Raw genomic sequence first — 57,671 nt, 5'->3', positions numbered from 1 at the left:
GCCAAGCGAAGGTTTTTCCCTCGATCGTCAACTTAGTGCAAACTCTGATATCTTTCGTATTACCCTTAACCCAGGTGCGGTTGTTACATTTGTGGCCGAACTTAACTCTGCCAATCTACCGCAAATCTATTTATGGCAACCTGAAGCTTATAAAGATGCAATTAATTCTTATACGCTTTATCATGGTATTCTTCTTGGGATATCGGGTCTCTTAGCGCTTTTGTTAACTGTTCTCTTCGTCGTCCGTGGAACAGGGCTGTTTCCTGCAACAGCTGCTGTTGCTTGGGCCGTGCTTTTTTATATTGGTATTGACTTCAACTTTTTAAATAAATTCTTTGCAGTTACACTCACAACACAACCAATCTGGCGTGCTGGTACAGAAGTAGCACTTACTGCTACACTCTTCATTTTTCTTTTTACCTATCTCAGCCTTAACCGCTGGCATTATCATTTTAGTTACGGTGCTATCGCTTGGACCATTGCCTTTTGCAGTCTGGGAGCCTTTGCTATTTATGATCCAATTAGAGCAGCTGGAATTGCGCGTTTGTCTTTTGGCCTTACCGCTGTGCTTGGTATACTATTAATCATCTATTTCTCAATCAGAAGCTATGACCGCGCTATTATGCTTATTCCAACATGGTTGCTTATTAGCTTTTGGTGTGTTGGAGCCTATGCCTGTATAGCTGGATATTTAAACAATGATATTATCCAGCCAGCATTAGCGGGGGGATTAGTGCTCATTGTTCTTCTCATCAGCTTTACTGTCCTGCAACAAACTTTTTCTAATGACGCTTTCCATGAAGGAATATTTTCCGACCTTGAACAACAAGTACTCGCAGCAAAGGGAGCTGGAAATATTATTTGGGATTGGAATATTGAGCGTGACCGTATTGTTGTGCATCCAAACATGGCAACCCTTTTTGGTACTGAAATTCATAACCTCAATGGACCTATGCGCAACTGGATTTCAGCCTTGCACCATGATGATCGTGAACGCTTTCAAGCCGTATTAGATATCATTCTTAAAAATAAAAAAGGGCGCATTGATCAAATTTTTCGGCTTTCTTCCGGTGGTGGTTATTATCATTGGTTTTCTCTTCGTGCACGTCCGGCTATGCAAAAAGATGGGAAAATCACACGTGTCATTGGAACCATTGTCAATATTACTAACCATAAAAAATCCGAAGAACGCTTATTGCATGATGCAATCCACGACAGCTTAACCGGCCTTCCTAACCAACAAGTTTTCTTTGATAGACTACAAAATTATACCTCTTTGGCGAAAGCAAATATCAAAATTAGACCGACTGTCTTTATGATTGATTTTGACAATTTTCGCCAAATTAATCGCAAATTAGGCATAGCAGTTGGGGATACTGTATTGCTTATAATCGCACGTCGTTTAAACCGTCTTATTAACTTTCAAGACACCTTATCGCGACTTTCAGCAGACCGCTTTGCAATTATTTTACTCAGTGAAACTGAACCACAAAAAATTGCAGCATTTGCAGATCATTTGCACAAAACAATTTCAGCACCTATTTCACTTTCAGAAAACAAAATAATCCTTTCAACGTCTATCGGATTGGTTACATGGAGTGAAAGCCGATCGACGGCTAAAGATATTTTTAATGATAGTGAATTAGCGATGATTCGTGCAAAACAAATGGGTGGAAACCATATAGAACCTTTTCGTCCTAATTTTCGCACTTTGGGTCTCGAACATAATACTCTGGAGAAAGATGTTCATTATGCCATAAAACGTAATGAGATAAAAATCCTCTACCATCCTATTCTTAATTTATCAGATGGACATATTATTGGTTTTGAAACAATTGTAGAATGGCATCATCCCACTTATGGAAATTTAAATGTCTCTGATTTCATAAAAATCGTAGAAAACGAACAAATTGTTATGGATTTGTCACAATTTATCATCGATAATGCTATTATCGATCTTATAAATGTACAAGAAAAGTTTTCCCAACAATCTTTCTTTATTTCAATTAATTTACCAAGCGCAGAAATGATTCATCCTCGTTTTATCCGTCAATTGCGCGCCGCGTTGCTTCGCCATCCGCTCCACAAAGGGCGTTTGATGATTGAAATATCTGAATTTGTCTTAAGAAATAATCCTGAACAATCAGCGCACTTTCTCGAACAAATTAAAACACTTGAAATGAATCTCGCACTCGATAATTTTGGAACAGGTTATTCCTCTCTGACCTATCTCGTACGTTATCCATTTGATATGGTTAAACTTGATCGTTCCCTTATCTCAATCGACTCTCTTAAGAAGAAAATTGTTCTCAAGTCTATCATTAATATGGCAACAGAGCTTAATTTGCAAATTATCGCAGAAGGTGTTGAAAATGAAAAAGAAGCAATCTTCCTTCGTCAAGAAGGCTGTAAATATGTTCAAAGTACACTTGTGACGAAACCGATTGCCATAGAAGAATTAATTACGCTCGTTCAGAGCCATTTCCCTTATAGAATAAAAACATAAGGGATAAAATAGTGTATAAAGTTAAAAAGCTTAGAAAAAACTCTACGCGTGTCCCATTTCAGAAGCAAGATAAGTTGGATCGATACCCATACGTGTTAAACTCTTATCATACTTGCAGCTTAAATCGCTTTCAAAAAGAAAACTAGGTGATGTAGAACTGATGAGCCAACCATTTGTAGAAATTTCTGCCTCAAGTTGCCCCGCTTTCCATCCAGCATAGCCTAATGCTACCAGTGCATGTTGCGGACCTTGTTCGCAACTGATTGCTTTTAATATATCAATTGTCGCAGTAAAACAGACCTTATCTGCAATAAAAACAGTTTCTTCACAAGCATAATCATCTGAATGAAGGACAAAACCACGCGAAGGATCAACAGGACCACCATAGCGAACTGGAAACTGTTTTATTGGTTCAGAAAGGCTTTTTTTTTGGCCACTGTCTATGATTCCCAAATGAAGCAAAAGCTCTGGAAAATCAATATGATGCAATTGATTGAGAATAATGCCCATCGCACCGGCATCAGAATGCGCACAAATATAAATAACAGAACGAATAAAGCGTTTGTCATTCATTCCAGGCATTGCTATGAGTAATTGTCCACCTAAAAAGCCATTACACCGCTTCATTAATCTGTTATTCTCCATAATTTACATGATAAAAGTTTGTTCATTTAGCACACTAGGAAAATAAAACTCCAATGAAAAAAAGTTATATATTTAAAAATTTACAAAATATCGCAACTTTCTTTTATAAAAAGCTTTTCATTACTTTAAGCTTAACATTCATAGTTTTAGAATTACTTAACATTCCTGTAAATGCTCAAACAGAACAAAAACTCCAGCTTTTCGCAACATCTTGGTATGAATCAGATGGTGGTCGTATCCGATTAGCGATCACTGAACCTTCTCTTTCTGGAATAAGAGAAGGCATTATTGAGATTGTTCTTAAACCAGGATGGAAAACTTACTGGCGTAATCCAGGTAATTCTGGCATGGCACCGTTTTTTAATTTCAATCAACAGGTTTCTTATGAAATCTTTTATCCTACTCCACAGCTTTTTGAAACAGAAAATGATTGGTCATTAGGCTACAAAGATAAAGTAATATTGCCCTTCAATCTTTCTGGTTCAAGCAAAAATTTAAGTGGTGCTTTCACTCTTGGATTATGTAATAAAATCTGTCTTCCATTTACTGTTAACTTTGATTTTTCGCCATCTGCTCTTAAAAATAAACATCTTCCTGCTTCCTTCTTAAAAAATGCCCAAGATTCTTTGCCCCGCATGATGCAGAATGCACTAAAAATAAGTGCCGAAAAAAATAACAGTACGCTTCTTATAAAAATACAAAATAACAACAAAACCACTCCTTCCGCTCTCTTTTTAGATGGAGGAGAAATGCAAATTGGAGCAGCAAAAAAAGTCAGTGATAACGCAGAATATACACTCTTCAGTGCTCCACTCTATTTTGCACCAGAAGAAATAAACCAAAAAATTTTTTATACAGTTTCTTTTAAAGACCACGCCTTAAGTGGAACATTCATATTCCATACACAGCCAAACCCTCTTGCAACTCCGTGATAAAAGAAAAAAGCTCTCAAACAGCAATTATGCTGGAAAACGTCCATTTTCGCGATATTGAGTAATTGCTTTGCGAGCAAGGGTATCTGCGCGTTCATTTTCTGGATGTCCCGCATGCCCTTTTACCCAGTGCCATCTGACTGTATGACAAGAACTAGCATCCTCAAGAGCTTGCCATAGCTCCATATTTTTAACAGGATTTTTTGATGCGGTACGCCAATTATTCTTTTTCCAATCTTCAATCCACTTAGATATACCGTTACGCACATAAACTGAGTCTGTATAAAGGTCGACCAAACAAGGCTCTTTAAGCGCCTTTAATGCACAAATTGCCGCCATGAGTTCCATTTGATTGTTTGTCGTATGAACCTTACCACCATAAAGCTCACGTTCATGGCCATTCCAGCGTAAAATTGCTCCCCAACCTCCAATTCCAGGGTTCCCTGAGCAAGCACCATCTGTATAAATTTCAACGATTTTTTGTTGAGTTGCCATAAAATTTAAAAACCTAATTCACTTAGCGAATTTACATTACTGAAAAAACAAAGCTTGTGCCAATACTCCCATGGATCTTTCTTAATAACAAAGCTATTAGGCGGTGTATTAAACCAATCATAAAGACGTGTGAGTAAGAAACGCAAAGACGCACCACGAGCTAATAAAACAATCTTGTCCAATTCTAAAGGGATCAATGGTCTTATTTTTTGATAATTTTCCAATAACTTACGTGCTTTGGTAAGATTATAGGAATGATCAGGTTCAAAGCACCAAGCATTTAAACAGATCGCTAAATCATAAGCAAAAAAGTCATTACAAGCAAAATAGAAATCTATTATTCCAGAAAGACGATGATTCACAAAAAAGACGTTATCATTAAATAAATCTGCATGAATAATGCCTATTGGTAAATTGAATGGCCAATTTTCCTGTAAAAAAGCCAATTCCGACTCAATTTTTTGTCCAAATTCTTTTAACAATGCATCTTCTTTGGTTTGACAACGTTGCCACAATACCTGCCAATCCATAACAGAAAGAGTATTTTTACGACTGAGTGTAAAATCCTGTCCTGCTAAATGCAATTGTGCGAGCCCCGTCCCCACTTCACCACAATGATCTATATTGGGCTGGCGGACCCACTCTCCTTCCAGAAAAGTAATAATAGCGGCAGGGCGTCCTGCTAGTTCACAGATCATCATTCCATTATTTTGAATAACTGGTTGAGGACAAGGAATTCCACGCTGCCCTAAATGCTGCATCAAGCGACAAAAAAAAGGTAAATCATCTTTTGAAATACGCTTTTCATAAAGCGTTAAAATAAATCGCCCTTGTGTTGTCTCTAACATAAAATTAGAATTTTCAATCCCCTCCTCTATACCTTGATAAGACAAAAGTGATCCTATTGCATAACGTGTTAAAAACACTTTTAAATCATTTAAATGAATATCTGTATAAACGGCCATTATTCTGCTTTCGTTGTAGATATGTCTGTATTCTGATTTTTTGCATTATTTGCTTGACCATTGACGAAAGCCATATCTTGAGACGTTAAAATGACGTCACGTAATTCGCGACTCACTAAAAATTTTTCCGTTTCCACCGCTGTTTCAGCTAATTCTATTGTGACATCATAACGCTCACGAAATGCGGAAATAATTTCATCAATAATAATTTCAGGAGCCGAAGCCCCTGCTGAAAGACTGACAATAGAAAGAGCTTTTAGGTTTTCAAAATTAATTTCATCAGCGCGCTGAACTAAAATAGCTTGCCGCGCACCAGACTTTTCGGCAACCTCTACTAAACGTCGTGAATTAGAAGAATTTGGCGCTCCAACAATCAAAAACAAATCACTCCCCTTTGCTGCTGCCTTAACCGCGTCTTGTCGATTCGTTGTAGCATAGCAAATTGATTCAGCCGCTGGAGCTGCTAATGTAGGGAAACGTTGTTGTAATATATCGAGAATTCCTGCAGTATCTTCAACAGAAAGCGTTGTTTGTGTAACAAATCCTAATTTATCTGGATCATTAGGTTGATAATGCAAAGCATCTTCTATCGTTTCAATAAGCGTTACAGCCCCTTCTTCAAGCTGTCCCATTGTCCCTATCACCTCAGGATGACCAGCATGACCAATCAATATAACATGACGACCATGACGTTGATGTCGTATCGCTTGTTTATGAACTTTCGAAACCAATGGACATGTTGCGTCGAGATAAAACAAATTATAGCATTGCGCTTCTTCTGAAACAGATTTTGGTACACCATGAGCAGAAAAAACAACCGGTTGATTGCGATGTTCTTCTGGAATCTCATTAAGTTCTTCGACAAAAATAGCTCCCCGTTGCTGTAATCCCTCGACCACGTAACGGTTGTGTACAATTTCATGACGAACATATACTGGAACACCATATTTTTTTAATGCAAGGAGAACAATCTGGATAGCACGATCAACCCCTGCACAAAATCCACGTGGACCACAAAGACGTATCGTTAAAGGGGGAAGTCCAGACATAAATCATCCTTAATTTCTATAGTGTTAGCTATATATTCAAATAACCGGTCATTATACACGAATAAGCAATGTAAAAAAACTGGCAATAGCATCTTTTGCATAAGAACACACTCTATCGCATTTTCTTACGACATTTTCTTGCAGCAAAGCTCTTTTAAAATTTGCTTTTTCATTTCACAAAACTAAAGAGCGATAAAATACCAAACAAGAGATTCAATCAAAAGAACTCCAAAGATAGCTGCCAAATAAAGTAATGAAAAGAAAAACAGTTTTTTTGCCATCAAAATAGTTTCATTATGTGTATCAGTTTTCCACAAACGATAGGCAAAATAGACAAAGATAATGCTTAAAATTATTGAAAAAATACCATAAAAAATTCCGCCAAGACCAGTAAAGCAAGGAGCAACAGCGCATAATGCCATCAAAATAGTATAAAATAAAATCTGTTTTTTTGTTGAATGTTCACCTCGTACATTGGGCATCATAGGGATACCGGCAGCCTCATAATCAAGAGATGAAAATAAAGAAAGAGCCCAAAAATGAGGGGGGGTCCACATAAAAATGATTAAAAATAATAAAAAGCTATCAATACTCACTGTTCCTGTTGTCGCGGCCCATCCAATCATTGGTGGAAAAGCCCCAGAAGCACCACCAATAACAATATTTTGTGGTGTGATACGCTTTAACCAAATTGTATAGATGACGACATAAAAGAAAATCGTAAACGCAAGAAAAAATGCTGCAAACCAATTAATGAAACTCCCCATAACCAATACCGAAAGCATAGAAAGAACCATGCCAAAAATAAATGCTTTTCGGGAACTGATTTTACCCATAGGAATAGGACGCTTTTTGGTCCGTTCCATCACGGCATCAATGTCAGCATCATACCACATATTCAATGCTCCCGCACCACCACCACCGATGGCAATACATAAAATCGCTAAAAAACCATACAATGGATTGATAGGAACAGGCGATACAAGCAAACCAACCAGAGCTGTAAAGACCACAAGAGACATAACACGTGGCTTTAATAGTGTGATATAATCACCAATACCGGATTTTGGTGGCGTTGATTTACCATTCACAACCGATAACTCTCCTGAAACTGACATTCCGCTCAAAGCCCTTTTCCATTTCTGTCATTCACAAACCAATATTATCTGACAAATATTATCTAGCGTATGGAAATAACCAATTAAGACCAATCGTATTTTTGAGAAAATATGAAATACCTCTTTCGCACATATCTCCTAAAAATAGATAGAAATATTGGCAACGAAAATACATTTTTTCAATCAACATGCTCTCCTACATTGCAAATGTATCATAAAAATATATCCTATGGATTAATATATTTGGGTAAATACTGATTTTGTGTTATAGTTTTTTTATAGGGAATTCATTTTTTATGTAAATCTATGCATGGTTGTGGGTGTTGAGTCGGATAGGATTTTCTGTGATACTTTATAAATTACTCAAAAAAACTTTTTTTATTGGTGTTGTTTTTTACACATTTTATAATAGTTTTATCAGTCATGTATTTGCACAAACACCCTATGCGCAAAATGTTCCTGCTCCACAAACCTATGGTGCATGGACAAAAGTTTGTTCTCTACCACCAGGTACACCTAACATGCAGTGTGAAGTTGTACAAAACGTTCATACACAAGGTCGTCATGATATTACCTTGCGCGTTACATTTTATAAACTTCCTCAAAAGCAAGGTGCTTTGATGCGTGTTTTTGTTCCGATTCGCGTCGAATTACGCCCTGGCGTTGGAATTAAAATTGACGATAAAAATATGGGCAGAATGGAATATCGTCGTTGTCTTGGTGATAATTGTGTTGCTGAAGCCTTTCTTAAAGAAGACATATTGCAGCTCTTTTTAAAAGGAAAAATGGCAACCTATTTTATCTTTACAACTCCTGAACAAGGGATTGGAGGTTTTGTTGACCTTCATGGTCTTGGTGACGCCTATGCAACCTTACCGACATGAATAAAATCGATACACTTTAAACGATTAAAATCTCATCGTTTATTTTGAACGCTTCTTAAATTAGATTAATAAAAATCTTCTAAGTCCCCATAAAAATAGGATAATTCTTATGAAATCGCTGATTGATCATTTTGATATTGCTTCCTCTAAAGTGCAATCACTGGTACAGGAAACGCTTCATCATGCAGATGATGGTGAGCTTTACCTTGAGTATACAGAAAGCGAAGCTCTTTTATTTGATAATGGACAACTTAAAAACGGCTCATTTCATCAAGATATGGGATTTGGACTACGCGTTGTTGCTGGAGAGGCTACTGGATATGCGCATTCTAATGAGTTATCAGCAGCTGCACTAAAACGTGCCGGTGAAGCAGCTAAAGCTGTCACCTATAATAATCATACAGGAACTTATAGCATAGCACCTCAACAAACAAACAAGAGACTTTACCAACCGCAGAATCCCCTTGATGCTCCATCATTTGAAGAAAAAAGTGCTCTTTTGCAAAAAATTGATGCCTATTTACGTGCTAAAAATGATAAATTGCATCAAGTGACTGTTTCTCTTTCCGGCTCGTTACAACATGTTGAAATTTTACGTGCAGATGGTTATTTGGTTCGTGATATTCGTCCCCTTGTGCGACTTTCTATATCTGTAGTCGTAGCTGAAGGCAATCGACGTGAAAATGGTTTTTATGGGTGTGGAGGGCGACAAGCATTTAGCCAATTTATTCATGAAGACAATTGGAAAAAAGCTGCGGATGAAGCCTTACGTATGGCTTTAACAAATTTAGAAGCAGAAGCAGCGCCTGCTGGATCTTTTGATGTTGTCTTAGCCAATGGATGGCCTGGTGTTATGCTCCATGAAGCCGTAGGTCATGGTTTAGAAGGTGACTTTAACCGTAAAAAAACATCCGCTTTTGCTGGACTTTTAGGACAACAAGTTGCGGCAAAAGGTGTTACAGTTGTTGATGATGGAACAATTCCACAATGTCGTGGCTCTCTCACTGTCGATGATGAGGGAACCCCTTCAGGATATAACGTTCTCATTGAAGATGGAAAGCTCGTTGGTTTTATGCAAGACAGGCTTAATGCACGGCTTATGGGGGGTAAATCAACAGGAAATGGACGGCGTGAATCTTATGCTTATGCACCAATGCCACGAATGACCAATACAATCATGCTAGGAGGTGATAAAACACCTGAAGAAATCCTTTCTTCTCTCAAACATGGTATCTATGCTGTTTCATTTGGTGGAGGACAAGTTGATATTACTTCTGGAAAATTCGTCTTTGAATGTACTGAAGCATACCGAGTAGAAAATGGTAAAATTGGCGCACCAATCAAAGGCGCAACTCTTATTGGAAATGGACCGGATGCTATGAAACGTATTACAATGATTGGTAATGATAGTAAACTTGATAATGGTATCGGTATGTGTGGAAAAGCTGGACAAAATGTCCCTGTTGGTGTCGGTCAACCTCATCTTCGAATCAATAATATGACAATCGGTGGAACTGCGCTTATAAAGGAATGAGCTTTCTCATTTCTCCCCAATATTGCCTCCTTCTGATCTATTACGACAATTTTGTGGGGGGCTTTACAGTGAATTGATTTATAAAGATAATCTACCGTTGTTCGTATTGCATTAGAACCTTGAATACCATAAGATTTTCTCATTTCAAATCTGTATCTGTTGAATCAATCAAAATCATTCGTTTGTACGTTACAAGCGGAGAGAGTTATATGGATAAAAACTGTACAAGAAAGGACTAAAGATTCCTCTTATGAACCTTCTCAAGTACCAAGAATTTTAGAAACATCGGGAGATGGCAAATGTAATGAGGGCACCGGTTTGGTTAGATACATCTTCTTCATAAGACCTTAGTCTTTTGTGTGGGGTAACTTATCTCTTATATTTCATAATAAAAAAGTTTAAAATAAAAAACATTTTTTACATTCAGTGCTCTTAATTCAATGAGAAAAAGGTTATTACTGTAGATAAATTTTGGAGAGATTTTTATAATAATACTCAAGTAAACTTTTAAAAAAATCTTCATGGCATTAAAAAAATTTTAGGCTAAAACTTCCAACCTTTCTTTTTTTTCTTTTTGCTCAAAACAGCAACAATTTCGACATGTGGTGACCATAAAAATTGATCAATCGGTATGATCTTTTCTACTGTATACCCCCCTGCAACAAGGAGAGATAAATCACGAGCAAATGTAGTAGGATTACAGGAAATTGCCACAATACGAGATACTGTTGCCTTTGCTAATTCACGTACTTGTTTCTCTGCACCAGCGCGTGGAGGGTCAAAAACTACACACTCAAAACATTCAAGTTCCTTTACAGAAAGTGGATGTCGGAAAAGATCACGTTTTTCACAAGTGACCGTTTTTAAACCGGTCGCAAAACGTGCTGCTGTATTTAGATTTCTTAATGCATCTTCATTGTTTTCTACTGCATGAACATTCATCTTTTTTGCCATACGCAAGGTAAATGTTCCTACCCCTGAAAACAAATCAACAGCATTCTTTGTTTTTTTTAAATGAGTCAAAATAATATTGCCCATTATATTTTCAGCTTCGCACGTTGCTTGAAGAAAACCACCAGAAGGAAATTCAACACGGACATCTCCAAAGTAAATCTCTGGTTTTTCTCGTTCAACTAAAACTTCACCGTCAACAGATAAACGTATAATTCCATATGAAAGAGCAGCACTGATCATTTTCTGACGAAGTGATTCATGATGTACAATGCAACCGCTTAAAGCAACATCTAAACCATTTTCAACACATGTTATCGTAACATGAAACCGTTTGGCAGAGCTGCTTAGAAAAGCACAGAGCTCTCTGATATTATGCAACTGAGAGATAAGCTCTGGACGGCTTACTGGACATTCCTCAAGAGCTACAATCTCATGAGAGAGATAACGGTTAAAACCAACTTTTTGCCCCTGTGGTGTCATGGATGCTGTTAGAGTAATCCGCCGTCGGCTATAAGGTTTACATTCTATTAAAGGCGCAACAACATTATTAAGTCCATACTTTTTAAGCGCATCAACAACCAATTGTTGTTTCCATACGCGATAAGCATCCATATGCCAATGCTGAAGAGTACACCCTCCACATTCTCCAAAATGCTGACAAAGAGCATCAACGCGTTCTGATGATTTTTCTTTTAATGCTATATATGTTGCATATTTTCCATGAACAGTAATTTCAGCACACTCTCCTGGTAAAGTAAAAGGAACATAAACGAAGCCGTGAGACGTCTTAGCAGTACCATAACCATTTGCTACGATATGGTCGATTATGACATTGTCATTCACTCTTGTTTTTCTCCAAATAGTAAATATTCCACGTTGCCATCTCCACCTGTAATAGGGGAAGAAATTAGACCTTTTGAACACCACCCTGTTTGTGTATTTAACCAAACAAAAAGCGCCTCAGCAGTTTCTTTAGCTATTGATGGATTTAATATTCCTCTCTTACTAAAGTGTTTACGACCAAGCTCAAACTGAGGCTTTACCAGTAAAACAGCTTGGGCGCCCTTTTTGGCTAAAGACAAAACAGGAGGCAATGCAAGTTTGAGAGAGATGAAGCTAACATCTGAAACGATAAGATCAATTTCTCGCCCGCCTAAATGTTTCTGTTGAAAATCTCTAACATTCAAGCCTTCTAATAACGTTATAGCACTGTTGCCCAATAAGCGTTTATCAAATTGATGGTGCCCAACATCAACGGCAATTACATGAGCTGATCCACGCTCTAAGAGAACTTGTGTAAAACCACCTGTGGACGCACCAACATCAATGGCCGTCACTTTATCTGTTATAATCGGAAATGCATCAAGTGCAGCAATCAATTTTAACGCTGCCCGAGAAACATAATTCTGCGCTGGATCACAAACAGCAATCTCTGCATCATCAAAAACGATTTGCCCAGCTTTGAAAACGATTTCGCCGTTAACTTTAACAGTTTGACGCACGATAGCATCACGTGCGCGTGAACGTGTCGTAAAAAAGTTTTTTTCAACTAAAAGAATATCGAGTCTTTTTCTGATAGCCATCTCATACTCGATTTTTTTATCCTGTTCGAATCTCGCGGCCTAAAGCAGTAAAAACCGTGTTGACAATACCCATAGCATCAAGCCCGATAGTTGAGAGAACTTTTTCTGGTGAACCATGATTCAAATATTCATCAGGAAGTTTTAGTGTACGAACTTTCAAACCATGCTCTAAGAGCCCTTCTTGCGCTAAAAATTGTAATATATGCGCTCCAAATCCACCGATTGCTCCTTCTTCAATTGTCACCAATACTTCATGCTCACGTGCCAAACGACGCATCAAATCCTTATCTAAAGGTTTTGCAAACCGTGCATCTGCAACCGTTGTAGAGAATCCTTCAGCCTCTAACGCATCAGCAGCTTGCAACACTTCTGACATCCGCGTTCCAAAACAAACCAAAGCGATCTTATTTCCTTCATGCAGAACACGCCCTTTTCCAATTTCTAATAACTCACCACGTTGCGGTAAATCTATACCAATCCCCTCACCACGCGGATAACGAAAAGAAATTGGTCCCTGATCATAAGCTGCAGCTGTACGCACCATATGCATCAGTTCAAGCTCATCAGAAGGTGCCATAACAACAAACTCAGGAAGAGTGGACAAAAAAACAATATCAAAACTTCCAGCATGTGTTGCACCATCTGCCCCCACAAAACCCGCTCGGTCAATAGCAAAACGTACTGGTAATTTTTGAATTGATACATCATGAATAATTTGATCATAAGCACGCTGTAAAAAAGTAGAATAAATTGCAACAAAAGGCTTATACCCTTCACAAGCAAGTCCTGCCGCAAAAGTTACGGCATGTTGCTCAGCGATACCAACATCAAACATTTTTTCAGGAAATTTTTCTGCGAAAACATCAAGGCCCGTTCCTGTTGGCATCGCCGCTGTTATGCCAACAATCTTATCATCATGACAAGCTTCTTCTATTAAAGCTTTAGAAAATACCTTGGTATAAGGTAGAGTATTACTTGATGCTTTAACCTGTTTTCCTGTCGTAACATCAAAACGATTAACACCATGATATTTATCAGACGAGGCTTCTGCAGGTGGATATCCCTTTCCCTTATGGGTTACAACATGTACCAAAACAGGACCATTAGGATATTCACGAACATTTTTTAAAACAGGCAATAAATGCCCCAAATTGTGCCCATCTATGGGTCCAACATAATAAAAGCCGAGCTCATCAAATAAAGTTCCCCCAACCAAAAGTCCACGCGCAAATTCCTCTGAACGACGTGCCTTATCCAAAAAAAACTTTGGCAATTTTTCGCTCAACATCTTTACGCGTTCACGCAAATGACGATAAGAAGGACGAGATACTAATCGTGCAAGATGTGCACTCATAGCACCTGTAGGTGGTGCGATAGACATATCGTTATCATTAAGAACAACAATCAAGCGTGCATTCAAAGCACCAGCGTTGTTCATTGCTTCATAAGCCATACCCGCAGACATTGCACCATCACCAATGACAGTTATGATATTGCGTCTTGTCTCTGCTTTCAAAGCACTTGCCACCGCCATGCCAAGACCCGCTGAAATAGAAGTAGATGAATGCCCCGCTCCAAATGGATCATACACACTTTCTGAACGTTTTGTAAAACCCGACAATCCGCCCTCTTGACGTAATGTGCGAATTTTTTCTCTACGCCCCGTTAAAATCTTGTGTGGATAGGTTTGATGACCAACATCCCAAATAATCCTATCCTCTGGTGTATTAAAAATATAATGTAATGCAACAGTGAGCTCAACAACACCAAGTCCCGCCCCAAGATGACCACCTGTTACAGAAACTGCATCAATTGTTTCGGTCCGCAACTCATCAGCCAACTGTACCAAATCAGACTCAGGCAATGCCCGCAAATCTTGCGGAAAACAAACACGGTCAAGCAATGGTGTTAAGACCTGAGACAAAAAAAATCCTTTCTATTATCTTAACTCAAGAAAACGCAACGATAAAAATACATCTTCTCTACTCTTAATTTATAGTTTTGCATCTTTTTTACTGAAAAATGCTCTTTTCTATTGAGATGAGCTATATTTTCCTCATTTTTAATTTATTTGATAAAAAAGAAATCAGTAAATTTAATTTTCTATAAAAAGGCTATTATATCTCCTAGTTTCACAATAAAGATCCAAAAATATTTAATATTATTTAGAATCAAGTGGTTCTACTCCTTCTGGAGAACCTTCTTCTGAAAGCTGGATTTTTTCAACTTTAGCTTCAGCAACTCTTAAGAGTTTTTCACAATGCCTTTTAAGCGCTTCACCGCGTTCATAAATATCAATGGATTGTTCCAAAGGCACATCACCACGTTCCAAATTTTCGACAATAGCTTCAAGTTGCTTAAGCGCTTGCTCAAAGCTTAAGGTCGTAATATCCCCCTCTTGTATCTCTTTTTTCATATGAACCTCAAAAAATATCTGTTCTGGATATACGAATTCCAAAACCTTCTAAACCTACATAATGATGCTCTTTAGCAGCATAAACAATAACAGAGCCTATTCCTAAATATTTTAAAATTTGTGATCCTAAACCAATTTTGCGCCATTCTTCTTCGCGTTCAATCGCCTGCACATGGTTTTCTGAGCTGTCCCTTGCCATATTTTGAGTATCAATAGTTGATTGCATAACAGATCCTTTACGCAAATAAATAAATACGCCACGTTTTTCTTTTTCCATCATACGCCGCATCATCACCATGATATCTAAAGGTTGACAAAAAACGTCGTTTATAATGTCTTCATGATGTAAAAGAACAGGAATATCCTCACCCTCACGAACATCACCAAAGACAATTGCAATATGCTGAACGACTTCCCAAGGGAGTTGATAACTTTGAATAATAGCGGGCCCTACAGATGTTTCAATAGGCATTTCTCCAACATGCTTGATCAATATTTCCGTACGTTGGCGGTAAGCAATTAAATCTGCAACCGTTATAATATGCAGCCGATGTTCTTGTGCAAATTTCATGATCTGATCGCCATGTTTAACGCTTCCATCATCATTGACCAACTCACCAATAACACCAACGGGTGGCAAACCAGCTAATTTACATAAATCAACAGCCGCCTCCGTGTGACCTGAACGCATGAGCACCCCCCCTTCATGCGCAATCAAAGGGAAAATATGTCCTGGACGAATAAAATCATCCGCGCTTGCATTTGGATTAGCAAGATTATGAACTGCTAATGTGCGATCATGTGCGGAAATACCGGTCGTTATCCCATGTTTAAAATCCACAGTAACCGTAAATTGCGTCCCATGTACAGAGTTATTATCTGACACCATAGGAGAAAGACTAAACCGTTGTGCTTCTTTTTTGGGCATAGGTGTGCACACAATACCTGTTGTGTGACGAAGAATAAACGCCATCTTTTCTTCTGTACAATGCGCTGCAGCAACAGTTAAATCACCCTCATTTTCACGGTTATCATCATCTGTCACCACAACAATTTCACCGCGTTCAAAAGCTTTAAGTGCAGAAACAATTTTTTTTTCATCATACGCCATTGTTCACCTTCTCAATCACCCAACTTGACCACGATGTCTTAGATAATGGTCAGCAATAGCACAAGCAACCATCGCTTCACCAACAGGAACAGCGCGAATCCCCACACATGGATCATGACGTCCCTTCGTTATAACATCTATATCATGACCATCAACATCAATGGAGCGACGAGGCGTTAAAATTGATGAAGTAGGCTTTACAGCAAAACGTGCAACTATCGGCTGCCCACTCGATATTCCCCCTAAAATACCACCAGCATGATTGGATAAAAAAAGCGGTTTTCCATCATTTCCCATTCGCATTTCATCGGCATTTTCTTCTCCTCTCAAGCGGGCTGCCGCAAAACCATCACCAATTTCCACACCTTTTACCGCATTAATCGACATCAGTAACGAAGCAATATCTTGATCAAGTTTTGCGTAAATAGGGGCTCCTAAACCTGCCGGAACATTTTCTGCAACGATCTCAACAACCGCACCAACAGATGTCCCCTCTTTACGAAGTTTACTGATATAATCACTAAAAATGTGAACCATCTCTGCATCAGCTGTAAAAAAAGGATTATTATCAACCTCTGACCAATCCCAACGATCACGATTAATATTATGAGGACCGATTGCTATCACTGCTCCTCGTACAATCAATCCAGGAACGATTTTACGAGCAAATGCACCAGCTGCAACACGCGCTGCCGTCTCCCGTGCCGAAGAACGTCCCCCGCCTCGAAAATCACGAATGCCATATTTAATATCATAAGTATAATCCGCATGTCCTGGACGATACTGATGGGCAATCGAGCTATAATCCTTCGAACGCTGATCTGTGTTTCGAATCAACAGAGAAATTGGTGTACCTGTTGTCACCAATGTTGTCCCATCGTCTTGAACAACAACTCCGGAAAGAACTTCTACTTCATCTGGTTCTCGGCGCTGCGTTGTATATTTTGATTGTCCTGGTTTGCGTTTATCAAGATAAGCTTGAACTTCTGCAAGAGTAAAAATAATTCCAGGTGGACAACCATCAATGACACAACCAAGAGCAGCACCATGACTTTCACCCCACGTTGTTACACGAAATAAATGACCAAATGTATTATGCGACATGAAAAAAGATCCGTTTCTCTGTCAAATATTACAACGACAACGTATGTTGCGCGTTATACACAAGGTAGCTCCTTGCTCCCAAATACCCTTAGCTACTTTAAATTTGGTCAAATTACGGCTGTCCAATAAAATCCTATAAACCAAACTTTATTCTTTAACGACAGAAATGTCTGGTGCATCAACTGCTTTCATACCTATAATATTATAACCCGAATCGACATGATGGACTTCACCGGTAACAGAACGAGATAAATCTGAAAGAAAATAAAGCGCAGAATCACCAACCTCTTCAATTGTTACCGTACGACGTAATGGAGCATTATATTCATTCCATTTTAAAATATAACGAAAATCACCAATACCAGAAGCCGCTAACGTTTTAATTGGTCCCGCAGATATAGCATTAACACGAATATTTTGAGGACCTAAATCTACCGCTAAATATTTCACGCTCGCTTCAAGAGCTGCTTTGGCAACCCCCATTACATTATAATTTGGAACGACCTTTTCTGCTCCATAATAGGTCAGTGTCAAGATTGAACCACCATCTGGCATCAATTTTTCTGCACGCTTCGTTAGGGCTGTTAGGGAATAAACGGAAATATTCATGGTCATCATAAAATTTGATTCGCTTATATCGATATAACGACCACTTAATTCATCTTTATCGGAAAAACCAATAGCATGAACTAAAAAATCGAGTTTCCCCCATTTCTTCTCTATTTCTCTAAAGACCGTATCAATAGAGTCACTATCAGAAACATCACAATGTCCACACACAAACCCCTTTAATTCTTCAGCCAAAGGCTCAACACGCTTTTTCATTGCTTCACCCTGATAAGTAAAAGCAAGCTCTGCCCCTGCGCTACTTGCCGCTTTAGCGATTCCCCAAGCGATGGAGCGATTATTGGCCAACCCCAAAATTAAACCACGCTTACCGTACAATAAACCATTACCCTTAGCCATCAGCACTGCCCCATTGTTACTTAAAATTAATATTATTCATCTGCCTATGACACAGGTCAACTTTTTCTTCAAGCAATTGGTTTAAAATCAAACAAAAACGACGCTTTTATATATAAAAATTTTAAAATTAATCTTGTTGCATTTGCAAAAACTGTTCTAGCGCGGCATTTTCACCTTCCGGTAACATAATGCGAACATGCACATAAAGATCATCTCTTGTTCCATTTTTTAAACGAAGCCCTTTCCCTTTCAACCGTAAAACGCGATCAGAACTTGACCAAGCAGGAATCGTTAAAACCACACGTCCCTCCAACGTCTCAACTTCTTCTTTTGCTCCCAAAACAGCATGTTTAAGAGAAACTGGTAAATCAAGATGGAGTGCTCTTCCTTCAACCCGAAAACGAGGATGTTTTTGAATCTGAATGGTTATCAACGCATCTCCTGCTTGCCCAAGAGGCACTTCTTCTCCCTGACCTTTTAAACGAATAGTCTGTCCGTCTTCAATATAATCTGGAAGTTTAATTTTTAACTTTTTTCCATTTGGAAAAACAGCTTCCACCTTTTCTGCGCCAACCATCTGCTCTAATGTTATGGCAAGATTAGCACGAACATGTGCTCCTTGTTGGGGACGATTATAGTGTGTGGAATTCGAAAAGCTACCGCCTCCTCCAAACAGATCCCGAAAAATATCACTCGCATCAAAACCTGCACCACCTGAAGAGGAAAAATCAAATCCCTTTGCTCTTCCTGAAAAGGGATTTTGTTTATTGCTAAAATTTTCACCAGCACCATAGGCTTGATAAAGCGGTTTTCCTTCCATATCAATTTCACCGCGGTCAAATTGTGCCTTTTTATCTTTATCACCTATAATTTCATAGGCTTGATTAATTTCAGCAAATTTTTCTTTAGCCTTTGTATCATCTTTATTATGGTCTGGATGATACTTCTTTGCTAATCTTCTAAATGCCGATTTAATCTCTTGCGATTTTGCGGTACGTGCCACACCCAAAATCGCGTAGGGATCACGCATATTGCCCTCTTTTCAATTTTTTCGTTTTCAAAATACCAACGGATACGTTGTTCAATATCCTTTATAGCTTTATCAGTCTATTCTAGAGAATAATTTCTTCTTTCCTCTTTATATGTCTATCAATAAACTAAAATACCAGATAAAATGAGATATTTATTTAATATAGCTCATTGTATTCTATGCTAAAGTAAAAATAATTAAACTACCATAGGAATACACGATAGCATTGGCTTTTTGAAAATGAGAAAAAATGGTATTTAACTTCTTGATGATAAAATAAATAAGAAAATGCCTCACCCATGCTCACTGATATTTGGAGAAACTATGAGCAACAAAATACCAACAGATGATCATTTTATGCAAATGCAAAAACCTTTTGAACTTTTCGCAAAGTGGCTTGAAGAGGCAACGATAAGTGAAATAAATGATCCGAATGCTATGGCATTAGCAACAGTTGACGAAACAGGACTCCCTAATGTTCGTATGGTTCTCCTCAAAGACTACGGTCCCCAAGGCTTTGTCTTCTATACTAATTATGAAAGCTGTAAAGGACAAGAAATTTTAAAATCAATGAAAGCGTCCTTAGGGTTTCATTGGAAATCGCTCCGTCGTCAGGTCAGAATTAGAGGAATTGTTGAAAAAGTAAGTCAACAGGAAGCCGATGCCTATTTCCAATCGCGGCCACGTGGTAGTCGAATTGGTGCATGGGCATCTAAACAATCTCAACCTTTAGACAATCGTTTTGTGCTCGAAAAAGCAATTGCTCAATATACTGCGCGTTATGCTCTAGGCAATATTCCACGACCACCTTATTGGTCTGGGTTTCGTGTTAAACCCCTTTCTATAGAGTTCTGGTGTGATCGCCCATTTCGTTTACATGATCGTCTGCTTTTTACACGCGATTGTGTTGAACATAGCGATTGGAAAAAACAAAAACTTTATCCCTGACCCTGCAAACTTAATCATAATGAAGATTTTGTTTTTCCAAACAGATAAACAAATATTTTTTATTTGAAAAATTCTAAAAGAAGATGATTTATTTTATTTAAATAGAAGGATTTCATTTTCACTGGAACAGTTGGTTGGTAATATTTTCTACCGTATCGCTTAAAGCGAGATTAGCAACAAGCTTATTTAAAAGAAAATACTATATTTAGCAGAAACTATAGTTTTAGCTAATTTGTTTTTAGACCGCAGGATAAAATATCGTCCATATACCCCCACATACTAAACCAGCAAAAATTACAAAACCAATAAGCGAATTAGATTTGAAAAGCTTGAGGCATTGTGAACTGTCATCTATATCAATGACTTTAATTTGAATAAACATATGGATACTTGCAACAAAAATCCCCAAAAAGCTCAGAAGTGGAACTTGTGCCAAATAAAATGCTAGACTAACGAACACCACAAAACCACTATACAAAAATACTAAAGCACGTTTGGTTCCTTTACCAAAGAGAAGAGCCGTAGAACGGACACCAACAGTAGCGTCATCTTCTTTATCTTGATGTGCGTAGATTGTGTCGTATCCTATGGTCCACAAGATTGATCCCACATAAAGCAAGATTGGTGCCCAGCTTAAACTTCCAAAGACAACAGCCCACCCCATTAATGCCCCCCAATTAAACGCAACGCCTAAAAAAAACTGCGGCCAATATGTGACGCGTTTCATAAAAGGATAAAATGCAACAGCTATCAATGACGAAATACCTAGAAAAAAACTAAACCTATTAAATTGTGATAAAACGCCTAAACCAACCAAACATTGCGCAAGTATAAAAACTCTTGCTTGAAACCGACTCACATGACCTGTCGGCAATGGGCGAGAACGTGTCCTTTCTACCTGAGCATCAATTTTATGGTCAATAAGATCATTCCAAGTACATCCGGCCCCTCGCATAGCAATAGATCCCAGAAAAAAAAGAAAAAGATACCAAACCCAATGAAGAAACATTGATAAAAGAGTATCGTAATGCATATTATAAGAGAAAAAAGCCATTGTTGTTGACCAAAAACAAGGCCACATCAATAATTGCCATCCGATAGGCCGATCCCAACGCGCTAATTGCGCATAAAACCATAAAGAACAGGGAAGGAAATTGTAGACCCATTGTTTGGAAGATGCATCCATAACCCGTCCTGGGCTATCATAGGACTGAACATGCGCGGTATTTTTATTTTTTTTCATCAAATGATTTACCTTTGGTCTTGCGATAGAGACATTTCATTCTTATGAGAAGGGGATGAGATTTATCATCTTTTATGAGAGGAGCAAGCAATGAATATTCTTCTTATTGGCTCAGGTGGACGAGAACATGCTTTAGCATGGAAAATAGCAGCATCACCACTACTAACAAAATTATATTGTGCTCCTGGAAACCCTGCAACAACAGAATTTGGTGAAAATATTAATTTAAACATTGATGACCATCCCCTTGTTATTGATTTTTGTAAGGCACATTCTATTGATCTCGTGATTGTAGGACCAGAAGCACCATTGGTTGCGGGTATAACAGACTCTCTTAATAGCGCTAACATTTGTGTATTTGGTCCTACTCAAAAAGCTGCTCAACTAGAAGGTTCAAAAGCTTTTACAAAAGATTTATGTCGTAAAAATAACATCCCTACAGGAAGTTACCAATGCTTTAATGATGCCTCTAAAGCTAAAGCTTACATTCATCAACAAGGTGTTCCCATTGTGATTAAAGCTGATGGCTTAGCGGCTGGCAAAGGTGTCGTGGTTGCAACAACTATGGAAGAAGCATTTAACGCAGTCGATGCCTGCTTCAAAAGTGCATTTGGAGATGCAGGAAACAAAATTGTTGTAGAATCTTTTCTTGAAGGTGAAGAAGCAAGCTTCTTCTGCCTTTGTGATGGTAAAATTGCTCTTCCTTTTGGATCTGCTCAAGATCATAAACGTGTAGGTGATGGGGATATTGGAGCAAACACCGGTGGGATGGGTGCTTATTCACCAGCGCCCATCATGACCCAAGAAATAGTGAATCGTACCCTCAAAGAAATTGTTGAACCAGCTTTAAAAAGCATGAAAGAAATGGGCGCTCCCTTTAAAGGTATTCTCTTCGTCGGCTTAATGATAACGCAAAAAGGACCCGAATTAATTGAATTTAACGTACGATTCGGTGATCCTGAATGTCAAGTTTTAATGATGCGTCTCAAAGATGACATTTTGCCAATTTTTCTTGCTGCAGCTCAAGGAAAACTTGAAAATAAGCCTCTTCGGTGGTCTGAAAAAACTGCTCTCACCGTTGTTATGGCTGCCAATGGTTATCCAGACTCTCCCCAAAAAGGTACTGTCATCCGTAACGTTGATAAAGTAAACACTCTTCCCGATGTGAAAGTTTTTCAAGCTGGTACAGTATTGCGTGATGGAGAACTCATTGCAAATGGTGGACGTGTTCTCAACATAACAGCAACAGGAAACACGATTACGCATGCACAAAAACGTGCTTATGAAGCTGTTGATTGTATTGATTGGCCAGAAGGTTTTGTTCGGCGTGATATCGGATGGAGAGCCATTGCGCGAGAAAACTAAATCCTTTGAATATTCTTTTTTACGATTTGATTATTTTATATAAGAGCATAGTATAAAAATTTTCTCACTGTTTTACGTTGATCATAATTTTGAAAAAATGAGTGTGCTTTCCTTTGAACAATCAAATATTGTAAATAGGATAACTACTCATAATAAAATAGGAAAATTTTCTGAATATGATACTGTCATATAAACTGATCATTTTACTGTTTTATTTACTTTAAACGCATTTTCTCATCATTTTTATGAACGCTTTCTTTCTTATAAAATATTGACGAAAAACATATATATTATCATTTCTTTTATTTATCGCGTTTTTTAATGAAGTTCCGCTTGTACGAAAAATAAAATGCCCCAAAAAGATACTGATGTTATTTACGTACAGATTCTTAAACAATATCTCTCATGCTCGTCACTCCCATTTTACGACACTACCTGCAAATAAGTATAAATCCATTCTGACATCTTTCTGGAATAAAGATAAAACAGATATCATCTTTGTATTTTCCAACTCTCAATGTTACGATAACCATTTCTATCTAAACACTTTATTAGAAAGTGTTTACTCTTTTTTAATGTTTTTTATCCACACTATAACCCTTCTTATAACGTGCAAAAAAAATGACTTTAATTATAAGAGAGAGATGAAATAAGAATATTTTGCAATATTCAAAGCTCTCATTCAACATGGAGAAATGATTTATAAAAAAATTCAAAAACACTTCCAGCAATCTTCTCGTATTTTAATGATGTGGCAAAAACCAAAATTACACTGCCAAAGAACGGTTTCTATTGTTATGAAAGCTGTTTTTACCTCTTCGAAAAAAGCGTTTAACATAACCGATTCCTGCTGCCAATGTATGGTGTCAAAAAACTCTCGTTTACAATCATTGACTTCCTTTTTGCCTAAAGAACGAACAGTCATACCAAATCCCGTCTGTAAACGTCCGGATTCTCATTGAGCGGGTTCCTCTTGCTTCCCACTCCTATGCTTCCCTTACACAAAGACCAACAAGCAAACTTAAGAATATTCGCCATATCTTCTAAAACACTTCATGTGTGAAGTTTACATGCCTTATATTACCGCTCCAAACAACGATGTTTTACAGCACAACAAGATAAATGCTTATGGTAGTACAAAAATGAATGCATATTAATATTACTGGAGTGCAATTCGATTCGAAATCACCAAACGCAAGCCTAACGGATTGCTATAACGAAGTAAAAAACGCTTTTGTTTAGAATGTGCTGTTGTACCAAAAAATCGATGTAAATCAGAACGATCTTTTACAACCAGAATGCGATTATCTTCACTGATCATAAGCATGGGGAGACCATAAGTATCCGCCCATAATCGCCAATCCAGAAGAACATTATTCAAATCTCTGGAAACTAAAAGCGGTATACAAGCTTCCTCATCGGCATGAAGTAATTCTAACGCAACAGCTCTTTCTCCTGAACGCGTTTTCACGGTACGTGCTGCAATTCCTTGGAAATGATAAGGGGGTATTAAATGCGATAAACTTGAAGGTATATCCGTTTTAAAAGAAACACCACGCTCATTTAACGAACAGATAACCTGATTACCCGTTTTGGATGAAAAATATGTCGTCGTTTGTGGCAAATGGCACGGATCTAACCGAAATTCAAGCACCGCTTTTGCCTGATTAAAGCATTGATTAGCCATATACATTATCCCAATTTATCTTAAATAACATACACCCTTTAGCAGCTTTTTCTCATTGGATTATTAAAAGTTTGAATAAAAAACAACTGGTTTCTTTTTTGGTTATTAAAATCTAAACAAAAATACATGATCACCATTCTTGAATTATAATACTTTTCCAGGATTCATTATCCCTAAAGGATCAAGCGTTTTTTTAATCCCTTGCATAATATCCAATGCGACAGGCGATTTAAAAGAACGAAGTTCTTCGCGCTTAAGCTGACCAATTCCATGCTCAGCAGAAAATGCACCTCTATAGTCCATCACTAAACTATGAATGCGATGATTCATTGTTGACCATAACTGCAAGAATACTGTCCTATCAGCTCCTACAGGTTGCGTAACATTATAATGTAAATTTCCATCGCCCATGTGTCCAAAACAAATCACCCGTGCTCCTGGAGCAATATCTTCAACAATAAGTGCCGCTTCAGCAATAAAATCAGGAATAGAAGCAAGTGGGACTGCAATATCATGCTTAATGGACCCTCCTGCTAACTTTTGTGCCGGTGATATACTTTCTCGTAATTGCCAAAAAAAATCCTGCTGTTTTAAAGATTGCGCAATAACTGCATCTTCTATCACCGCATTCTTTAAAGCTTCTTCTAAAATAATACTCAATACTGATAATGATTCACCATTGCCTTGCAACGATGAAATATTAATCAATACATACCATTCATGTTTCCTCTGAAGAGGAGGCTTCTCACACATCTTATAATCTAAAGCCATTTGTAAACTGAGATTTCCCATGAGCTCAAAACCTGTCAACATCCCTCCTCCATATTCTTGAGCCAGAGATAAAAACTCTAAAGCCTTCGCCGGACTATACAACCCCACCAAAGCAACAGCTATTTCTTTTGGTTTCGGAAAAAGCTTTAAAACGGCGGCAGTTATAACACCTAATGTCCCTTCTGCACCAATAAAAAGATTTTTTAAATCGTAACCGCTATTGTCTTTTTTAACAAAACGCAAATCATCTAAAATACGGCCATCCGGTAAAACAACTTCCAACCCAAGACAAAGATCACGCATATTGCCATAGGCTAAAACAGCTGTCCCTCCAGCATTCGACGAAAGATTTCCTCCTACTTGGCAAGAACCTTCAGATGCCAAAGAAAGAGGGAAAAAACGACCTGTTTCATCCACTTTTTTCTGTAAATCCTGTAAAATAACACCAGCCTCTACAACAACAAAATTTCCCTCAAGATTTATAGCTCTAATCTTATTTAATCGCTCCATGGATAAAAGAACGCCCCCCCCTCCTTCATCTGGTTGTTGCCCCCCCACAAGCCCTGTATTTCCACCCTGTGGCACAATCGGTGTGCACGTTTTGCTCGCTAACTGCATAATCGATGAGACCTCTGCACAAGAAGATGGACGTAAAAGTAAAGGCGTTTTTCCATGAAAAAGCCCACGCTCTTCAAGCAAATACGGTGCAATCAACGCTTGATCTGTTATAGCATGCTTAGCACCAACAATTTCTCTAAACCCCTCAATTAATTTCTGCTCCATGTTCATTTCTCCTTTGGAGCCGCAGCCCGTATAAGACGATCATTGATAGCCTCCCCTAATCCGTATGATGGAATAGGTTCTACTGCGATACATCTCACTTTAAATGAATCTAATTCCTTCATATATTGAAATAAATGAGAGGCTGCTTCTTCCAACTTGCCATCTTCGCTAAGGTTTAAAATAGAAACGGCATTTTCAGCTCCCATAACGCGATTTGAACCAAACGCTAAAAGCGCTTCACCATTTTCCACCTTTTCTACATTCAAACGAATCGGGGCATTGGGAGCATAATGCGACTTTGACATCCCAGGAGCTTCAATCGCCGCCCTTTGATCTATCCGTTTTAAAGACTTCCCCACAACTTTTTCAATTTTATCAGCCGCAAGCCCCCCTGGACGCAAAAGATAAATATTTTCACCACAAATCTTAATAATTGTTGATTCAAGCCCTATTTTAGCAGGTCCTCCGTCCAATATCAAAGGAACAGATTTCCCCAAAGATGCAAAAACAGCCTCAGCTGAAGTAGGGCTAAGACGCCCCGATTGATTCGCACTAGGAGCAGCAAGTGGGCGGCCAAAATATTGTACTACTTCCGCAAAACGACTGTCTGGAAAACGAACAGCCAAGGTATTCAAACCAGAGGTTGTTAAAGGATGGATATTATGCTGTTCCTTTAAAGGCAAAACCAATGTCAAAGGCCCCGGCCAAAATTCCTCCATTAATTGGCGTGAAAGAAAGTCAATTTTAACATAACGTTCCGCCATTTCGATGCCGCTGACATGCGCAATAAGAGGATTAATTTGCGGACGACCCTTTGTAGAATAAATAGAAGAAATTGCCCTCCCATTGGTTGCATCGCCCGCTAATCCATAAACAGTTTCCGTTGGTAACGCTACTAACTTCCCTTGTTTAAGAAGCGCTATTGCCTCTCTTATTGAAGCGCTATCGAGTGGTAGAATCGTCATGACACACCATTTCTATAATACTCTTTTAGTGGCGCAAAACTATAACGATGTAATCCTATAATTGGTCCATATTTATCAAGAGCTGTACGATGCGCTAACGTTGCATAACCTACATGCTTCTCTAAACCATACCCTTTATAAACTTGTCCTGCACATTCCATCATCCGGTCACGCGTTACTTTTGCAATAATAGATGCGGCTGCAATTGAAAGCGAACGCTGATCGCCCTTAATCAACGCCATTGCAGGACAGGACAACTCAGAAGGAATATCACGTCCATCAACAAGGACATAGTGGGCTGGAATGGCTAATCCTATAATACAGCGACGCATTGCTTCTAAAGTTGCTTTTCTAATATTAGATTGATCAATTGTACGAGCACAAAGACTAGCGACTGAAACCGCTAATGCACTTTGCAAAATTTCATGATAAAATCTATTTCGTTGGAGAAAAGAAAGTTTTTTTGAATCATTTAACCCATTAGGAATATGATCTTTGTCCAAGATAACTGCTGCCGTTACCACAGGTCCAGCGAGAGGTCCCCGTCCTACTTCATCAACACCTGCTATATGAACAAAACCCTGTTTTTGCAAATCCAATTCGCACGAAAAATTTGGCTGAAGCGGAAAATTAAACATCTTTGACAAATCACAAATACAACAAACATACATCTATTTCTGTAACCTGATCATTTTTTGCAAGCATTACAGTTTTAAATGGCTCTTTAAGCATGCTGCTAATTCTTGCACAAAAGATAAAAAAATACATTTCTTTGGTTACTCTCTTTCATTGTGTATAATAAAACCATGACGAAATAAAATCTTTTATATTTATTTATCAAATATTTCCTAAAGTCATGATAGGTTTTACAAACCAATTTGGGTGCATTGATTTGATAAAAAGAGCTGCTTGTTGCGCCGTTTGTTTATTTTTAAAAATGCCAAAGCAAGTTGCTCCCGTTCCAGACATACGGGAAAAAAGAGCCCCAGATTCATCTAATATAGATAACACTTCAGCTAACTGAGGTGCTATTTTTAATGCAGCAGAAAAAAGATCATTACGCGTTTCTTGTAAAGCTTCAACTAATGAATCAATACTTTTTAAAGCATCTGTATTAATTTTTAAAGAAGGATTATGACGCTTCTCTAATGCTTTAAAAACAGTTTGTGTTGAAATCTCTTGTCCATGATTAACCAAGACTATTGCAAGAGGACAGGCTCCTTTTAGTTGTATCATCTCTTGACCAATTCCTTTGACCAAAAGCGGTTGCTGATATTCTAATGCACAAAGGCACATGGGAACATCAGCACCAAGAACTAAGCTCATTTTTGCTAATTTCTCAAAAGGGCAATCAAGATTCCACTGTTGACGCAACATGCTTATAACCCCAGCTGCATCACCTGAGCCACCACCAATGCCTGAAGCAACAGGTAATGTTTTTACAAGCCGAAAAAAAGCAGGTTGAGCACATTCCGGAAAAGCCTTATGCATAAAGTCCCGTGCGCGAATAACCAAATTGTCTAAATGAGAAACAAGGCCTTTTGCAAACGGCCCCGTCAAAACAAACTGATTATTTTCACAAGGTGTATAGTGTAGACAATCGCCGTTAAGACTAAAATAAACCAAACTTTCTATTAAATGATACCCATCAGCACGTTGCCCCACAACATGTAGAGCTAAATTCAATTTAATAGGTGTAAATAAATAGGAATGTCTTTGGAACGAAGCTTGTACATTTGATATCATATGACGTAATATTCACCTGCATAGGGTTCTTTTACAAATTCCCCCCTTTTATCCATACGTTTAGCACAAGTATAAACAGCTTGAGATATTCTTAATCGTTTTCTAAACAAAAATAAATATAAAGAGTTCTCATACAAAATAAACGACATGCTCTCATTCGTATCATTTCAAGCCCTTTTTCTTCTAGCATCTGTTTTTAGATAAAAATCTCTCTGGCTTGAATGATCCTTTCCATCACAAACCATAACGCTGCCAAAGTGCTCGCTCTTCTGCTGCCATCAATGCACTATCAACGACTGTATAAATCGTCTGTGCCGTTACTCCTGAAGGCGTTTTAGGTCCTAAAAAACTTTTTGGAGGCATAATAAGCCGAAGTTTTGCATCATTACCAAAGCGCTCCTTAATAACAGAACGTACATCATTCAATCCATCAACCAGACCAAGCTCAACGCTTTGTTTTCCACTCCAAAACATTCCTGTAAAGAGATTCGAATCATCTGATAATTTTTCAGCACGCCGTTCTTTAACCAAATCGATAAAAGTTTGATGCACTTCAAGTTGGAGAGACTTCAAATGCTCAATATCCGCCTTTTTTTCTGGCTGAAATGGATCTAATGTAACTTTGTTCTTCCCTGCTGTGTATACACGCCGTTCGATACCAATTTTTTTCAAAAGTTCCGGAAAACCAAAGGAAGCTGAAACCACTCCAATGGAACCAACAATTGAAGAAGGATCTGCAAAAATTTCATCCCCCGCACAAGCAATCATATAACCACCAGATGCTGCAATATCTTCAATAAACACAAGCACCTTTTTATTTTTTTCTTCTGCCAAGTCACGAATACGCTTGAAGATAAAACGCGATTGTACAGGTGAACCACCAGGAGAATTAATAATAAGTGCAACAGCCGGTGACTTTTTGTGTGCGAAAGCTTTCTCTAAAAGATTTGCACACCTACTAAGGGAAAGGGTGCGAGATATAGATGCTGATGAATCCATAATTGCTCCTTGAAGGCGCACCACAGGAATTTCAAGTTTATCGGAAGAAAAACGGCGTAGAATAAAACTTTTAATAACATCCATCAAAACAAAATCTCCTTATAGATTTAAGAACAATTAAATAGGCAAGGACAACAAAAAGGAAGAACGCGATAATATCCAAAAGCGCCAATCAATCCCCACATTACAAGCAGAAATATAACTTCACCCAAGGTCAAACCTCCCTAATAACAAAGTTTGGACTTTAAATAATAAACTAAAAAATACAAGATATTATTAGAAAAGTTCCCACAAGCTTATATATCCATTATTAATTGCATCAACCCGTGGTGAAAAAGTATGGTCATTACCTTCGTGTATAACCAATGCCGGTAAAATAGATAAAGCTGCTCTGCTTCCTCGTTTTGCGTAAAATAAAAGACGTATTGCTGCTGTTTTCGCACGGGCATGCACAGGAATTATACAAATACCACCAAAACGCCCTTCTAAAGCACGCAAAATATCTGTCAGCGATTGTGGACGCGCAATGAGACCTAAGTATCCACCTGGCTTAACAATGGCTGCTGCACTCCGCAACCAATTATCAAACATCGCTTCAGACATAACATGCGCTTCAGATTTTTGCTTATCAGGTGTCTTGCGATCAGTAGGATTATTAAAAGGTGGATTCATAATCGCAAAATCAAAGCTATTATCTATCAAACCTGCTTTTATACGGGCATTCCCTTTAAAGGTAACATCTGCTTCTAGCAAACAAATTCGGCTAGCAAATTGTTTATTTTGTTTTAGCATAAGCGTTTTTTGAGCGTAAGATACCATAAAAGCTGAACGTTCAACTAAGGTAACATGAACTTTCAGACAACGCGAAGCAACAGCCAGCCCTGCAGCTCCAGCTCCTGCACCTAAATCAACAACCTTGCCCTTTAAATCACTTGGAACCAAACTAGCTAATAACATCGCATCCATTCCAGAACGATGACCATATTTATGAGGTTGAACCAAATAAAATTTTCCGCGGTGAAAACTGTCAATGGTTTCACCACTCTGATTCGCTGCTTTATCCATTTAAAAGCCTAATGTTTACCTTTATAAACTGCATTTTTGCCATTCAGCTGCTATTTTAATTTTTTTTATTATGTCATAATAACGAGATTACACTCGCTAAAGAACATTTCTTGCCAATAACATTCCAAGCTTACACTTCAAAGTGCCATCAAAAGCTTGAGTCAAAACCAAACCCCCTTTATGCTAATGAATAAAGTAATTTTTATATATGTCCATTGCAATACTCTAGGAGTAAACACATTGAGTGCAGCTATCAAACCAAAACAAATAAGAAATAATCAAATTTCTCTTCAATCTCTTGTCAATCTTACTCAAAAAGATATGGAGCGCGTAAATCAATTTATTCTCTCTATGGCAAAATCAGAGGTTGAGATGATTCCTGAAATTTCTAACCATCTTATTTCATCAGGTGGAAAGCGATTACGCCCAATGATTACGCTCGCTTCTGCTCATATGTTCGGTTATCAAAGTGACGGGCATATAAAACTCGCAACAGCTGTTGAATTTATGCATACAGCAACATTACTACACGATGATGTGATTGACGAAAGTAATTTACGACGTGGAAAATCTACAGCACGGATGATTTGGGGAAACCAAGCAAGTGTACTTGTTGGTGATTTCCTGTTGGGGCAAGCTTTTAAAATGATGGTTGATGTCGGTTCCATAGAAGCGCTCTCTGTCCTAGCGAATGCTGCTGCAATTATTGCTGAAGGAGAAGTTATGCAACTTTCTGCTGCAAAAAATATCAAAACCAGCCCTTCAGACTATCTCAAAATCATCAATGCAAAAACAGCCGCACTTTTTTCAGCGGCCGCTGAAGTAGGACCGATTGTTGCTGGCTATGGACATAAAGAGCGCTCTTCATTACGTGAATATGGGTCATCTTTAGGTTTAGCTTTCCAATTGATTGATGACGCACTTGACTATAGTGGTAGTGCTCAAAACTTAGGAAAAAATATAGGGGATGATTTTAGAGAAGGAAAAATAACAATGCCTGTTATTATCGCATATGAACGTGGGAATATGGTAGAAAAAAAATTCTGGAAACAAGCACTTGAAGATGGCAATAACAATAATGAAGCCTTCGCATACGCGCAACACTTAATAGAAAAATATGATAGTATCACAGATACAATAGAACAAGCACGCATCTATGGGAAACATGCAATTGATGCTCTTGTTTCCATGAACAAAAATCTTGCTTACAATGCTCTCGTTGAGACTGTTGAATTTTGTATTGCGCGCGTAAACTGAATTCTTTGCAAAAATCGCAGTATTTCTCAACAACGTAATGAGATATGATCTATAAACAACACCATCGATTGATTATCTTGAAAAGGATTAGCTCCATGTGCTCTGCAACGGTATCCCGACTTTTTACCCTCTTTATCGTGGGTATCATGCTGATGCCATTCCCCACCTACAGTAAAATAAGTGCAGCAACTCATACAAGCTCATTTACAGGTGCTTATTTAGCTGGAAGGGTTGCAAATCATGAAAATAAAACAGAACTTGCTATCAATTACTTTAAACAAGCGCTCGTTTATCAACCTGATAACATTGAAACACAAAAAGAGCTCCTTGAAGCTATGCTCTCGATCGGAAACTTTAAAGAAGCTGTCCAACAAGCCCAAAAACTCAAAGAGCAAGATGTTATAACTCCCTTTGTTTCCTTAACTTTGTCAGTAGAAAGTCTCATCAAAAAAGACTATAAGAATGCCAAGATTCTTCTGCAATTAAAAGAACTTCCTGCATCCAATAATCCAATACCTGAACTCATCGGTGCTTGGATTACATTTGGATCTGGACAAAAATCTCAGGCAATCGCTGATCTTAAAAAACTCAAAGGTCCTGTCTGGTATGACCTTTTTATATCTTATCATCTAGCACTTATGAGCGACCTTGCAGAACGGCCAAAGGATGCAAAAAAATATTTCATTAAAGCACTGAGTAACAAACAGGGAACTCTTATTGCTCCTAATACTTATGAACGTATTATCATAGCCTATGCCTCATTCCAATTGCGCCATAATATGCGCAACCAAGCTCTTCAAACAATTCAACATGGCGAACAAATGTTGTCAGATCGAGAAGTCTTTAAAAACTTTCGAGAAAAAATTGAAAAGAATACTTTCTTAGAGAGAGTTATTAAAACACCTCAACAAGGAGCAGCCGAAGTATTATATAATTTTGGAACAGCCCTCAACCACAAAAACTCAGGGCGAATTGCACGCATTTTTAAGCAATTATCTTTTGCCTTATACCCTCAAAATGACGCAACACTGTTTCAGCTCGCACACATTTCTGCTAAATTGAATGATCCTCATCAAGCAATTAAACTTTATCGCGCTTTATCCCCTAAATCTCCTTATTATAGAGATGGACAACTTCATCTTGCATTCCTTCTTGCCAATAACAACAATTACAAAGAAGCAATAAAATTACTCACATTGTTAAATAAAAAATTTCCTAATGATCGTAATATTTTGATAACGCTCGTTGCTTTTTATATGCAGGACAATAAATTTCTTGAGGCCATTAAAACTCTAGACACCGCTATCACAAAGATAAAAAACTTTCAGCAAGATGATTGGAAACTCTTTTATCAGCGTGGTATTGCTTTTGAACGTTTAAAGCAATGGCCAAAGGCAGAAACTGACTTGCGAAAATCACTTGAATTTTTCCCAAACCAACCGCAGGTTCTTAATTATCTAGCCTATTCCCTTGTGGAACGTGGTGAGAAGCTTGAAGAATCGCTCCGTATGCTGCAAAAAGCTTCTGCTTTGCAAGCTCACAACAGTCATATTCTCGATTCTTTAGGGTGGGCTTATTATAAACTAAAAGAATATAATAAAGCAGTGCAAATATTAGAAAATGCTGTCAGATTACAACCTGAGGACCCAACACTGAATGATCATTTAGGGGATGCCTATTGGAAAGTTGGACGTAAACGTGAAGCAATCTTTCAATGGAACCACGCAATTGACGGAAAACCAGAAAATTCTGAACAAATTCAAGAAAAGTTGAAATTTGGTTTGCAATAAACAATGCTTAACCATAAACCACATAAAATAATAGATAGAGAAACTAAAATTGCTTTGGTTTTTTTGTTTAGTCCAATATAAAGAGTATAAAGCGTGAAACTGCCTGAACATCTTAACCCTAAACGTTCTTTTCAGGGACTAATTTTAACTTTGCAAAATTATTGGGCACACTATGGATGTGCAATTTTGCAGCCTTACGATATGGAAGTCGGAGCTGGGACTTTTCATCCAGCAACAACATTACGCTCTCTAGGTCCACGTCCTTGGAAAGTTGCTTATGTCCAACCCTCTCGACGCCCAACAGATGGCCGCTATGGTAAGAATCCAAATCGTTTACAACACTATTATCAATTCCAAGTGCTTCTCAAACCCTCTCCGCTCAATCTACAAGAACTTTATATAAAGTCGCTACAAGCTATCGGGCTTGATACAAAACTGCATGATATTCGCTTTGTTGAAGATGATTGGGAAAGTCCCACTCTTGGTGCTTGGGGGCTTGGATGGGAATGCTGGTGTGATGGGATGGAAGTCTCTCAATTTACTTATTTTCAACAAGTTTGCGGCATTGAATGCGCTCCAGTTTCAGGGGAACTCACATACGGTCTTGAGCGTCTCGCGATGTATATCCAAGGGGTTGATAACGTCTATGACCTTAACTTTAATGGTTTGGAGGGAGAAAACAAAATAAGTTATAGAGATATTTTTTTACAGGCAGAACAAGAATACTCATATTACAACTTCGAATTTGCTGATACAAAACTGCTACATCAGCACTTTATCGATGCAGAACGCGAATGCAGCGCACTTCTTGATGCTGGAAAACCAAATAAAGAAAATATATTACATCGCTGTGTTTTTCCTGCCTATGATCAATGTATTAAAGCGAGCCATATCTTTAATCTTTTGCAAGCACGTGGCGTTATTTCTGTAACCGAACGACAAAATTACATTCTTCGCGTTCGTGATCTCGCGCGCCGTTGTGGGGAGGCCTTCTTACTCACAGAAGCTGGACAAATATACACTGGAGAAGCCTAATGTCTGATCTTCTTCTTGAACTTTTCAGTGAAGAAATCCCTGCACGTATGCAACGCAAAGCTGCTGCTGATCTTAAAAAATCTGTTACAGATCAACTTGTGAATGCTGGATTGATCTATGAAGCTGCTCGTGAATATTGGACACCTCGTCGGCTAACATTAGACGTACGCGGACTTTCTACACGCTCAAAAGATATCCATGAAGAACGCAAAGGTCCTAGTATAAAATCACCACAGCATGTAATTGATGGTTTTCTACGTGCAACAAGATTAAACGATATTTCTGAAGCACATATTGGACATGATGATAAAAAAGGTCATTTTTATATTGCTAAAATTGTAAAAAAAGGTCGAGCTGCAGAAGAAATTATTGCCGATATTTTACCGAATATTATCCGAAACTTTCCGTGGCCGAAATCTATGCGTTGGGGAAAAGATTCAGCACAAAATGGTGCCCTGAAGTGGATTCGACCTCTACAAAATATTCTTTGCATCTTCGGACCAGAAATTGGTGAAACACATGTTATTCCGTTTACAATTGGTTCTCTTAAAAGCAATAATTTAACTTATGGTCATCGTTTCTTAAGTGATGGAAAACCATTTCGAGTGCGTCGCTTTGATGATTATGTTACTCAACTTGAAACCCATAAAGTCATTCTGGATGCCGAGAGACGAAAGAATATTATTTTAGCTGATGCCCAAAATCTCTGCTTTGCCAACGGGTTAGAACTGGTTCAAGACAATTCCCTCCTAGAAGAAGTTGCTGGTCTTGTTGAATGGCCTGTTATTCTGATGGGTGATTTTGACAAATCATTCCTTGATATTCCTCCAGAAATTATTCGCTTGACCATTCGAGCCAATCAAAAATGTTTTGTCACCCGTAAACAAGGAGAAAAAGTAAAACTTTCTCATCATTTTATTCTCGTTTCTAATATTCTTGCAAATGATGAAGGCAAAGAAATTTCAAAAGGAAATAGTAAGGTTGTCCGTGCCCGTCTTTCTGATGCACTTTATTTTTGGCAAACCGATCAGCGTGATTTGCCTGATCTTCAACAATTGGAATCTTCTATAAAAAAATTTGAACTTGATATAAAAAAACCTCTCGATCAAAGAATGGCGCGACTCGATCATTTGAATGTAACTTTTCATGCTAAATTAGGTACGCAAGGTGCAAGAGTAGAACGCATTGCTACACTCGCACAAGAAATTGCACCTTTGATACCAACAGATCCTCTTTTAGCAAAACGTGCAGCAATCCTTGCAAAAGCTGATTTGCAAACAGAAATTGTCGGAGAATTTCCTGAACTACAAGGTGTTATAGGGCAAAAATATGCCCTTCTTCAAGGAGAAGATCCTCGTGTAGCTATAGCAATCGAGGACCATTATAAACCTCAAGGACCAACAGATCGTCTTCCACAAGAACCGCTTGCTATAACTGTTATGCTCGCTGACAAAATTGACATGCTCGTTGGCTTTTGGCTCATCAATGAAAAACCAACGGGCTCAAAAGATCCCTATGCGTTAAGACGAGCAGCATTGGGAATTATTAGGCTTGTCCTTTCGCGAGATTGGAAAATCAATCTTATGCCACTGTTTCAGTTCGCAACGAATCTTTTCTTACAACAAAAAAATAAATATGAAATCTCTCAAAGAGAAAATTCGCAATTACAGAATCTACTTCCAGAAAAAACAGAATATATTTTATCAGACCTGTTATTCTTTTTTCATGATCGTTTGAAAATCTATCTAAAAGAGGAAGGTGCTCGTTACGATGCCCTTGAAGCTGTTTTGAATAAAGATTCTGATGATTTTTTATTGGTTGCACGTCGTGTCGAATCCCTTATCGCTTTTATCAATACCCATGATGGAGTGAACTTTGTAGCCTCTGTAAAACGTACTGCCAATATTCTTGAAAATGAATTTCAAAAAAGCACAACGATAGCCAATGAAATTAATCCTGAGCTCTTTGTCGAGAACGAAGAAAAGCAGCTCTATCATGCAATCTGTGAAGTAGAAAAAAAGGTTCTTACTCCCATCAATGCAACAAATTTATCATTTGCACTCAGTGTGCTAGCGCCACTTGGAAAATTGATTGATATATTCTTTGAAAAAGTATTGGTGAATGATAAAGAACCTGATGTTCGTGCTAACCGTCTTGCTCTTCTCAAACGTACTCACATTGTTACACAATTGGTTGCGGACTTCTCAAAACTTGTCATTTAAAATCAAAGCGCCCTATCAACTGGTAAAAACAATGAATATAAATTTTTCTTTTTTATGATTTTTATTAATTAATATTGAGAAAATTATGCAACCAAGGAGGCAGTTATTTACCTCTCAAATATCATTAATTAAGATATGTTTTCATTTTGACAAATGATTCTTTCTCAAGAGACTCTTTAATAAGCTCATCTGCCTTGTTAGAATCTAATTCCTTTGCAATAAGGATACGTGCTGTAGAAATTGCCAAATCAATAGCCGATGAAGAAACCATGCGTATTGCATCCGCTTCTGCTTGAGCTATTTTTTGCTCTGCCAATTTATTGCGGTTTTTTACATATTCTTCTGCTTTTGTACGAGCCTCAGCAATAATGGATTCAACTTCATGCTTTGCTGCTGCAATAATTTCTTGCGCATCTTTTTCTGCTTCTGCATGTTTGCGTTGATATTCAGCCAATATTTCCTGTGCCTCTTCACGAAGACGCAGAGCCTCATCCAACTCATCTTTAATACGCTTCGCGCGCGCATCAAGATGGTGTATAAGCTTCTGTGGAATTTGGAAATAGACTAAAAGAGCCAAAAAAAGCACTAACCCAACAAATGCCCAAAAAGTATCAGTCATCTTTGTCTTCCTCAATAATCCGCAGTTTTAACAACTGAACGGACAGCCTCTTTGCTGATATCAACGTCAATCAATTTTTTCACAATTTCAAGGGCTACTTCTTCAGCGATAGAACCAACATTTTGCATCGCTCTATCCCGAATTTTTGCTATCTGTTTTTCAGCATCTGCGAGTTTTTTTTCTAAACTCTCTTCAATTTCTTTCCGTTCAAGCTCTGCTTTTTCTTTTAATTCTTCACTAGCTACCTGCGCTATAGCCTGCGCTTTCAAACGCGCTTCTGCTAATTTCCGCTCATAAGTTTCAACAACAATGTCTGCTTCCTGCTTCATGCGCATTGCCTGATCTAAATCAGATGCGATTCGATCTCGTCGTGTTTCAATAACACCACCAATACGTGGTACAATTACACGAGAGATAAAAAGATAAAAAAATCCGAAAGAAATTGCCAACCAGAAAAAATGCGAACCAAAATGTACAAAATCAAAAGGCGGAAACACACGATTTGCATGCTCTGCCACCTTTTTAATATGTTCTATCGACGTTTCAGTGTTCTGTGCATAAGCGCTTGAAACAAACATCTTCTTTCATCCTTTAAATAGCTTACTAAAGCCCTCTCTAACCGATGATAACTGACTGACATCTCTCTGATTAAGAGCTAAAAGGGTAAATCTTTCCTCATGCAAGAACAGATATACCCCTTTGATGATGATCAAACCCCAAAAAGAAGTAATAAAGCAATGAGCAACGAAAAAATTCCCAAAGCTTCTGTTACAGCAAAACCAAAGACGAGACGCCCAAACTGACTATCTGCTGCTGATGGATTTCGTAATGCACCAGAAAGATAGCTACCAAAAATATTACCAAGCCCTAAAGCTGTTCCAGCCATACCAAAGCAAGCAAGTCCAGCGCCAATATATTTTGCTGCAAGCACCATTTCCATGTTATTCTCCTTTTAAGCGAAATTGCATTATTCGACGGAAAACCGCCAGTTCTATTAATGTCCTGGATGAATTGCATCATTAAGATACATACAAGTTAAAACCGTAAAGACGTAAGCCTGAAGAAATGCGACCAAAAACTCAAGAGCAGTAATCGCTACAGTCATCATAAGCGGTAAAACCGAACCACCCACACCTACGAGTCCTACCCCAATCATTGAGACAACAAACCCAGAAAACACTTTAAGCGTAATATGACCAGCAAGCATATTCGCAAAAAGACGAAGAGAAAGGCTAATTGGACGGGAGAGAAAAGAAATAACCTCAATCATTGTCACCAGAGGCAAAACCACAACAGGAACCCCACTGGGAACGAACAGTTTCAAAAAACTGACCCCATGCTTATAAAAGCCATAACCAATCACTGTCAAAATTACCACCATTGCTAACGAAAAAGTGATCATGATCTGCGATGTAACCGTATAAAAATAAGGGAAAAGACCAATAAAGTTAGCAACCAAAATAAAAGTAAACAGAGAAAAAACTAAAGGAAAAAACTGCATTCCCTGCACACCAGATGATTCCCGCAGAGTCGATGCTACAAACTCATATGCCATTTCCGAAAGAGACTGCATCCGCGTTGGAACTAATCCACGACTTGATGATGAAATGAAGAGAAAAACAGAAGTTATAACAACCGTGAGGACTGTAAACAATGATACATTCGTAAACGATAAATCCATATTTCCTATGGAAATCTTAATCAGCCTTGAAATCTCAAACTGATGAATAGGATCTGGAGCGTGCGCTGTCACTTCAACCTCATTTATCGGACCTCTTATTGGTCCCTTTATCTTGTTTATCTTGGCGCAATACGCCTTTTTTTCCTAATTGACTGGAGGAAACATACCCCACAGACCGAAGAATACTCACTATACCAGCAGCAAATCCAAAGAAGAGAAAAAATACCAATCCCCAAGGATACGAACCTGCTAACTTGTCAAACCCCAACCCCAAAACAATACCAACTATAACACTCGCTAGAAACTCACTAGAAAGCTTAATTGCATCTGCCATCCTTCCTTGCGATTTTTCCCGCTTATTCTTATTCTCTCGCTTCTTTAACGCCTGCTTGCGCACTAAAGCTAAGCTTAAGTTCCTACTACGACATTCAAAATCCTCTGAATGAAGACAGTCTCCTTGCTTTTCCTCTTCAGCCTCCTTACGGCTTATAACGGGTTTCTCGCCCATCGCCATCATTGGCTCCTTAATTAAAAAGAAAAGCAAGAATGCATCTCATAAAACCGTGTGCATCATATTGTTCTCAAATTTATTCGTCAAGATACTAAAAGAAATCTATCACAAATTATCATATAAATTTTATTACAGAAATAACGTATTTTTCAATTTACATACTCTCTTAAAAAGATATTCTGAGAACCTAAACCGATTTCACGACAGCACCCGTGAATGTATAACGAAAAGTTTCCGTATAATATAAAACTCATAGAACAACATTTTTACGCTTAACAAAAGGTGTAAACTGATACCATCTTATTTTCCAGCTCCCAATGCTATATCAATCCTAGCTTTGAAAGAGAACATAGAAAGCTAAAAAACAGTGTGAGAGCGTTGGTTTTCTTCTTTTATTCAAATAAACTTGCACTTTTTATTTTATGAAAATAATAATAATTAATGGTTTCTATATGATCCTGTTCGCAAAGTATCTTATATATGCCATTACAGGCCCCATCACTCAATAAACTTGAGGATATTAAGAGAGCTTTCTTTAAATATGAGATATTAATAAATCTAAAATTTCAAATAGATCAAGCCAATAGAACACAATAAAATTTAAATACGATCGCCATAACACTTTATACAATTTTAATCCACTTTTGTGAATTTCGCCCTTTACAATTGAATATCAGTAGATTCAGCAAATATTTTTGCTTTTTATTTAGACAAACTATTGTAAGCAAAAGCGCTTACATAACCTTTATTTTTATGAAACGATAATTTAATGCTTCTTTTCAAACGAGCATCATCATTATATTCCCCTACCCTCATATTGCATCTATTCTTGCATTTAAGTAACCCATTAAGAGGATTATGTACTCTTTCTTAAATACTCCCTATCAAACTCTTCTTATAACATGCAAATAAATGATCTTTATCAAAATGAGAGAGCTCTATTCAATAACGCTCATAGTAAATGATTATCAATAAAATTTAAAAAGTTATCATTTCTTCTTGGAACGTGTCGCAAAAGGATTATCAGAAGCTCGCAATGATATGCGAAGGGGTATACCAGACATATCAAATGTTTCACGTACCCCATTGACAAGATAGCGCAAATACGACTGTGGCATACTTTTGGGGCGCGAGCAAGAAATCATAAATCCAGGCGGACGTGTCTTAACCTGTGTGATGTATTTAACCTTAAGTCGACGGCCAGAAACCGCAGGAGGCGGATGATGTGCCACAACAGTTCCAAGCCATTGGTTCAATTTAGCCGTTGAAATGCGACGATTCCACACACGGTGCATCATCATGACATTTTCCATCAATTTATCAATTCCTTGACCATATTGTCCTGATAAAGGAACAGCTCTCAAACCACGAACTTGAGGAAGAAATCGCGCACATTTTTCATGCAAATCAATCAATGTGATCTGACTGTTTTCAATAAGGTCCCACTTATTGAAAGCAATAATGGGAACACGCCCTTCACGAATCACAAGATCAGCAATTTGTAAATCCTGCTTTTCAAAAGGTATCGTTGCATCAAAAACAATGACTACCACTTCTGCAAAACGAATAGCACGCAAAGTATCTGCAACAGATAGTTTTTCTAATTTTTCTTGAACTTTTGATTTTCGACGTAAACCTGCAGTATCAAAAAGTTTAATATGACGACCACGCCATTCCCAATCTACAGAAATAGAATCACGCGTGAGTCCTGCCTCTGGTCCTGTTAACAAGCGCTCTTGTTTCAACATACTATTGATAAGGGTGGATTTTCCTGTATTGGGACGCCCCGCAATTGCAATCCTAATGGGTTTACTTTCATCATAAATAAGCTCCTCTTCCGCCAAATCGTTTACATCATCACCAACAGATGCAGGCTGTATCGTAATATCTTCTTCTTTATTGTTGCCCAAAGCATGCTCTGACCCAACAGCATCTATAATTGCATCACGCAGATCACTAAGTCCCAAACCATGTTCAGCCGATATTGGGCAAGGCTCCCCCAAACCTAATGACCACGCCTCATACTCTCCTCCTGTTGCCGCTCTTGACTCAGATTTATTGGCAACAAGCACAATTGGCTTTCCTGATTTACGAACCAATGAAGCAAAATTTAAATCACTTGGTGTTATTCCGCTCTTTGCATCAAATACAAATAAAATAAGATCAGCTTCATCAATCGCAGCTTTTGTATGAGAACGCATACGCCCCTCAAGTGTATAATCACCTGCTTCTTCCAGCCCAGCCGTATCAATCACATCAAAACGTAGATCTTGAAGTTTTGCCGCATGAATACGCCGATCACGTGTTACACCAGGCTTATCATCAACCAAAGCCAATTTTTGCCCAACCAAACGATTAAATAATGTTGACTTCCCAACATTGGGACGACCAACGATAGCAATGGTAAGGCTCATCAATTTATTCCCTATTTGCCTTGCCCTCAGCTTGTATAAGCTCAAGCATCATTCGAGCCCGATCTGTTATTTTTGAACCCAAAGCACCTTCTTCAGAAATTTTCTTAAAATAATAAACCGCCTCATCCATTTTATCCGCCTTATAAGCAGCTAAACCTAAAGCCTCTCTTGCAGACATGCGCATAGGATCGGTATCACTTGTCATATCTTTGATGCGCTTTTCAACATCAGCTAATGTCCCTGTATCAACCAGAATATAAGCCGCCCGAATTTTTGCAACTTTCTGCAAAATCTGCGGTGCTTTCTTATCCGCTGCAACAGAATCAAAGATCTCCACTGACTTAATCATATCACCTTTCTCCATGAGTAAAGAAGCCTCACGTAAACGAGCAAGAAAAGGATATCCCCCAAAATGAGAGGTTTTAACAGTTTCTAATTGCTTTATCGCTTTATCAAAATGACGTGTATCCGCAAAATCAAGACTTTTTACAAATGCATCACCAATATAACCAGCTTTCTTTATTTGCTGATGATGGTAAATTTGATAAGCAATTATCATGAATATAAAAAGAATAACTGCTCCAATAATTGAGAAACCATACCGTCTCCAAAAAGCAAGCGCCTTTTCCTGACGAAATTCTGCATTCACTTCAGCAATAAAACTATCATACGACATATATCATACCTTGAAAAAAGTTACTTTATCTGTGCTTTTACGCATAAATGGACCAAGATGGTAGTCCTAATTAACTAAAAATCTTTAAATTTCTCGTTTATTTATTTTAAATCAACATGTAGCCAAATCAATCGGATTTTTGCAACAGTCTTAGTCGAAAATGATGTAAACGCCCTGTTTGTTCACATTACAGCTTTTACATATATTGTCTTGAGTCTTATAAAAATTCACTGTTTTAATATTTATCATGATTGCCTATCATCTCAAGCGGATTTTCTCCCCATTATATAGAGAGATAATCTTTTTAAATCTTCAACGCAATTTTTGGCTGTATTGGATGATAGAATTATAATTCTTGAAAAAACCTTGAACAAAAAGTAAATATCCCACGAATATCTACTAAAATCAAATAGATCAATTTTTATCTGTATCAAAAATACCGAAGCGCCATGATAAAGTAGGGTATAATTCCAAATCTTCAGTTAAAGCTCTTTATACAAAGTGTATCCCTTCAACTTATCTTCATACGATTAACAACCTTTTGTAATTGATCCTTAAAGTTTTTTTTAAAATATCCTATTGTAAAGGCCAAACCCACATAAGCATTGGAACAGCAATAATAACAATCAACACCGCCAATGGAGCACCCAAACGTGGATAATCACTAAAACGATATCCTCCTGGCGCCATCACGAGCATATTACTTTGATGTCCAATAGGTGTAAGAAACTCACAGCCTGCACCAATTGCAACTGCCATCAAAAAAGCTTCGGGCTTATAATGAAGGGAATGAGCAAAACTTGACGCAATTGGTGCTACCATCATCACTGTTGCTGCATTATTCAAAAATGGCGTGACCAACATAGCTGTCACCAACATAAGCGCTAAGGCACCCGATGGCGGAAAAAATATTGCCAATTGGCTTAGCCATTGGCCAATGAGATCCGTACATCCTGTTTTCTCTAACGCTTCACTCACTGGAATAAGAGCCGCTAATAGTACTAATATTGGGCCATCTAATGCCTGATACAGATCACGCGCGGGCAAAACGCGAAAGATAACCATTGCAGCAGCAGCAGAAAAGAAAGAAAAAGCAACTGGAACAATATGAAAAGCTGTAAAAATAATTGCTATAAATAAAACAGCTAAAGAGATGAAACCATGTCGTAAATTTCCAAACACAATATTTCGTTTTGCTAGGGGCAAGCATTTCAATTCTCTTAATAAATTTGGAATAACTGCATCCTGTCCTTGCAAAACAATCACATCGCCAAGATGAAAAATAATATCATCAAGTCTTCCCCGTACCCTTTCATGTTGACGACTTAACGCAAGCAAATTTACATTATAGCGATCAAATAGAGAAAACTCTTTCGCACTAATACCGATAAGAGGTGAATTATGGGTAATGACTGCTTCAATAATATCAATGTCACTGTCCTTATCACCTGCAGCAATAGTTCGCCCCTTAGAAAACTCTAAACGAGCAGAATTCATCACGCTATCTAACCCTGTATGCGACCCTTCCAGCAAAATAATATCATTTTCAGACAAAACAAAATCTGGTAATGGTGAAATAGATACTTTGTTTCGGATGATTTGAATCACCATAACGTCACCACTTGATGGCTTAACCAAATCAACAATATTTTTCCCTATAATCGGTGAATTTATTGGAATATGTACTTCTGCAACATAATTACGAATATCAATGGCATCATCAAATGATGCACCTGAACGCACACGCACAGGCAAAAGCCAATAAAAACAGACCAAATATACAACACCAGCCGTCGCAATAACCGCACCAACTGGTGTAAAATCAAACATAGTAAAAGGTGTTCCTGCTAAACGTTCTTGCATCGCTGAAATAACAACATTGGGAGATGTTCCTATCTGTGTCATAAGCCCCCCCAACAAAGAACCAAAGGCCATGGGCATCAAAAAGACAGAAGGAGAAACCTGAGAACGACGTGCAAACTGAAAAGCTATCGGAAGCATAATAGCCAAAGCACCAATGTTTTTAACAAACATTGATAATACGACAACAGAAAGAACTAAAAAAGCTAATTGAAGACGCACAGATTTTACATCTGGCCATATCCGTTGAATAATAAACTCCATTATACCAGAGCGCGATACGGCCGTACTGACAACAAACACACTCCCCACGATAATAACAATATCATTACTAAAACCGCTAAAAGCTTCCTTCGGACTGACAAGACCAAGAGCACAAGCTATTAATAACGTACAAATAGCAACAAGATCATAACGAAATCGATCCCAAATAAAAACAGCCATCATGAGACCAATGATCGAAAACGCTATTATTTGATTTTCTGTCATAACACTCACCTCTCCCCATTAAACTATAATGTACAAAAACATATCTTTTATGTTTTAAATATTCCTATAAACAGCAGCAAGATAAAAGCAGGCATCGAAATATTTTAGGATAATTTTAAAATGATAAAAAATTATGATGCGCATAAACTCACCTCTTCTTATTATGCGTACTTTTCTATAAAGTGCTGAACTCAAAGAAAATTGATAAAAGTTGATAAAGCTATATTGCAAAAAAGATGAGAATAACTCTAATATAAGGAGTAGATAATTGTTGAAACTGGTACACGCTATATTTAAACCTTTGTCGTTAAAAGAATTTATCTTCACTCTCAATTCAAAGAGTGATAAAAATGAAAGAAGGAAGAATGGTTAATCTTAATAGTGGGTATCAAAGTAACCTCAGATATTGGCTCACTTGCATTATTGGATTTGTTGCTATCTTGGCAATTATAATTGTTGGTGGATTTTATATCGCGAAACCCTATCTTGACAGTTTTGTAAAACAAGAAATAGCCCGTCGTGGCATAAAAGCCGGAACATCTGAGGTGAGCATTCTAGGTAAAGTCAATTTGAAGAATGTGACATTACCCGTCCCAGCTGGTACATCACTTAAAATTGGAGCCATTTCTGCCCGTCCTCCTCTTTCCTTTATTCCCGGAACTTTTACATTTTATAATGTTGATTTAAAGCATAATAATATTCATGTGCAAATTCCTCAAATCTCTCTCCGGAGTGTATCCTTAAAAGAAAAAGACAGAACGATAACATCACGTCTTTTACAATCAATGATGCGCATTGAGTTTTCCTCAATTATTGCTCCCAATATACAACTTTCTATAAAAAATAAAAATAACCGAATAGAAACGCTTGAAGTCAAGAATTTCCAGCTTTCTGATTTTAAAAATGGACATATCCGTTCAGTTAGTATTAAAAATATGGATCTTAAAACAGTTGCAGTAAACAGTGCCAAACAGATGCAGCTTATGGCTAAAAGTGATACAATAAAAGCCCATGATATTGACATTAACTATGCCTATTCTATCATTTTTGGAAAAAACAACGCTCTCAACCAAGATAAAACCGTTACTGGCCCCATTTCTCTGAATAATGTAAGTATCGATGTGTTTGAAGAAGCAGGGAAAAGCAGTTCTTTCTTCCTCGGACAGTTTAAAACATCTGGTTTAAAAATGAAGCCACTTGAACAAACTCCTGAAAAATTAATCAAAGCTTATCTTAACGCAAGAAAAGAAAACAATAAAGTCTCTGAAAAAATAGCACAAAATGGTCTCCTTCTAAACATACTGCTCGCCATTACCTCAGCTGATGCCAAAGTTGATAATGTCACCGTTGATATACCACAGTTGAAAGCAACACTCGAATCATTCCAATTCAAACCAAGCTTGTGGAAACAACCTATTCCTAAAAAGCTTTTTCTTTCTCTCAATAACCTTTCCGTTTTACCTAAAAAAATGAATGAAAAAGACTTAGAGTTCTTCAAAAATCTGAACTTTGAGCGCTTTGACATTTCAGGAAAAATTGATATTTCTTACGATGAAAAGAAACATATGCTCTTTCTTGATACAATGTCTTTCAATATGAAAAACGTTGGATCTGGGAACATATCGGCTAAGGTTATTGATGTTGACGAAAAGCTTTTTTCTGGTCAGCAAAATGTAATGATTGCTGCGTCTCAAGACCTTGGCATCAATGAAATTGATATACAATATACGGATGCAGGTTTCATTGATAAGCTTTTTTCTTATCTTGCGCAAAATCTTAATGACAGCCAACATGATCTTAAAAAGGAACTCTATGACGATTTCTATCTAATGATGACGCAGACCCCAAAAATGCTGCTGAAAAATCATGACGAAGCAGAAAAAATTTCAAAATCCTTAGGGGAATTTGCTAAAAATCCACAAACATTGATTGTTAAAATTAAAGCAAAAGATAATAAAGGGCTCACAATGGTTGATCTCGAATCTGCTTTACAAAATGATCTATCCAAGGCTTTAAACAAAGTACATCTCACTATTAAAAATGAAGCATCACCTTAAACATTTTGTGCTTTAAACATGATGATCTTGTCTATAAATTAAGAACTTTATTCCTCTTTTTTCTTTTATATGATACAGAAGGTATCATATAAAGTCATTTATACAGAGAATATAGAATCTAAAATTGTCGATGCTTGGAGTTGTTCATGTCTGATTTATCTTCAAATCGCCTGCCTAATCGCGCTTCTCGTGTCACCAATCAAGCGCTTTCTGCGATCGAGCGTTTTCTCCATATTGAAGCTCTTAGTGGTATTGTTCTTTTATTAGCTGCTGCTGCTGCACTTATTTTTGCTAATTCTAAATATGCTGCTTTTTATGAATCTTTTTGGCATACACCTCTTGGCTTTAATTTGGGTCATTTCACTCTTTCATGGGATTTACATTTCTGGGTTAATGATGCCCTTATGACTATTTTCTTTCTCGTCGCAGGAATGGAAATTCGACGCGAAATTCATGAAGGTGCTCTTGCCGATTTTAGACAAGCAATCTTACCAATTGTTGCCGCAATAGGGGGCGTTTGTGTTCCTGCAATTATTTACTTTATCTTCAATTTTAACGAGGGACATATACGTGGTTGGGCTGTGCCAACAGCAACAGATATTGCCTTTGCTCTAGGTATTCTTGCTCTTCTTGGAAAAAAAATTCCTTCTAATCTTCATATTATTCTTCTATCATTAGCGATTATTGACGATATTATCGCTGTTCTTATTATTGCTTTTTTCTATTCAACAAACATTGATCCTAGCGGTTTAATGATTGCAGGAGCAGGTATTACTTTGGTGCTATTTTTTCAGTGGATCGGGCTTGCATCAGCATGGCTTTACATTTTACCTGGTACAATCATCTGGTGGGGTTTAATGGTAACAGGTGTTCACCCATCACTTGCTGGTGTAATCTTAGGAATGATGACTCCCGTTCTTCCTACCCGTACTCTTGTAGCGCCACTCACCATGCTCAGTAACGCTATGCAAATTCTTCAAGAAAAAAATACAAAAACAGATCTGCATCATATTTCAACCGCATTGAAAAAAATGCGCAAAGGACAACGGGCCATGATTGCTCCAGTAACACGCGTTCAAAAAGCGTTGCATCCATGGGTTGCATACGGTATTATGCCGATCTTTGCCTTCGCAAATGCAGGAGTAAGTTTTGCAAACTTTGATCTTTCTTCTGACAAATCATTCTTGATTGTTCTGGGGGTTATCATTGGTCTGTTCGTTGGTAAGCCTCTTGGTATTATCACAGCCAGTTATATAGCCGTAAAATCAGGGCTATGCCGCCTACCCCCTCATATGACATGGACAGGCGTTTTACTCATTGGTTTTTTAGCTGGAATTGGCTTTACGATGTCTATCTTTGTTTCAATGCTTGCTTTTAAAGATATTGTTCTGCTTGATGCGGCAAAAATTGGGGTCCTTTGTGGCTCTGGCTTATCTGCTCTTATCGGTCTGGGATATGGATTTATTTATATTAAGCGCAATAAAGGAATTTCTCATAATTCCTAACAAACTAACTGAAAATATATTTTTATGCAGAACTTTTAAAAATGATTTTTCTTATTTATTGGGTTCGGACAATATTTAATGTAAAATCCGTTGTCTCGCCTCATCTTTACACTTATGAAGGAGAAACCTAACATCATCATACTATTTATGAGCCTCTTATGTCGCACCAACCTTTGACATTTAATAAGATTCATAAAAAATATTTTTATTCCTTTCTTCAATAATCTTTTACTCATACACCTGCTCCACTTGTGATGTGCATAGGAATGACTTTAATTGTTTCAATATAAAAGGCTTCATAGTTTTAGAGAAGCTTCCTTTCGTTCAGATTATTATTTATTATAAAGAAAAATTAATTATTATAAATCAACATATTATGTTTAATTATAAGAAAAAGATACGAATAAGCGAAATTCAATAATCAGTTAAGTAATTCCATGGTTTATTTTTTCCCAATAAACCACTCTCCTCGTTACTGATTTTATTGCCGGTATTCTAAACAACTTTAATTTTTATCTTCTTAAAAGGCACATTATTTTTTGGTGAAACTATTTGATTTATAATGAGAATTTATCACTATAAATCTTGAATGGAGTCCAAATATCGTAAGATTTTCTCATTTCAAATCTGTACATGATGCATCAATCAAAACTATTCGCTTACACGTCACAAGCAGAGGAGGAGTATGGAGTAAAATTATTTGAAGAAAAAAATAAGAATGCTTCATCAAATCAATACAAGAGCTGTTCAACACGAAAACTAAAAATAAAATGATGACGACCAACTGACAGCTTTGATCTAAGTAAGGGAGATGGTCCCCAATAAATTTTACGTTACACCATCCACAGGCACCGTAATAGGCTTGGAGAGAGATATTTCTTCAAAACAAATGCGTAAATTGGCAATATAATAGCGTTTTGTTTTACGTGAAAGGCATATACGATTTAAATAACGCAATAAACAAAAACGTGAATCAATGTGTAATATCCATTATTTAAAAGATATTGCTGTCAATCCCTTTGAAAGTCGTACAGCAGAATTAAAAGGAAGTTGTAAAATGGAAGCTGGTTTTCACTTCTATGGCTTCATATTCTCCCCCAATTAGGTTTTATCTCCATTTCAGAAATTACCCCAACAGGTATACGCAACATCCTTGTTCTTATCTGTATACAAAAAAACAGGAGTTACTTGTAAGCCCCTTATCCGTTTCAATATATATCGTCAAACATGCATCTGCGCTAACATTAGATATTGATACAGGTAACAAAAAACAAAAAATTTATTTGAAATAACAACGTCATAAAATCACTACTAGATTGACAATGGAGTAGAAAATATTTTCGTTTTTTATCATCGACACATCGCTTGTCTCACTCCATGAAAGAATTAAACTTGAGGTATGCTTCCATAGAAGGCACCCTAGTTTACATAATTAACTCGCGGGAAAAAAGAAAACCCTAGTCATTTAGACTATTCTAAAACACATGATCGGTGGAAAAATAGAGCATATATATATATCGTTTCTCTCCACTTTTCCCGCTCTTATTTGATATTTATTTTCTTTTTGTTTAAAGAGCTCGCTGTATATTTTTGATGCCATAAAATACTCTTTACAGATAATTTAAAAAGCAACACTTCTGAGACTTTCGAATTATACAATGGCACATTAAATACAATAAGAGTACAGTAATATTGTCATTAAAATTTTTATATATTAATCAAGTAAAATTAACACACATTGTATAAAAATAAATTATAGAGAAAATTTAATAAGCTACCTCATATTTAAAAATCTTATTCTATCAGCTGTAATCTTCAGTGGAATATTTGCTGCTGGTTGTGAACATAGTACCACACAGGTACAGATACTAAAAGTTGTAAATCAAAGACATATGCATATCACAAAAGCTCTTTGCAAATAAAAAAATCGTAAAATATCTAAAAACTATAGGCTATACTACTCAAGATTCTTTTTTCATTGCGCATAATTCTGAATTGTTCAAGAAGCAAATTAATAGTAGGCAATCTAATACAACCAGTGATGGCAGAGAACTTCTAAACGCCCCTTATCTACTGGGTGCTCAAGCGTATTATCTTATCCTTGGTGGGGAAGCGTATAATGAAATGGTATAGCATATTTACATATTCAACATGAAATAATTAAGCGATAAAAAATAGACAAGAACAAACTAAAAACTACAAAAGACTATAGAAAATAATATTTATAAAAATATCTTTATTGGGAATAAGTGCATTAATTATCGCACTTTGATAACATATATTATATTCACATGGAACATTCCCATTCGAATGCATTATTCTATAAGAGAATACTTTCGCATTCATATACTGAATAAAAACAAATTGTGGGAAAAAATATTTAATGAAATTAGAATAATAAAAATGGCTATATTTCTTACAAGAAGAATTTACTTACAAAGGCCACCATTTGAAAAATATGTAAACATGATAAGAAACTAGCACGACATACTACACAAACGAAAGAAGTATCTCATGCGTCATTGGCAGTATGACACAGAAAATACTTGTAATAGAGTAGTTAAGGAAAGAAAGTTAACTTAAAGAACATATGGAGGCATCGAAAACTCTGAAAATCTTAATCATAATTCAAAAAAAGATAAATCGACATGAGAAAAAATTTAAGTGATGAAATCATAAGCAACACGCTATAACATTATCATTAATTTTGATCTATAATTACATGATTTTATGAAAAGTTCTTCTGAAGAGCTATAAGCCGTAAACGCATAAGATATAGTAATTCTATAACTTATAGCGCAACATCAATATTGTCTATAGAGATGTATTTTTATTGCCTCATAATCCAGAAAAAAATAAATTTACAAGATATACATAAAGCCATAAACGACCATTTGAGACAAGCTAAACATCTCTAGAAAATACATCATCAATTCTATTTTTGGTAATTCCATCACTAATTCAATGAGCTCCAATTTCTCTAAGATTTATAATATTAAATCTGTATTCACGAGGCTGTCCCTCATGTCACATGCATCTTTTGAATAAACGCAGTGCGTTGCTCCTTATTCTATTAAGGCCTTATATCGTAAAGACTTCTCCATCCCTCTCTATGGGCTCTAAAACGTTTGTAGACAGCATATTTTATATCCCTTCTTAAACAGTTTTTTACCCAAACATCTTTCTTCTTGTAATGTATAAGCGACCGTTTTTAAATTCATCATGAATACGTTAAAAATGAGAGAGTTTTGCTGTATTAAATATTCTATTTAAGTCAAAAATATAAATTGTCCTTAACAAAAATTACTAATATATATTAAAGCTTTATGTTATTGAAACTTTGTTGAAACTAAAAAATACTTATTCCTTATCAAGGGCATAAACAGCATGTAATGTTCTAACTGCAAGTTCAGTGTAAGCACTATCAATCAAAATAGAAATTTTAATTTCTGAGGTCGTAATTGCTTGAATGTTAATACCCTTTTCAGCCAAAGCCTTAAATGCTGTAGCAGCAACACCTGCATGGCTACGCATTCCAATACCAATCACAGATACCTTGGCAAGATCGCCTTCAAATTGGAGAACATCAAATCCAATTTCTTTGCGATTCTTCTCAAGAAGTGTAACGGCTTTTTCCACATCTGATGATGGTACAGTAAACGTCATATCAGTTTTTGAGCCATCTTCAGAAATATTTTGCACAATCATATCAACATTAATGCGTTCTTCAGCCAAGGGACCAAAAATTGCTGCCGAAATCCCTGGACGATCGGCAAGCCGACGAAGGGAAATTTGCGCTTCATCCTTAGCGAAAGCAATACCAGTAACATTTTGTTGTTCCACGATTTCATCCTCATCGCAAATAAGTGTTCCAGAAGAATTCATTGGATCCTCCATGCCTAATGCATCAGGATCCTCAAAACTTGAACGCACAAAGGTACGAACCTTATGAACCATTGCCAATTCAACAGAACGAACCTGTAAAACCTTTGCACCAAGAGAAGCCATTTCTAGCATTTCTTCAAAAGCTACTTTTGGTAAACGACGCGCTTTCGGCTCTATACGTGGATCCGTTGTATAAACACCATCCACATCCGTATAAATATCACAGCGATCAGCTTGTACAGCAGCGGCTATAGCAACAGCACTTGTATCTGATCCCCCACGCCCTAAGGTAGAAATCCGGTTATCCGGAGCTATCCCCTGAAAACCAGCAATAACGGCAACCTGACCTTCCTGGAAACACTCGATTAAAAAAGAGCCATCAATATTAGTAATACGTGCACGGCCATGCGCATTGTCTGTATGAATAGGAATTTGCCAACCAAGCCATGAACGTGCATTCACCCCCATCTCTTGAAGTGTCAAAGCCAACAAACCTGAAGTAACCTGTTCACCAGAAGCAACCACAACATCATATTCACGAGCATCTCTATGCATGGAGGAAGCATCACTTGTCCACTGAACAAGTTCATTTGTTTTACCAGCCATCGCAGATACGACAACGGCAACCTCATTACCTGCATCAACCTCTCTTTTGACATGCCGTGCAACATTATGAATACATTCAATGTTTGCTACAGATGTCCCACCAAATTTCATGACAATGCGCGCCATTAATAACACTCTTACCTTTACATCTCTTATCTCAAACGGTAATGAGAATTAGATGCTGTATCAACTAACCATTTTCTCGACATAGCGAATATCTATCATTTGTGCAAGTTTCATTATGATTATATTAATTTCTCTTGACTTTGTATAAAATCTACTTGACCTGATCATTTAAAATAAAAGGACGGCAACATGATCGATGAAACACAAACAACTATTGATCAAAGTGAAATTGATCATTTTTCACGTATTGCTACAGAATGGTGGAATCCACAAGGAAAATTTCGACCTCTTCACCAATTTAACCCAACGCGCCTTGCTTACATCAGAGAAAAAGTCTGTTTAGAGTTTAATCGTGATCCTTCTTCGCTTACGCCCTTTGACAATTTGAAAATTCTTGATATTGGCTGTGGAGGAGGCTTGTTATCTGAACCAATGGCACGTCTTGGCGCTATGGTCGTAGGCGTTGATGCTGCACAAACAAATATTGAAGTCGCAAAAACCCATGCAGCTCAAAATGACCTTTCCATTGACTACCGCACGACGACAGCAGAAGTACTTGCCAATGAAGGAGAAAAATTTGATATCATCCTTAATATGGAAGTTGTTGAACATGTCGCTGACGTTAATCTCTTCATAGCAGCTACAGCAAAAATGCTGAAACCACAAGGGTTGATGTTTGTCTCAACACTCAACCGCACATGGAAAGCATGGGGGCTTGCTATTGTAGGCGCTGAATATATTCTACGTTGGCTTCCTAAAGGAACCCATGATTATAAAAAATTCCTAAAACCTCTAGAACTTAAAAATTTCTTATCAAAAAACGCTCTGACTATCATTGATGAGATAGGTATTACTTATAACCCTTTAAACGACAGCTGGAATCGCTCAAAAGACATGGGCGTTAACTATCTCCTTCTCGCAAAACGGTCTTAAGGATATGTAATTTATAAATATTATATGCCTTGTAATAAAGAATTGAGCTTTCCCTCAGCCTCTAAAGCATAAAGATCATCACAACCGCCAACGTGATAATCACCTATAAAAATTTGTGGAAATGTATTACGTCCATTTGCACGCTGTACCATTTCTTGGCGAAGGGATGTGGAAGCATCAATATCTGTATACTTTACGCCTTTTTTATTAAGCAAATCACGTGCTTTTGTACAATAAGGACAGTTAGGGCGTGTATAAATTATTATCTCTTTCATAGTATTATCCTCTAATATTTTTAATAATGTTCACTTTAAATCCCTCTTACGAGGAGGGAAAAATAGAATCCTCTTTGAGAACACGCGAAAATGTTAGCACATCAACCTGCCGTGCACCTGCATCTTTTAATGCAGCAGCTGCTGCTGTAACTGTTGCACCCGTTGTAAATACATCATCAATCAGCAAAACAGAACATCCTTTGAGATATTTTTTAACCTTATGCGAAACCTTAAAAGCATTTTTTACGTTAAGTTTTCTCTCTCTTGAAGAAAGACTAACCTGTGGACGGGTATGCCGACAACGAACAAGCCAACTTGGTTTTAAAAGCTTTTTTTGTGATGCTGCAATATAACGTGCAAGCTCAGCAGATTGATTATAACGCCTCTCCCAAAAACGACGAAAATGCAATGGAATGGGAATAACAACATCACAATCATCAATAAGCTCGCGTCCAGAAAACATCATCCAATTGGCCATAAATGATGCCAATTCTATATGGTCACCATATTTTAAGCGCGTTACTAAAGTTCGTGCAAGCCCTTTATGAACAATGACTGAGCGAACACGTGAAAAAGGATGGGAATTACGAAGTGCTTCACCACTAAGAAAACCATCCCCCATATCACAAACAAAAGGAGTCCCCATAACAGGACAATAAGGTTTTGTGATAAATTGAAGGTCTTTCCAACATTCGGAGCAAATCGTACCATAAGTAGAAACATTTTGCTTACATCCAGGACAAATTGGTGGATAAAGCATCGTTTTCAAGCGTTCAACGAACTTACTTAGTATATCCCCACTATTTAACGCCGCTTCTCGAAAATATAACATTATAAATTTAGGCTTTTACAAGTTTCCCTCAGAACAAAAGTTCCTTTGTATTTCCTTAATTTATAATTTTAATTCCTTTAAAAACCCTTACCTTCTATAAATTTATTTTCTTTCATATTATAAACTTGACAGAACTTGTACAAATAATGAACCTTTCCAAAATATATTCTTTCATAGATCGAAAGTGTTCCATAATATGTCGCATCCTTTAATTTTTGATCATAACCACATTGAACAATTCCGCAAACGTGCCTTTCAAAAAGCAAAAAAAGGATATGACTTTTTACTCTCTCACATGGCGGAAGACCTCTATAAACGTCTTAACACTGTTGATCGCATCTTTACATTAGCTCTCGATTTACACAGCCATACAGACCTTGCTGCACAAACTTTAATGAAATCTGGAAAAGTTTGTTCCATAGAACGCATTGAGACCGATACGCTTTATCAAAGCCATGATAAAAAATTCCATTTACGTCATCGAGAGTTTCTTGATTTACCTCAAAGTTACTGTGACCTTATTGTTTCGCTTCTTTCATTACAATTGACCAATGATACCCCTGGTGTTCTAAGCCAGATAAAAAACACCCTTAAACCAGATGGCTTATTTCTTGCTGTTATGGCAGGAGCTGGTACATTAAGAGAATTGCGCGAAAGCCTGCTACAAGCTGAAAGTGAAATTTATGGTGGAGCAAGCCCTAGAATCTATCCTTTTGCCGACATTCGTGATGCAGGCGCTCTTTTACAGCGTGTTGGCTTTGCTCTGCCTGTAGCAGACGTTGAAGATATCACAATACGTTATAATACAATGTTTGACCTTATGCACGATCTTAGAGCTATGGGAATGCAAAATGCACTCATCAATCGTTCACGACGCCCTGTATCCAAACGTTTTTTTCTCCGCGCAGCTGAAATCTATGCACAACGATTTAGTGATCCTGATGGACGTATTCGTGCACATTTTTCTTTCATCTGGCTCTCTGGTTGGGCTCCTCATCCCAATCAACAAAAACCCCTACAACCTGGTTCAGCACACATATCTCTTACAGATGTTTTAAAGCCCCCAAAAAATATAACCTAAAATTATTTTTTAAAAATACTTTTATCTGTTGTCCGTAATATTTGACTGGTGACCGTTCCAGCTATCATTGAATCGCTCACGTTTAAAGCAGTACGTCCCATATCAATTAGCGGTTCAATAGAGATAAGTACAGCAACCAAAGTAACAGGAAGCCCCATAATTGGTAACACAATCAATGCAGCGAAAATAGCACCTCCCCCCACACCAGCAACACCTATAGAACTCAACGTTACAACACCAACAAGCGTAGCAATCCAAGTAGGATCAAGAGGATTAATACCCATAGATGGTGCAATCATGGTCGCAAGCATCGCTGGATAAAGACCAGCACAACCATTTTGTCCAATTGTTGCCCCAAAAGAAGCTGCAAAACTCGCAATGGATTGTGGTACACCTATCCACTGTGTTTGCGCTTCAATATTCAAAGGAATACTTGCAGCACTTGAACGACTGCTAAAAGCAAATGTTAAAACCGGTAAAACCTTTTTGAAAAAACGAAAGGGATTAACCCCAGAAATACCAAGCAATACACCATGAATTCCAAAAATTAAAATAATACCGACATAAGAAGCAATGATAAAAACCAGTAAATTTAAAATATCTGCAATACGCGATATTGCTCCTACTTTCGTCATAAGTGCAAAAATACCATAAGGTGTCAAAGCAATCACAATACGGACTAACCGCATAATCCAAGCTTGTGCCACTTGAATAAATAAAAGCGCTTTTTCTCCTTTTTCTGGCTCATCTTTCTTTAAAAGGAGAACCGATGCACCTAAAAATGACGCAAAAATAACAACACTGATAATTGATGTCCGTTTAGCTCCACTCAACTCAGCAAATGGATTTTTAGGAATCATAGACAAAATCATCTTTGGTATATTCATATCTCCAAGTTTAGAAATATGACCTTCAAGAAGAGCAGAAACATTTTGCCCTTCGTGCACCAAACC

At 37.5% G+C, this 57,671-nt stretch carries 47 protein-coding genes (2 of these 47 cut by a window edge); 14 read left to right on the top strand and 33 right to left on the bottom strand.

Annotated features, from left to right (window positions below; all coding sequences use genetic code 11):
• A protein-coding gene (locus tag ACFIKU_RS02335) for an EAL domain-containing protein (RefSeq protein WP_375656566.1) crosses the window boundary here: on the top strand, positions 1–2,506 show its 3' portion. Its footprint begins 380 nt before the window's first position; the window shows 2,506 of its 2,886 coding nt (coding positions 381–2,886); its start codon lies off the left edge, out of view; its stop codon occupies positions 2,504–2,506.
• A gap of 42 nt (positions 2,507–2,548) precedes the next feature.
• On the opposite strand, the gene ACFIKU_RS02330 is transcribed toward ACFIKU_RS02335, so the two are convergent.
• Positions 2,549–3,133: a YqgE/AlgH family protein gene (locus tag ACFIKU_RS02330; RefSeq protein WP_375656565.1), complete on the bottom strand. Its 585-nt coding sequence runs from the start codon at positions 3,131–3,133 to the stop codon at positions 2,549–2,551.
• Positions 3,134–3,204: 71 nt separating this feature from the next.
• On the opposite strand from ACFIKU_RS02330, the gene ACFIKU_RS02325 reads away from it, so the two are divergent.
• Complete coding sequence (locus tag ACFIKU_RS02325; protein WP_375656564.1) at positions 3,205–4,083, top strand: protein-disulfide reductase DsbD domain-containing protein; 879 nt, start codon at positions 3,205–3,207, stop codon at positions 4,081–4,083.
• Positions 4,084–4,110: 27 nt separating this feature from the next.
• Here the strand turns inward: ACFIKU_RS02325 and rnhA are convergent, their stop codons facing one another.
• The 4 genes from rnhA to cyoE form a co-directional block, all read right to left on the bottom strand.
• A complete protein-coding gene (rnhA, locus tag ACFIKU_RS02320) occupies positions 4,111–4,578 on the bottom strand; it encodes a ribonuclease HI (RefSeq protein WP_273722978.1) in 468 nt (155 codons plus the stop codon).
• A gap of 5 nt (positions 4,579–4,583) precedes the next feature.
• Entirely contained in the window at positions 4,584–5,543 is a 960-nt protein-coding gene (locus ACFIKU_RS02315; protein WP_375656563.1) for a homoserine kinase, read from the bottom strand.
• The gene (gene ispH, locus ACFIKU_RS02310; protein ID WP_375641957.1) at positions 5,543–6,592 is read right to left on the bottom strand and encodes a 4-hydroxy-3-methylbut-2-enyl diphosphate reductase; all 1,050 of its coding nucleotides are present in this window, start codon (positions 6,590–6,592) and stop codon (positions 5,543–5,545) included. The genes ACFIKU_RS02315 and ispH overlap by 1 nt, the downstream gene beginning before the upstream one ends.
• Positions 6,593–6,774: 182 nt before the next feature.
• Positions 6,775–7,710 carry a heme o synthase gene (gene cyoE / locus ACFIKU_RS02305; RefSeq protein WP_375641985.1) on the bottom strand — a complete coding sequence of 312 codons (936 nt, stop codon included), beginning with the start codon at positions 7,708–7,710 and terminating at the stop codon, positions 6,775–6,777.
• 344 nt (positions 7,711–8,054) lie between these two features.
• On the opposite strand from cyoE, the gene ACFIKU_RS02300 reads away from it, so the two are divergent.
• Entirely contained in the window at positions 8,055–8,594 is a 540-nt protein-coding gene (locus tag ACFIKU_RS02300) for an invasion associated locus B family protein (RefSeq protein ID WP_375641956.1), read from the top strand.
• 109 nt (positions 8,595–8,703) lie between these two features.
• Positions 8,704–10,128, top strand: coding sequence for a metalloprotease TldD (tldD, locus tag ACFIKU_RS02295; protein WP_375656562.1), 1,425 nt, complete (start codon positions 8,704–8,706; stop codon positions 10,126–10,128).
• Positions 10,129–10,671: 543 nt separating this feature from the next.
• Here tldD and ACFIKU_RS02290 read toward each other — a convergent pair.
• From ACFIKU_RS02290 to ACFIKU_RS02255, 8 genes are all read right to left on the bottom strand, one after another.
• Entirely contained in the window at positions 10,672–11,925 is a 1,254-nt protein-coding gene (locus ACFIKU_RS02290) for a class I SAM-dependent RNA methyltransferase (RefSeq protein WP_375641954.1), read from the bottom strand.
• Positions 11,922–12,665 carry a TlyA family RNA methyltransferase gene (locus ACFIKU_RS02285; RefSeq protein WP_375641953.1) on the bottom strand — a complete coding sequence of 248 codons (744 nt, stop codon included), beginning with the start codon at positions 12,663–12,665 and terminating at the stop codon, positions 11,922–11,924. Before ACFIKU_RS02285 ends, ACFIKU_RS02290 begins: the two co-directional genes overlap by 4 nt.
• Positions 12,666–12,681: 16 nt before the next feature.
• Positions 12,682–14,589, bottom strand: coding sequence for a 1-deoxy-D-xylulose-5-phosphate synthase (dxs, locus tag ACFIKU_RS02280; protein WP_375656561.1), 1,908 nt, complete (start codon positions 14,587–14,589; stop codon positions 12,682–12,684).
• A gap of 237 nt (positions 14,590–14,826) precedes the next feature.
• Positions 14,827–15,081, bottom strand: coding sequence for an exodeoxyribonuclease VII small subunit (locus tag ACFIKU_RS02275; protein WP_375656560.1), 255 nt, complete (start codon positions 15,079–15,081; stop codon positions 14,827–14,829).
• A gap of 7 nt (positions 15,082–15,088) precedes the next feature.
• A complete protein-coding gene (ribB, locus tag ACFIKU_RS02270) occupies positions 15,089–16,192 on the bottom strand; it encodes a 3,4-dihydroxy-2-butanone-4-phosphate synthase (RefSeq protein WP_375656559.1) in 1,104 nt (367 codons plus the stop codon).
• 15 nt (positions 16,193–16,207) lie between these two features.
• A complete protein-coding gene (gene aroC, locus ACFIKU_RS02265; protein ID WP_375656558.1) occupies positions 16,208–17,296 on the bottom strand; it encodes a chorismate synthase in 1,089 nt (362 codons plus the stop codon).
• Between the two features lie 147 nt (positions 17,297–17,443).
• Complete coding sequence (fabI, locus tag ACFIKU_RS02260; RefSeq protein WP_375656557.1) at positions 17,444–18,262, bottom strand: enoyl-ACP reductase FabI; 819 nt, start codon at positions 18,260–18,262, stop codon at positions 17,444–17,446.
• A 127-nt stretch (positions 18,263–18,389) separates the two neighbouring features.
• Positions 18,390–19,292: a DnaJ C-terminal domain-containing protein gene (locus ACFIKU_RS02255; RefSeq protein WP_375656556.1), complete on the bottom strand. Its 903-nt coding sequence runs from the start codon at positions 19,290–19,292 to the stop codon at positions 18,390–18,392.
• A 324-nt stretch (positions 19,293–19,616) separates the two neighbouring features.
• Here ACFIKU_RS02255 and pdxH point away from each other — a divergent pair, with 324 nt between their 5' ends.
• On the top strand, positions 19,617–20,240 hold the full coding sequence (gene pdxH / locus ACFIKU_RS02250; protein WP_375656555.1) for a pyridoxamine 5'-phosphate oxidase: 624 nt from the start codon (positions 19,617–19,619) through the stop codon (positions 20,238–20,240).
• Positions 20,241–20,478: 238 nt separating this feature from the next.
• Here the strand turns inward: pdxH and ubiA are convergent, their stop codons facing one another.
• Positions 20,479–21,483, bottom strand: a complete 1,005-nt coding sequence (gene ubiA / locus ACFIKU_RS02245) for a 4-hydroxybenzoate octaprenyltransferase (protein WP_375641948.1) — start codon at positions 21,481–21,483, stop codon at positions 20,479–20,481.
• A gap of 90 nt (positions 21,484–21,573) precedes the next feature.
• Here ubiA and purD point away from each other — a divergent pair, with 90 nt between their 5' ends.
• The gene (gene purD, locus ACFIKU_RS02240) at positions 21,574–22,848 is read left to right on the top strand and encodes a phosphoribosylamine--glycine ligase (protein ID WP_375641947.1); all 1,275 of its coding nucleotides are present in this window, start codon (positions 21,574–21,576) and stop codon (positions 22,846–22,848) included.
• A 1,159-nt stretch (positions 22,849–24,007) separates the two neighbouring features.
• On the opposite strand, the gene ACFIKU_RS02235 is transcribed toward purD, so the two are convergent.
• The 7 genes from ACFIKU_RS02235 to ACFIKU_RS02205 all read right to left on the bottom strand — a co-directional run bounded on the left by ACFIKU_RS02235 (position 24,008) and on the right by ACFIKU_RS02205 (position 30,864).
• Positions 24,008–24,535 carry a DUF6101 family protein gene (locus tag ACFIKU_RS02235; protein WP_375656554.1) on the bottom strand — a complete coding sequence of 176 codons (528 nt, stop codon included), beginning with the start codon at positions 24,533–24,535 and terminating at the stop codon, positions 24,008–24,010.
• 144 nt (positions 24,536–24,679) lie between these two features.
• On the bottom strand, positions 24,680–26,089 hold the full coding sequence (locus tag ACFIKU_RS02230; RefSeq protein ID WP_375656553.1) for an FAD-binding oxidoreductase: 1,410 nt from the start codon (positions 26,087–26,089) through the stop codon (positions 24,680–24,682).
• A 2-nt stretch (positions 26,090–26,091) separates the two neighbouring features.
• Positions 26,092–27,054: an L-threonylcarbamoyladenylate synthase gene (locus ACFIKU_RS02225; RefSeq protein WP_375656552.1), complete on the bottom strand. Its 963-nt coding sequence runs from the start codon at positions 27,052–27,054 to the stop codon at positions 26,092–26,094.
• Entirely contained in the window at positions 27,051–27,725 is a 675-nt protein-coding gene (locus ACFIKU_RS02220) for a ribonuclease HII (RefSeq protein ID WP_375656551.1), read from the bottom strand. The genes ACFIKU_RS02225 and ACFIKU_RS02220 overlap by 4 nt, the downstream gene beginning before the upstream one ends.
• 166 nt (positions 27,726–27,891) lie before the next feature.
• The gene (locus tag ACFIKU_RS02215; protein ID WP_375656550.1) at positions 27,892–28,800 is read right to left on the bottom strand and encodes a 4-(cytidine 5'-diphospho)-2-C-methyl-D-erythritol kinase; all 909 of its coding nucleotides are present in this window, start codon (positions 28,798–28,800) and stop codon (positions 27,892–27,894) included.
• Between the two features lie 234 nt (positions 28,801–29,034).
• Positions 29,035–29,883, bottom strand: coding sequence for a S49 family peptidase (locus ACFIKU_RS02210; RefSeq protein ID WP_375641941.1), 849 nt, complete (start codon positions 29,881–29,883; stop codon positions 29,035–29,037).
• A 192-nt stretch (positions 29,884–30,075) separates the two neighbouring features.
• On the bottom strand, positions 30,076–30,864 hold the full coding sequence (locus ACFIKU_RS02205) for a tRNA1(Val) (adenine(37)-N6)-methyltransferase (RefSeq protein ID WP_375618455.1): 789 nt from the start codon (positions 30,862–30,864) through the stop codon (positions 30,076–30,078).
• A gap of 180 nt (positions 30,865–31,044) precedes the next feature.
• On the opposite strand from ACFIKU_RS02205, the gene ACFIKU_RS02200 reads away from it, so the two are divergent.
• The 4 genes from ACFIKU_RS02200 (at position 31,045) to glyS (ending at position 37,168) form a co-directional block, all read left to right on the top strand.
• Entirely contained in the window at positions 31,045–32,121 is a 1,077-nt protein-coding gene (locus ACFIKU_RS02200; protein ID WP_375641984.1) for a polyprenyl synthetase family protein, read from the top strand.
• A gap of 95 nt (positions 32,122–32,216) precedes the next feature.
• Complete coding sequence (locus ACFIKU_RS02195; RefSeq protein ID WP_375656549.1) at positions 32,217–33,911, top strand: tetratricopeptide repeat protein; 1,695 nt, start codon at positions 32,217–32,219, stop codon at positions 33,909–33,911.
• 93 nt (positions 33,912–34,004) lie between these two features.
• Positions 34,005–34,946 (top strand): glycine--tRNA ligase subunit alpha, encoded by a 942-nt coding sequence (locus ACFIKU_RS02190; protein WP_273787892.1) that lies wholly within the window; start codon positions 34,005–34,007, stop codon positions 34,944–34,946.
• Positions 34,946–37,168: a glycine--tRNA ligase subunit beta gene (gene glyS / locus ACFIKU_RS02185; protein ID WP_375656548.1), complete on the top strand. Its 2,223-nt coding sequence runs from the start codon at positions 34,946–34,948 to the stop codon at positions 37,166–37,168. Before ACFIKU_RS02190 ends, glyS begins: the two co-directional genes overlap by 1 nt.
• A gap of 124 nt (positions 37,169–37,292) precedes the next feature.
• Here the strand turns inward: glyS and ACFIKU_RS02180 are convergent, their stop codons facing one another.
• The 8 genes from ACFIKU_RS02180 to ACFIKU_RS02145 all read right to left on the bottom strand — a co-directional run bounded on the left by ACFIKU_RS02180 (position 37,293) and on the right by ACFIKU_RS02145 (position 45,418).
• On the bottom strand, positions 37,293–37,787 hold the full coding sequence (locus ACFIKU_RS02180) for a F0F1 ATP synthase subunit B (RefSeq protein WP_375641938.1): 495 nt from the start codon (positions 37,785–37,787) through the stop codon (positions 37,293–37,295).
• Positions 37,788–37,798: 11 nt separating this feature from the next.
• Entirely contained in the window at positions 37,799–38,365 is a 567-nt protein-coding gene (locus ACFIKU_RS02175; RefSeq protein WP_375656547.1) for a F0F1 ATP synthase subunit B, read from the bottom strand.
• Between the two features lie 131 nt (positions 38,366–38,496).
• Positions 38,497–38,727, bottom strand: coding sequence for a F0F1 ATP synthase subunit C (locus ACFIKU_RS02170; RefSeq protein WP_005773968.1), 231 nt, complete (start codon positions 38,725–38,727; stop codon positions 38,497–38,499).
• 54 nt (positions 38,728–38,781) lie between these two features.
• Entirely contained in the window at positions 38,782–39,540 is a 759-nt protein-coding gene (locus ACFIKU_RS02165; RefSeq protein WP_375656546.1) for a F0F1 ATP synthase subunit A, read from the bottom strand.
• 7 nt (positions 39,541–39,547) lie between these two features.
• A complete protein-coding gene (locus ACFIKU_RS02160; protein WP_375656596.1) occupies positions 39,548–39,982 on the bottom strand; it encodes an AtpZ/AtpI family protein in 435 nt (144 codons plus the stop codon).
• A 986-nt stretch (positions 39,983–40,968) separates the two neighbouring features.
• A complete protein-coding gene (gene der, locus ACFIKU_RS02155) occupies positions 40,969–42,393 on the bottom strand; it encodes a ribosome biogenesis GTPase Der (protein WP_375656545.1) in 1,425 nt (474 codons plus the stop codon).
• A 4-nt stretch (positions 42,394–42,397) separates the two neighbouring features.
• Positions 42,398–43,069 (bottom strand): tetratricopeptide repeat protein, encoded by a 672-nt coding sequence (locus ACFIKU_RS02150; RefSeq protein WP_375641936.1) that lies wholly within the window; start codon positions 43,067–43,069, stop codon positions 42,398–42,400.
• Positions 43,070–43,645: 576 nt separating this feature from the next.
• A complete protein-coding gene (locus ACFIKU_RS02145; protein ID WP_375656544.1) occupies positions 43,646–45,418 on the bottom strand; it encodes an SLC13 family permease in 1,773 nt (590 codons plus the stop codon).
• A 350-nt stretch (positions 45,419–45,768) separates the two neighbouring features.
• Between ACFIKU_RS02145 and ACFIKU_RS02140 the strand changes: the two genes are divergently transcribed.
• Complete coding sequence (locus tag ACFIKU_RS02140) at positions 45,769–47,475, top strand: hypothetical protein (protein WP_375656543.1); 1,707 nt, start codon at positions 45,769–45,771, stop codon at positions 47,473–47,475.
• A gap of 146 nt (positions 47,476–47,621) precedes the next feature.
• Positions 47,622–48,980, top strand: a complete 1,359-nt coding sequence (gene nhaA, locus ACFIKU_RS02135) for a Na+/H+ antiporter NhaA (protein WP_375656542.1) — start codon at positions 47,622–47,624, stop codon at positions 48,978–48,980.
• Between the two features lie 3,360 nt (positions 48,981–52,340).
• On the opposite strand, the gene ACFIKU_RS02130 is transcribed toward nhaA, so the two are convergent.
• Positions 52,341–53,597: an aspartate kinase gene (locus tag ACFIKU_RS02130; RefSeq protein WP_375656541.1), complete on the bottom strand. Its 1,257-nt coding sequence runs from the start codon at positions 53,595–53,597 to the stop codon at positions 52,341–52,343.
• A gap of 189 nt (positions 53,598–53,786) precedes the next feature.
• Between ACFIKU_RS02130 and ubiG the strand changes: the two genes are divergently transcribed.
• On the top strand, positions 53,787–54,530 hold the full coding sequence (ubiG, locus tag ACFIKU_RS02125) for a bifunctional 2-polyprenyl-6-hydroxyphenol methylase/3-demethylubiquinol 3-O-methyltransferase UbiG (RefSeq protein ID WP_375656540.1): 744 nt from the start codon (positions 53,787–53,789) through the stop codon (positions 54,528–54,530).
• A gap of 20 nt (positions 54,531–54,550) precedes the next feature.
• Here the strand turns inward: ubiG and grxC are convergent, their stop codons facing one another.
• Complete coding sequence (grxC, locus tag ACFIKU_RS02120; RefSeq protein ID WP_375631011.1) at positions 54,551–54,805, bottom strand: glutaredoxin 3; 255 nt, start codon at positions 54,803–54,805, stop codon at positions 54,551–54,553.
• Between the two features lie 46 nt (positions 54,806–54,851).
• Positions 54,852–55,637 (bottom strand): ComF family protein, encoded by a 786-nt coding sequence (locus ACFIKU_RS02115; RefSeq protein ID WP_375656539.1) that lies wholly within the window; start codon positions 55,635–55,637, stop codon positions 54,852–54,854.
• A 196-nt stretch (positions 55,638–55,833) separates the two neighbouring features.
• Between ACFIKU_RS02115 and ACFIKU_RS02110 the strand changes: the two genes are divergently transcribed.
• A complete protein-coding gene (locus ACFIKU_RS02110) occupies positions 55,834–56,718 on the top strand; it encodes a methyltransferase (RefSeq protein WP_375656538.1) in 885 nt (294 codons plus the stop codon).
• A 2-nt stretch (positions 56,719–56,720) separates the two neighbouring features.
• On the opposite strand, the gene ACFIKU_RS02105 is transcribed toward ACFIKU_RS02110, so the two are convergent.
• On the bottom strand, positions 56,721–57,671 hold the 3' portion of the coding sequence (locus ACFIKU_RS02105; protein ID WP_375641928.1) for an L-cystine transporter. The gene runs 405 nt beyond the window's last position; the window shows 951 of its 1,356 coding nt (coding positions 406–1,356); the start codon falls outside the window, past its right edge — the gene reads right to left on this strand; it ends in the stop codon at positions 56,721–56,723.

The organism is Bartonella sp. CM120XJJH (genome assembly GCF_042194715.1).
GTDB lineage: Bacteria > Pseudomonadota > Alphaproteobacteria > Rhizobiales > Rhizobiaceae > Bartonella.
This window is presented reverse-complemented; position numbering and strand designations above follow the sequence as displayed.

Excerpts from the sequence above, each read along its gene's own strand:
- ACFIKU_RS02160 (WP_375656596.1), bottom strand. The coding sequence starts at position 39,982 with ATGGCGATGGGCGAGAAACCCGTTATAAGCCGTAAGGAGGCTGAAGAG.
- ACFIKU_RS02235 (WP_375656554.1), bottom strand. The coding sequence starts at position 24,535 with ATGGCTAATCAATGCTTTAATCAGGCAAAAGCGGTGCTTGAATTTCGG.
- ribB (WP_375656559.1), bottom strand. The coding sequence starts at position 16,192 with ATGGCGTATGATGAAAAAAAAATTGTTTCTGCACTTAAAGCTTTTGAA.
- ACFIKU_RS02230 (WP_375656553.1), bottom strand. The coding sequence starts at position 26,089 with ATGGAGCAGAAATTAATTGAGGGGTTTAGAGAAATTGTTGGTGCTAAG.
- der (WP_375656545.1), bottom strand. The coding sequence starts at position 42,393 with ATGAGCCTTACCATTGCTATCGTTGGTCGTCCCAATGTTGGGAAGTCA.
- ACFIKU_RS02215 (WP_375656550.1), bottom strand. The coding sequence starts at position 28,800 with ATGATATCAAATGTACAAGCTTCGTTCCAAAGACATTCCTATTTATTT.
- ACFIKU_RS02195 (WP_375656549.1), top strand. The coding sequence starts at position 32,217 with ATGTGCTCTGCAACGGTATCCCGACTTTTTACCCTCTTTATCGTGGGT.
- glyS (WP_375656548.1), top strand. The coding sequence starts at position 34,946 with ATGTCTGATCTTCTTCTTGAACTTTTCAGTGAAGAAATCCCTGCACGT.
- ispH (WP_375641957.1), bottom strand. The coding sequence starts at position 6,592 with ATGTCTGGACTTCCCCCTTTAACGATACGTCTTTGTGGTCCACGTGGA.
- ACFIKU_RS02210 (WP_375641941.1), bottom strand. The coding sequence starts at position 29,883 with ATGGATGTTATTAAAAGTTTTATTCTACGCCGTTTTTCTTCCGATAAA.
- purD (WP_375641947.1), top strand. The coding sequence starts at position 21,574 with ATGAATATTCTTCTTATTGGCTCAGGTGGACGAGAACATGCTTTAGCA.
- ACFIKU_RS02130 (WP_375656541.1), bottom strand. The coding sequence starts at position 53,597 with ATGGCGCGCATTGTCATGAAATTTGGTGGGACATCTGTAGCAAACATT.
- grxC (WP_375631011.1), bottom strand. The coding sequence starts at position 54,805 with ATGAAAGAGATAATAATTTATACACGCCCTAACTGTCCTTATTGTACA.
- rnhA (WP_273722978.1), bottom strand. The coding sequence starts at position 4,578 with ATGGCAACTCAACAAAAAATCGTTGAAATTTATACAGATGGTGCTTGC.
- pdxH (WP_375656555.1), top strand. The coding sequence starts at position 19,617 with ATGAGCAACAAAATACCAACAGATGATCATTTTATGCAAATGCAAAAA.
- ACFIKU_RS02255 (WP_375656556.1), bottom strand. The coding sequence starts at position 19,292 with ATGCGTGATCCCTACGCGATTTTGGGTGTGGCACGTACCGCAAAATCG.
- cyoE (WP_375641985.1), bottom strand. The coding sequence starts at position 7,710 with ATGTCAGTTTCAGGAGAGTTATCGGTTGTGAATGGTAAATCAACGCCA.
- ACFIKU_RS02285 (WP_375641953.1), bottom strand. The coding sequence starts at position 12,665 with ATGGCTATCAGAAAAAGACTCGATATTCTTTTAGTTGAAAAAAACTTT.
- ACFIKU_RS02325 (WP_375656564.1), top strand. The coding sequence starts at position 3,205 with ATGAAAAAAAGTTATATATTTAAAAATTTACAAAATATCGCAACTTTC.
- ACFIKU_RS02115 (WP_375656539.1), bottom strand. The coding sequence starts at position 55,637 with ATGTTATATTTTCGAGAAGCGGCGTTAAATAGTGGGGATATACTAAGT.
- ACFIKU_RS02205 (WP_375618455.1), bottom strand. The coding sequence starts at position 30,864 with ATGGATAAAGCAGCGAATCAGAGTGGTGAAACCATTGACAGTTTTCAC.
- ACFIKU_RS02330 (WP_375656565.1), bottom strand. The coding sequence starts at position 3,133 with ATGAAGCGGTGTAATGGCTTTTTAGGTGGACAATTACTCATAGCAATG.
- ubiA (WP_375641948.1), bottom strand. The coding sequence starts at position 21,483 with ATGAAAAAAAATAAAAATACCGCGCATGTTCAGTCCTATGATAGCCCA.
- ACFIKU_RS02110 (WP_375656538.1), top strand. The coding sequence starts at position 55,834 with ATGTCGCATCCTTTAATTTTTGATCATAACCACATTGAACAATTCCGC.
- ACFIKU_RS02225 (WP_375656552.1), bottom strand. The coding sequence starts at position 27,054 with ATGACGATTCTACCACTCGATAGCGCTTCAATAAGAGAGGCAATAGCG.
- tldD (WP_375656562.1), top strand. The coding sequence starts at position 8,704 with ATGAAATCGCTGATTGATCATTTTGATATTGCTTCCTCTAAAGTGCAA.
- nhaA (WP_375656542.1), top strand. The coding sequence starts at position 47,622 with ATGTCTGATTTATCTTCAAATCGCCTGCCTAATCGCGCTTCTCGTGTC.
- ACFIKU_RS02180 (WP_375641938.1), bottom strand. The coding sequence starts at position 37,787 with ATGACTGATACTTTTTGGGCATTTGTTGGGTTAGTGCTTTTTTTGGCT.
- aroC (WP_375656558.1), bottom strand. The coding sequence starts at position 17,296 with ATGTCGCATAATACATTTGGTCATTTATTTCGTGTAACAACGTGGGGT.
- ACFIKU_RS02170 (WP_005773968.1), bottom strand. The coding sequence starts at position 38,727 with ATGGAAATGGTGCTTGCAGCAAAATATATTGGCGCTGGACTTGCTTGC.
- ACFIKU_RS02275 (WP_375656560.1), bottom strand. The coding sequence starts at position 15,081 with ATGAAAAAAGAGATACAAGAGGGGGATATTACGACCTTAAGCTTTGAG.
- ACFIKU_RS02150 (WP_375641936.1), bottom strand. The coding sequence starts at position 43,069 with ATGTCGTATGATAGTTTTATTGCTGAAGTGAATGCAGAATTTCGTCAG.
- ubiG (WP_375656540.1), top strand. The coding sequence starts at position 53,787 with ATGATCGATGAAACACAAACAACTATTGATCAAAGTGAAATTGATCAT.
- ACFIKU_RS02200 (WP_375641984.1), top strand. The coding sequence starts at position 31,045 with ATGCTAATGAATAAAGTAATTTTTATATATGTCCATTGCAATACTCTA.
- ACFIKU_RS02315 (WP_375656563.1), bottom strand. The coding sequence starts at position 5,543 with ATGGCCGTTTATACAGATATTCATTTAAATGATTTAAAAGTGTTTTTA.
- ACFIKU_RS02140 (WP_375656543.1), top strand. The coding sequence starts at position 45,769 with ATGAAAGAAGGAAGAATGGTTAATCTTAATAGTGGGTATCAAAGTAAC.
- ACFIKU_RS02175 (WP_375656547.1), bottom strand. The coding sequence starts at position 38,365 with ATGTTTGTTTCAAGCGCTTATGCACAGAACACTGAAACGTCGATAGAA.
- fabI (WP_375656557.1), bottom strand. The coding sequence starts at position 18,262 with ATGGCTAAGGGTAATGGTTTATTGTACGGTAAGCGTGGTTTAATTTTG.
- ACFIKU_RS02220 (WP_375656551.1), bottom strand. The coding sequence starts at position 27,725 with ATGTATGTTTGTTGTATTTGTGATTTGTCAAAGATGTTTAATTTTCCG.
- ACFIKU_RS02145 (WP_375656544.1), bottom strand. The coding sequence starts at position 45,418 with ATGACAGAAAATCAAATAATAGCGTTTTCGATCATTGGTCTCATGATG.